The organism is Streptomyces sp. SD31, from assembly GCF_052068475.1.
GTDB lineage: Bacteria > Actinomycetota > Actinomycetes > Streptomycetales > Streptomycetaceae > Streptomyces.
Genome location: NZ_JBQHCX010000001.1, coordinates 286,070 through 343,740, shown reverse-complemented (window position 1 = coordinate 343,740; position 57,671 = coordinate 286,070). Strand labels below are relative to the sequence as shown.

Below are 57,671 nucleotides of genomic sequence, written 5' to 3'. Positions count from 1 at the left end.
TTCGCGGTCGTCATCCCGGTGTTCGCCTACGCCAACGTGGGGTTGGCGATCGACGACCAGGTGCCGGCCGGGCTGCTCAGCTACGGCGTGGGGCTCGGCCTGCTGGCCGGCGTGGGCCATCTCGCCGTACGGAAGTTCGCGCCCTACGCGGACCCGCTGCTGCTGCCGCTGGCGACGCTGCTGAACGGACTGGGGCTGGTGGCCATCTGGCGACTGGACCAGTCGAAGCTGCTGCAACAGATCGGGCAGGCCGGCGGCAAGGCCACCAACCAGCTGATCTACACGGCGATGGGGATCGCCCTGTTCATCGTGGTGCTGCTCTTCCTCAAGGACCACCGCACCCTGCAGCGCTACACCTACATCTCCATGGCCGGCGCACTCTTCTTGCTGCTGCTGCCACTGGTGCCGGGCCTCGGCGCCGACATCACCTACGGCGCCAAGATCTGGATCCAGGTCGGCAGCTTCACCATCCAGCCCGGTGAGTTCGCCAAGATCGTGCTGGCGGTCTTCTTCGCCGGCTACCTCATGGTGAAGCGCGACGCCCTCGCCCTCGCCAGCCGCCGCTTCATGGGCCTGTACCTGCCGCGCGGCCGCGACCTCGGCCCGATCATCGTCGTCTGGATGATCTCGATCCTCATCCTGGTCTTCGAAACCGACCTCGGTACGTCGCTGCTGTTCTTCGGAATGTTCGTCATCATGCTGTACGTCGCCACCGAGCGGACCAGCTGGATCGTCTTCGGTCTGCTGATGTCCGCGGTCGGCGCCGTTGGCGTGGCCAGCTTCGAACCGCACGTCAAGACGCGTGTCCAGGCCTGGCTCGACCCGATGCGCGAGTACACGCTCAGCCAGGAGGGGGTCAGGGACGGCGTCGTCCACTCCGAGCAGGCCATGCAGGCCCTGTGGGCCTTCGGCTCCGGCGGCACCCTCGGCACCGGCTGGGGCCAGGGCCACTCCGAGCTCATCCGGTTCGCCGCCAACTCCGACTTCATCCTCGCCACCTTCGGCGAGGAGCTGGGCCTCGCCGGCGTCATGGCGATCCTGCTGATCTACGGCCTGATCGTGGAGCGCGGCGTGCGCACCGCCCTCGCCGCCCGCGACCCCTTCGGCAAGCTGCTCGCCATCGGCCTCTCCGGCGCCTTCGCGCTCCAGGTCTTCGTCGTGGCCGGCGGTGTGATGGGCCTGATCCCGCTGACCGGTATGACGATGCCGTTCCTGGCGTACGGCGGCTCCTCCGTCATCGCCAACTGGGCACTCATCGGCGTGCTCATCCGCATCAGCGACACCGCGCGCCGCCCCGCGCCCGCCCCTGCCCCCAACCCCGACGCCGAGATGACCCAGGTGGTCCGCCCGTCATGAACAAGCCCCTGCGCCGGATCGCGATCTTCTGTGGCCTCCTCATCCTCGCCCTGCTCATCCGGGACAACTGGCTCCAGTACGTCAAGGCCGACAGCCTGAAGGACGACCCCAAGAACCGCCGGGTCGCCATCGAGCGCTATGCCACGCCGCGCGGCAACATCATCGTCGGCGGAAACCCGATCACCGGGTACGCGGAGACGACGACGGGCGACTTCAAGTACAAGCGCACGTACAAGAACGGCGCGATGTGGGCGCCCGTCACCGGCTTCGTCTCGCAGGCCTACGGCGCCAACCAGCTCGAGTCCATCGAGGACGGCATCCTCAGCGGCACCGACGACCGCCTCTTCTTCCGCAACACCCTCGACATGATCACGGGCAAGGAGAGGGAAGGCGGCAACGTCGTCACCACCCTCAACGCCGCCGCGCAGAAGGCCGCGTACAACGGCCTGAAGGCGCAGGGCGGCAAGGGCGCCGTGGCCGCCATCGAGCCGTCCACCGGCAAGATCCTGGCGCTGGCCTCCTACCCGTCGTACGACCCCGGCACGATCGCCGGCGGCAGCACCTCCGACGAAGAGGCCTGGAAGAAGCTCCAGAAGAAGAACAACCCCGACGACCCGATGCTCAACCGGGCGCTGCGCGAGGTCTACCCGCCCGGCTCGACCTTCAAGGTCGTCACCGCGGCCGCGGCACTGGAGAACGGCCTCTACACGGACGCGGACCAGAACACCAAGACGCCGCTGCCGTGGACCATGCCGGGCACCACGACCGTGCTGAAGAACGAGGGCAACATCCCCTGCAAGAACGCCAAGCTGCGGGTCGCGCTGCAGTGGTCCTGCAACACCGTCTTCGGCAAGATCGGCTCCGACCTCGGCAACGACAAGATGCTGGAGGAAGCCAAGAAGTTCGGCTTCACCGAGGAGCAGTTCACGCCGGTCCGCACCAGCGCGTCGGTCTTCTCCGACGACATGAACCCCTCGCAGACCGCGCTGTCCTCCATCGGCCAGTTCAACACCGCCGCCACGCCCCTGCAGATGGCCATGGTCGCCTCGGCCGTCGCCAACGACGGCACGCTGATGAAGCCGTACATGGTCGACGAGGTCCAGACGCACAACCTCGACCCCCTCGAGAAGACCACCCCCGAGGAGATGAGCAAGCCGCTGTCGGCGGAGAACGCGGAGATCCTGCAGTCGATGATGGAGACGGTCGTCGAGGAGGGCACGGGTAAGAACGCCCGGATCGACGGCGTCAAGGTGGGCGGCAAGACCGGCACCGCCCAGCACGGCGTGGACAACAGCGAGAACCCCTACGCGTGGTTCATCTCCTACGCCAAGCTCAGCGACAACAGCTCACCCGTCGCCGTGGCCGTGGTGGTCGAGGACGAGAACGCGGTCCGCGACGACATCTCCGGCGGCGGCCTCGCGGCCCCCATCGCGAAGAAGGTCATGGAGGCGGTCATCGGCAACAGGAAGTGACCCCGCTCACGTCCCCTTCACATCGGTGCACGTTGCGATACCGGTCCTGTATCGGGTTACGGGCTTGGCCAGGTCACACAAGATGAGCCGGGTACGGTATGCCCGGACGGACCACCGCCACACCCACAAGGGTGAGGGCGGGACCGACGGAGAGGGCTGGTAGGTAGCTATGGAAGAGCCGCGTCGCCTCGGCGGCCGGTACGAACTGGGCCAGGTGCTCGGTCGTGGTGGCATGGCGGAGGTCTACCTCGCGCATGACACCCGCCTCGGCCGCACCGTGGCGGTGAAGACGCTGCGAGCGGACCTCGCGCGCGACCCGTCCTTCCAGGCCCGGTTCCGCCGGGAGGCCCAGTCGGCCGCCTCGCTCAACCATCCCGCGATCGTCGCGGTCTACGACACGGGCGAGGACTACATCGACAACGTGTCGATCCCGTACATCGTCATGGAGTACGTGGACGGCTCCACGCTGCGTGAGCTGCTCCACTCCGGCCGCAAGCTGCTGCCGGAGCGCGCCATGGAGATGACCATCGGCATCCTCCAGGGTCTCGAGTACGCCCACCGCAACGGCATCGTCCACCGCGACATCAAGCCCGCGAACGTCATGCTGACGCGCAACGGCCAGGTCAAGGTCATGGACTTCGGCATCGCCCGCGCCATGGGTGACTCCGGCATGACGATGACCCAGACCGCGGCCGTCATCGGCACCGCCCAGTACCTCTCGCCGGAGCAGGCGAAGGGCGAGCAGGTGGATGCTCGCTCGGACCTGTACTCGACCGGCTGTCTGCTCTACGAGCTCCTGACGGTCCGCCCGCCCTTCGTCGGCGACTCCCCGGTCGCGGTGGCCTACCAGCACGTCCGCGAGGAGGCCCAGGCCCCGTCCGTCTTCGACCCCGAGATCACGCCCGAGATGGACGCGATCGTGTTGAAGGCCCTCGTCAAGGACCCCAACTACCGCTACCAGTCGGCCGACGAGATGCGCGCCGACATCGAGGCCTGCCTCGACGGCCAGCCGGTGGCGGCGACCGCGGCCATGGGCTCCGTCGGCTACGGCGGCTACCCCGACGACCAGCCGACCACGGCCCTGCGCGCCACGGACGCCGGCGCCACGTCGATGCTGCCGCCCATGAACCCCGACGACGGCGGCTACGGCTACGACGACCGCGTCGACCGACGCCGCCAGAAGAAGTCCAACACCTCGACGATCCTGCTGGTCGTCGCGGCTGTGCTGGTGCTCGTGGGCGCGGTCCTCATCGGCAAGTGGGTGTTCGACGGGCAGGGCGCGAGCAACGACACCGTGGCCGTCCCGAGCCTCGTCGGCGAGACCCAGAACAGCGCGAAGGAACTACTCGGCAACGTCGACCTCAAGCTGGGGCAGGTCACCAAGAAGGAGTGCGCGGACGAGCCCGCGGGCAACATCTGCGAGCAGGACCCTGCCGCCAAGACCAAGGTCGACAAGGGCTCCACGGTCAACATCGTGGTGTCGACCGGGGCGCCGAAGGTGACGGTGCCGGATGTCACGGGCCTGACCTTCGACAAGGCGAAGGCCCAGCTCGAGGACAAGGGCTTCACCGTCGAGCAGAAGACCGAGGAATCCGACCGGACTCCAGGCGTCGTCATCAGCCAGGACCCCGAGGGTGACACGGAGCAGGAGAAGGGCTCGACGATCACCCTCACCGTCGCCAAGGAGGAAGAGAAGGCCACCGTGCCGGACGTCCTCGGCAAGTCCTGCGACGAGGCGAAGGCCCAGATGACGGCCAACGACCTGGTCGGCAACTGCACCGAGGTGGAGACCCAGGACCCGAACCAGGTCGGCAAGGTCATCGCGACCTCGCCGCAGGCCGGCAGCCCGGCCGACAAGAACTCCTCGGTGAACATCCAGATCGGCAAGGCCGCCGAGCAGCAGCAGGTGACGGTGCCGACCGTGACCCAGCTGTCGCTCAAGGACGCCAAGAAGGCCATCGAGGACGCGGGGCTGACCGTAGGCAGCATCCAGGGTTCCCAGGACGACAACGCCGTCGTCATCACCCAGGACCCGCAGCCGAACACCCAGGTCGCCCAGGGCACCGCGGTCAACCTGATCGCCCTCGACCAGAACGGCAACAACAACGGCGGCGGCGACAATGGCGGCCAGATCTTCGGTGGCGTGACCGGAACGTCCGCCCGCACGGAGGACTGACCCCCCGGCCTACATGGCTGAGCCCCGGCGCCCTGAGCAGGGTGCCGGGGCTCAGCCATGTCCGGCTGCCGTGACCACCGAGCCGTAGGACAGTCGTTCCTCCGTCGATCGTGTCTTCCCATTTCACGACTCGTTGATCAGGTGGGGGTGGGGAGTCAGAGCTCTGCCCCGGCCATACGGCCACACCGCCACAGACGGAGGCGCAGAACGTGATCAACGAATCGGCACTGTCTCACCATCTACTCCCGCCGCGCCGTCCTCACCATCGCCATGCTTCTCCGCGACAGCGACATCGCCCGTCAGGTACGCACGTACCTCCTCGACATGGAGTACCTGGCCCGCACACAGCCTGTGGAAAACCCGGCCCCCGCTGACGTCATCTCCCTCGACGACCGCATCGACCAACGCATCAGCCACGTCCTGGGCAAGACCGTCGTCCCCATGTTCAACGCCCTGATCGAAACGTCAGGCGAGCATCCAGTGCAAGAACCGGGCTAGTCGCTCGTCCGTCCCCAGCGCCGACATGCAGAAGTTCGCCGGCGCCGCCCGAGCCGTCGACCGCGTCCACATCGCCCTGTCCGTCGCCACCGGCAACTTCAGCCTGGAAGCACAGGCGATCGCCGACCTGAGCGGCGTCATCACTGTGAACCGCGACGAGCTGGAGGCATGGAGCGCCGGAGTGCGGCTCAAGGCACTGCGATAGGCACCACGCGCAAAGGCATGCTAGGGGACAGAGGTCCTCGAAGAACCTCTGTCAGCCGCGCAGCTCCTCCGGCAACGTCCGCTCCGCATCCACCTTCTCCACCCGCTCCAACTCCCCCCACACGATGTACCGGTACCGGCTCGTATACACCGGCGTACACGTCGTCAGCGTGATGTAGTGCCCCGCCTTCGTCTTGCCCGACTCCTTCGGGACGGCGGACAGCACCTTGACGTTGTACTTCGACGTCTCGGGAAGGACGGCGTAGACCTTGTAGACGTACCACTTGTCCTTCGTCTCGAAGACGATCGGGTCACCCTTCCCGATCTTGTGGATGTTGTGGAACTCCGCGCCGTGACCGTCGCGGTGGGCGGCGAGGGAGAAGTTGCCCTTCTTGCCCGAGGTCGGCAGGGTCGCCTTGACCGGGTCGGTGTAGTAGCCGGCCACGCCGTCGTTGAGGACCTTCGACGACGTGCCCTTCTCGACCAGGATGTCTTCCCCGCTCATCGTGGGAACGTGCAGAAAGCCGATGCCGTTCTTCGAGTCGAACTCGGCGGGACGGCCGGAGTCCCCGTCGTCCTGGTGGGCCCAGATGTCACGGACCTTGTCGGCCTGTTTGCTCGCCTCACGGTCGGCGACGACGTTCGTCCACCACAAGGAGTAGACGACGAACAGGCCCAGCACCAGGCCCGCCGTGATGAGGAGTTCCCCGAACACGCTGACCGCCATCGCGATCCGGCCCATGCCGCGGCGGCGAGCCGGCCGGTGCGTGGACTCGGTCGCGGCGGCGCGCTCCGCGTGCTCGGTGTCGTCGGTCGTCGCTGCCACGTTCATCTGCCCTTAACTGACGAGCGCATCCGGCTTGCCCTTGCTGCGCGGCCGTTCCTCGACCATCTTGCCCCAGACGATCATCCGGTACTTGCTGGTGAACTCCGGCGTGCACGTGGTGAGCGTGATGTAACGGCCCGCCTTGGTGAAACCCGAGTCCCGCGGAACCGGATCCAGCACGCTCACATTGCTCGGCGACGTCACCGGCAGGATCGACGCCATCTTGTAGACGAAATACTTGTCCTGCGTCTCCACGACGATCTCGTCACCGGGCGTCAGCCGGTTGATGTACCGGAACGGTTCGCCGTGCGTATTACGATGCCCGGCCAGCCCGAAGTTCCCGGTCTTGGCATCCGGCATCGCCGTCTTCAGCTTGCCCTCGCCGTAGTGACCGACCATGCCCCGGTCGAGCACCTTCTTGTTGCTGACGCCCTCCGCGATCGGAACGACGACGTCCAGCTTCGGAATGTGCAGGATGGCGAAACCCTGCCCCGGCTCGAACGTCCCGGGGTTGCGCTTGCCGCTCGCCCAGTCGTCCTGGAGGCTGCTCGCCTCCTTGTCCGCCTGCGCATGCGCCCGGACGTTGGTCCACCACAGCTGGTAGCTCACGAACAGCAGCATCAGCACACCGGTGGTGATGAACACCTCCCCGATCGCCCGGCTCGCAAGGACGGCCGGACTGGGCCTGCGCGCCCGCGCCTGCCTACGGGCCTCCAGACGCGAGAGGGGGGCCTGAGAGGCCGCCGAGCCACTCTCGGCCGCCTCACCGGCCTCGGACTCCTGACGGGAGCCGCCATGACGCCCGTGACGCCGCTTGGCGGCCTTTCTACGGGCCGCACGACCGCCCGTAGGGGTTCCTGTGGCCGAAGGGGCGGAGGAGGCCGGAGAAGCCGATATGGACTCGCCGACGGGCGGATCGGCAATCCGCAACGCCACGGTCTCGTCGTCGGGAGGGGGTATGTACGGCGCCGCGTGCGGTTCCACGCGCGGCTCGGCGTACGGTTCCACATGCGGTTCCGCGTACGGCTCTTGGGACGCGGCAGCCCCCTCGGCGCCGTAACCGCCGGCGCCGTAGCCCTCGCCCCCATAGCCATCGCTGCCGTAACCGTCAGCGCCATACCCCTCGGCGCCCCGCCCCTGAGCGACGTGAGTCTCCCCGCCGTACCACTCCCCGAGCGCACCGGACTCCTCGTACGGCTGTTGCCCGTACGAGGTGCCCTGGCCGCCGGCGCCGCCGTAGGAATCCGTGAAGGACTCCCCGTACGCGGCGCCGGACTCGCGCTCGGGGCGCAGCGCGGTCACGCCGTGGCCCTGCCCACCACCGGGGCGAGCCCCGCCGACCTCGCCACCGCACCCTGGTCGCCGCACTCCACCAGCCAGTTGGCCAGCATCCGGTGCCCGTGCTCGGTCAACACCGACTCGGGGTGGAACTGCACACCCTCGACCGGAAGTTCACGGTGCCGCAGCCCCATGACGATGCCGTCGTGCGTGCGCGCGGTCACCTCCAGCTCGGCCGGCACCGTCTCCGGCTCGGCCGCGAGGGAGTGGTAACGCGTCGCCGTGAACGGCGTCGGCAGGCCCGCGAAGACACCCCTGCCCTCGTGCTCGACCAGCGAGGTCTTGCCGTGCAGCAGCTCCGGCGCACGATCCACCACACCGCCGTACGCCACCTGCATCGACTGCATGCCGAGACAGACACCGAAGACCGGCACCCCGGTCGAGGCACAGTGGCGCACCATCTCGATGCAGACCCCGGCCTCCTCCGGCGTACCCGGCCCCGGCGACAGCAGCACGCCGTCGAAGCCGTCCTGGGCGTGCGCCGTCGACACCTCGTCGTTGCGCACCACCTCGCACTCGGCGCCCAGCTGGTACAGGTACTGGACCAGGTTGAAGACAAAGCTGTCGTAGTTGTCCACGACGAGAATGCGCGCGCTCACTGGTTGTCCACCGTCACATCGTTGAAGGGCAGAAGCGGTTCGGCCCACGGGAAGACGTAGTTGAACAGGACGTAGACCACGGCCACGACCAGAGCGAGGGAGATCAGCGCCCTCACCCACGCATTCCCCGGCAGATGCCGCCAGATCCAGCCGTACATGCCGTCCCTTCCGTCGCACCACGGCACCAGACTCACGCCGTACAGCCAACAGACTAACGGCGCAACGCCTCCGGTTTCCCGGCCTCCACAGGCTGAACGGCGTCCAGATGCGCCCACACGATCAGCCGGTGACTGTGCCCCCACTCCGGATCACACGTGGTCAGGGTCAGATACCGGCCCTCACGCGTATACCCCGACTTACGAGGCACAGGGTCGATCACCTCAATGTCCGTGGGCAGTGTTTTGTAAGGGCCTTTGTCGATCCGATACGTGAACCAGGACGCCCCGTCCGTCAGCACCACCGCGTCACCGGGACGCAGTCTGGGGAAGTCCTTGAACGGATCGCCGTACGTGCGGCGGTGACCGGCGACCGAGAAGTTGCCCTTCTGGCCGAGCTGGGCGGTGTTCGCGTAGTGGCCCAGCCCCTTCTTGAGGGTCTTGGTGGCGGTGCCTTCGAGCACCGGCTTGTTCCACGTGAAACCAAGACGCGGGATGTACATGATCGCGAAAGGCTCGTCCGCGGTGTACGGCGCGGGCTTCGGCGGACTCGACTGCGGGTTCTTGCCCGGACTCGCGGCGCCACCGGATGTCGCATCCGTCGGCCGCACCGCGCCCTGCGCCCACCGCTGCTGTAACCGATCGATCTGATCGTCCATGACGTGGTCGGCCTTCACGCCGGTCCAGAACAGCACATGGACGACAAAAAGAACGATCACCGTGCCGACGGTGATACACAGCTCGCTGACGGTCCTGACGACAACACGCACCGGCAGCTCCAGAGAAGGCTCACTCCACGGGCTTGGCGTACTGCAGATCCACTGTGCCCGAGTAGCCCGGCAGAGTCACCGTCCCGTCCTCGGTGACTTTCCAGCCGAGGCCGTAGACATTGACGTACACCATGTAGTTCTGAATCGCCGGCGAAGCCGCGAGCGCCTTCTGCATCTTCTCCGGATCACCGACCGCCGTGATCTTGTACGGCGGTGAGTAGACCCGCCCCTGGAGAATCAGGGTGTTGCCCACGCAGCGCACCGCGCTGGTGGAGATCAGCCGCTGGTCCATGACCTTGATGCCCTTGGCGCCGCTCTGCCACAACGCGTTGACCACGGCCTGGAGATCCTGCTGGTGAATCACCAGATAGTCCGGCTGCGGCTCGGGATAACCGGGGAGCTTGGCCGTGGCGTCCGGCGGGGCGTCGTTCAACGTGACCGTGATCGCCTCGCCCGTCAGCCTCTGCGTCCCCGCCCGCTGCTCCAGCGCCGCCAGTTTGTCGTCCTCGGCCTTGGTGCTGCCGTCGTCGCGCTCGGCCAGCGCCTCCACGTCGTCACGCAGGGCCGCGTTGGACTCGTTGAGCTCACCGTTCTCGTGGCTGCGCTCCTGAATCAGGTCCGAAAGCTTCAGGAGCGAGGCGTCCGTGCGGATGTTGGTGCCCTTGGCCGTATTGAAGCTCGTGAAGAATATGAGCCCCGCGAGAGCGAAGACAGCCGCGGTCAGCACCCGCACCGGCCGGAAACGGCTGCGGACAGGACTGGATCCTGACCCGGGGGAGTCGGCAGAATTGCTCAACGTACCCTTATCTCCTTCGGCGCCACGGAAGCACTACGCTAACGGACGCCCGGGGGAGCAATCAGAGTCCCCTTGTACGCTGCCCCGAGCCAGCCACAGTTCCCTGCGCGGCCACGCAGCGCATCGACAGGAGAGACCCTCGTGCCGAAGTCACGTATCCGCAAGAAGGCCGACTACACGCCGCCGCCGTCGAAGCAGGCGACCGCCATCAAGCTGCACAGCCGCGCGTGGGTCGCACCCGTGATGCTGGCCATGTTCCTCATCGGCCTCGCCTGGATCGTCGTCTTCTACGTGACCGACGGTTCGCTGCCCATCGACGCGCTGGGCAACTGGAACATCGTGGTGGGCTTCGGCTTCATCGCCGCCGGATTCGGTGTCTCCACGCAGTGGAAGTAGCGGGGAAGCAGCGGTGAACGCAGCTCTGCCCAGGGCTATCCGGTGAGTTATCCACAGCCGTTTTCCACATGTTGAAAAGAAAGACGATCTGTGGATAACCCATCGGCAGTTGACGCCGGTGTGACGGAACTACCGGTCAACCACGACTTGCCGAAAACCTGTTCGCCCCTTGTCTGACCTGCGGAAACGTTGGCTCCAGACAGGGGGCACAGTCGTTCCCGCACAGCATGCACAAGATCCGGCACAGGCTGTGGACAAAAAGACGCGTCAGGTGAGCTGCGCGGTCCTGAGCAGGGTCAGGAGCACCACGACAGCCAGTACGAGAGCGGAAGCCCCGTACTGTACGAGAGCGCGGTGTTCGCGCGGGGCGTGGACCATCGCATAGCCCGTGATGACACCGGCGACGAGGCCACCGATGTGGGCCTGCCAGGAGATGTTGAAGCCTGGGCTGAAGGTGAAGATCAGGTTGATCACCAGCAGGGCGATGATCGGCCGCATGTCGTAGTTGAGCCGCCGCATCAGGACGGCGGTGGCACCGAACAGGCCGAAGATGGCACCGGAGGCGCCGAGCGTGGCCGTGGTCGGAGAGGTCAGCAGATAGGCGAGGGCGCTGCCCGCCAGGCCCGAGACGAAGTAGACGGTGAGGTAGCGGGCCCGGCCGAGGGCGGCTTCCAGGGGGCCGCCGAGAAACCACAGGCTGAGCATGTTGAAGCCGATGTGCCATGGCTCCTCGTGGGTGAACATCGAGGTGACCAGGCGGTACCACTCGCCTCCGGCGACGCCCTCGGTGGGCGTGAAGGGGGCCGGCGGCCACGCGCCGAGGAGGACCAGGTCAGTGAGCAGTGACGACCACACGTGCACGGCGATGAAGACCGCGACGTTGATCCCGATGAGGATCTTGGTGAACAGCCGGGGGTCGGCCGTGATGGTGCCGCCGGCCAGAGTGCGGGGCTGGGAGGCGGTGGGGGCGTGCCCCGTGCCGGAGCCGCTACGGACGCAATGGGGGCACTGGAAGCCGACGGAAGCGCTGACCATGCAGTCCGGGCAGATGGGGCGCTCGCAGCGGGTGCAGCGGACGCCGGTCTCGCGGTCCGGGTGGCGGTAGCAGACGGGCAGGCTCTGCGCGTCCTGCGGGCTGCCTGCCGACTGGTCCATGAGGTCCCCTAGGTCGTCTTACGCGGTGCACGTCCTCAATACACCGCCCCGCTCATCCTTACGGACGAGCGGGGCGTTTGGTTCCCAGGGGGAGGTGCCGGACTCAGTCGCGTCCCGGACTCAGCCTTCGCGGGTCTCGACAACGACCGACTCGATGACGACGTCGTTCAGCGGTCGGTCGGTGCGCGGGTTGGTCTGGACGGTCGCGATGGCGTCGACGACCTTCTGGCTGGCGGGGTCGGTGACCTCGCCGAAGATGGTGTGCTTGCGGTTCAGCCAGGCCGTCGGGGAGACGGTGATGAAGAACTGGGAGCCGTTGGTGCCCGGGCCCGCGTTGGCCATGGCGAGCAGGTAGGGCTTGTCGAAGCGGAGGTCCGGGTGGAACTCGTCCTGGAACTGGTAGCCAGGGCCGCCGGTGCCGTTGCCGAGCGGGTCGCCGCCCTGGATCATGAAGCCGCTGATGACGCGGTGGAAGACCGTGCCGTCGTAGAGCTTGGCAGGGGCCTTCTCACCGGTGGTGGGGTTCGTCCACTCACGCTCGCCCTTGGCTAGCTCGACGAAGTTCTTGACCGTGATCGGCGCGTGGTTCGGGAGGAGCCGGACCTGGATGTCGCCGTGGTTGGTCTTCAGGGTGGCGTAGAGCTGCTCGGCCACGATCTGCCTTCCGTTGTCTTTCTGTGACTCCCCGATCCTCGCACGGACGGCGTCTGACGTCGCCCGTCGCTCGTTCATGGGCACGCAACCTGGGCGATCCCTTGCAGAAAACTGCGCGAGTACTCCCGGGATAGGGCGCGCGGAGCGGGTATCCGTGGCATTGTCGACGACAAGCTCCCCTTGCCCCTTATTGATCCGCTATTGCACTCGATCATCTCCATCCGCACCCATATGCCTGCCTTCGCATGCTGCGGAGCGGTCGGGGAGGCATGATCCGTAAAAGGGTGGAGAGTCGAAATACCGTACGCCACCGAGGAGGAGGATCCCGTGACCCGCATCGACAGCGTGCGCGCCGCGACCGGCTCGGCGAAGGACAGCGTGCTGCACGCCGCGGAAGTGGTGGCGCCCTACGCCGACACCGCCAAGGACAGGGCCGCGCACTACGCACACGAGGCACGCGTACGGCTCGCGCCGAAGGTGACCCAGGCCACCGAGCAGGCCCGCGTGCAAGCCCTGCTGCAGTACGGGGCGCATGTGGCGCCGCGTCTGGAGCAGGCCCGTTCACATGTGCCGCTGAAGGTCGACCTGGCCGCTCATGAGGCGGCTGCCCGTACGCGCAAGGCGGCCCGGCAGGCCGCCGACTATTCCCGGCCGAGGATCGAGCAGGCGGTGGCCGCGGCCGGGCCCGTCAGGGGCGAGGCCGCTGCGCGTGGTGCCGCCGCACTGGCTGCGCTGCGCGGTCAGATCTCGCCGAAGGAGATCGAGAAACTGGTACGCAAGCACCAGCGGCGTGCCAAGGCCGGCCGGGCCGCGAGGATGCTGGCGGTGGTCGGTGTTCTCGCGGGTGGTGCCTTCGCCGCCTGGAAGTGGTGGGACAAGCAGGCCAACCCGGACTGGCTGGTCGAGCCCCCTGCCGCGACCGAGGTGCCGGAGTCGAGCCGTCTTTCTTCGGTGGACGGCAGCGGCCAGTCCGCTCTCGACCCTGAGGTCCAGGCGAAGGAGGCCGAGGAGGAGGCTGCCCGGCGCGACGAGGGCCGGTGATGTGAGGGCAGCTGATGTGTGAGGGCCGATGACGGCCTGCACACCGAACTGCACTGTGGGGCGGAGGACTTGGGAGTCCTCCGCCCCACAGCGACGTTTCACGTGGAACATCGCCGGCGCTGTGGCCGGAGCCGAAGTACAGGAAGGTGACGTCCGTCTGACGCGGTGACAGTTGACCCCGATCTCCGCGTAGAGGTTGAGGCTTTCCTCAAGGTGCCCGAGGGGCCCGGCGAGGCCTGCCGGCGCTCCCGGCGACCTCGGGACGGGGCGTGTTTACGCACTCCCTCCACGATGACGTTTGCAACGGGCCGCGCGTGAAAGTACCGCACAGATGTTCTTAACGGAGCGCATCTTTATGGTTACCCGCTCGCGTTCACACCAGCTCACGCCAGGCATAGGCACCGGAGCGCGCAACCTGGCGTCACGCAGGCGGCCCGTCCGTCCATTCCGCGCGCTGCATTCACTGCTCCCGTTTGCGCAAATATCCGCAACGGCGCCATCACGGGCCACGTGACACACGTCACCCAGTAAGGGTTCCCGGAGCCCTCGGAATGAAAAACCGGCCAGAGGCCGCGAGGGCGTCTGACCGGTCCGAGGTGTGGAGCCTAGGGGAGTCGAACCCCTGACATCTGCCATGCAAAGACAGCGCTCTACCAACTGAGCTAAGGCCCCGGAAGGGGAGCATCCCACCGGAAGAACCACGTACCGGCAGGTGCCGCAGACCAGAGTACCGGGTCGCCCCCCGTATCTCGCAAAAAGATTGGGGGTCCCGATGAACGACCACTCTCCGTAAGATGCTCGGCGTGGTTCGCTACAGCGAACCACGGTTTTTGGGGAAGCGATGGGGAGACGCAATGGACGCCGCACAGCAGGAAGCGACCGCAAGAGCGCGGGAACTGCAGCGGAACTGGTACGGGGAGCCGCTGGGGGCGCTCTTCCGTAAGCTCATCGACGATCTTGGTCTCAACCAGGCTCGTCTCGCGGGGGTACTGGGACTGTCCGCACCGATGCTGTCGCAGCTGATGAGCGGCCAGCGGGCGAAGATCGGCAATCCCGCCGTGGTCCAGCGGGTGCAGCTGCTGCAGGACCTGGCGGGGCAGGTCGCGGACGGCAGCGTGAGCGCGGCCGAGGCCACCGACCGCATGGAGGAGATCAAGAAGTCACAGGGGGGCTCGGTGCTCAGCAACACCACGCAGACGACAAGCAGTTCGGGGGCGCCGACGGTCAAGCGGGTGGTCCGTGAGATCCAGTCGCTGCTGCGCTCGGTAGCCGCTGCGGGGGACATCATCGAGGCCGCCGACACCCTCGCCCCCACCCACCCGGAACTGGCAGAGTTCCTTCGGGTGTACGGCGCCGGCCGCACCTCCGACGCGGTCACGCACTACCAGTCCCACCAGAACTGACCCCGAGGCCCGGTCGCCGAAGGGGGTTCGGCAGCCGGGCCGTCGGCCCAGGTTCTGGGCGGTCATGAGCAGGCCGTGCTGACCAGGCCGTGCGGTTCACCAGCGCGGCCACACGGGGGATCTGGGCGTTCACGGTGGGATCACGGCGGGGGCGTGTCTCTCACCGGGAAGGACGCGGGGGGGCAGGCGGCAATGGGGGAGCCCGCGAAAGGGTTCACGAAGGGCCGACGGGGGAGTCCGCAAAGAGAGGGGACAGCGAGGGGAGTCGTATCGCTCGTCGAGGGGGAAGCAAGGGGGGTAACCGAAGGGGGAGGAGCGACGCACAGCCATGGGTGAGGTCTTCGCCGGCCGGTACGAACTGGTCGACCCGATCGGACGCGGAGGCGTCGGCGCCGTCTGGCGCGCCTGGGATCACCGCCGCCGCCGGTATGTGGCCGCCAAGGTCCTGCAGCAGAGCGACGCGCACTCCCTGCTGCGGTTCGTCCGCGAACAGGCCCTCCGGATCGATCACCCCCATGTGCTCGCGCCCGCCAGCTGGGCTGCCGACGACGACAAAGTCCTGTTCACCATGGACCTGGTGGCCGGCGGTTCGCTGGTCCATCTCGTCGGGGACTACGGCCCCTTGCCGCCTTCCTTCGTCTGCACGCTTCTCGACCAGCTCCTCGCTGGTCTGGCCGCCGTGCACGCGGAGGGCGTCGTCCACCGCGACATCAAGCCCGCCAACCTGCTCCTCGAGGCCACCGGCACAGCTCGCCCGCGGCTGCGCCTGTCCGACTTCGGCATCGCCATGCGGCTGGGCGAACCCCGCCTGACCGAGACCAACCTCGTAGTGGGGACACCCGGTTATCTCGCCCCCGAGCAACTCATGGGTGCGGAACCGGACTTCCCCGCCGACCTGTTCGCCGTAGGACTGGTCGCGCTGTACCTGCTGGAGGGTGCCAAGCCGGACACCAAGGCGCTCGTCCAGTACTTCGCCGCGCACGGAACACCCGGTGCGCCCAAGGGAATTCCCGAACCGCTGTGGCAGGTCGTGGCCTCGCTGCTGCAGCCCGATCCGCAGGCGCGGTTCCGCACGGCCACCGGGGCCCGCAAGGCTCTCGCCTCGGCCGCCGAGCTCCTGCCGGAACCGGGCCCCGACGACGAGCTGATCGAGATCTTCGACCAACTCGGGCCGCTGCCACCGGGGTTCGAAGCAGGCGGGCCACTTAAACCGGCGCCAGGAGTCGACAGAGGCAGGGGTGGTGGCTCCCAGCAGTTCGGCACGGGCACCGCGGGTGTTGGTGTCACCGGGTCGGTGGGGCCGAGGGGTACCGGCGCCGTACGGTCCGGCACAGGATCCGTACCGACAGACTCCGGCTCCATGGCGACCGGCGCCGGCTCCACACCGCAGGGCTCTGGGGCCGGGAGGTCCGACGGACCCGGAGCCAGTCCCGGCCCCGGACCCGGCTCCGTATCGAGCGATCCACGGCACAGCGTGGCAGGGCCGATCCCGGCCTCGGAGTTCTCGGCCGCCCCCTCCACGCCCACCCCGCCCACACCCCGACCCGGTGCCCAGCCACCCCCCGCTGGGGAGCCTTCCCTCCCTTCGCAGCCCAGCGACCGGGACGCTCCTCTCACCATGTCGGACACCGGCAGCTTCCACCTGCCCCCGCCTGAGGCCACAGGCTCCTCCCCCAGGACTCAAACACCCCCACCACAGCCACATGCGGCACAGGCACCAGCCCATATGCAGGCACAGGCGCAGGCACAGGGTCGGAGACAGGCGGGGCAATCGCACCAAGGCGCGCAGCATCACTCCGCTCACATCTCCCCCTACGACAACACGCATGTCCTGTCCTCCCCTCACCCGCGAGCACCTCAGTACCCGGCTCAGCCCCCGACGCCGACGCAGCACCAGCACGTCGATGCCTCTACTGCTTCGTACACCGCTCAGAGCCCGCAGGTTCCACCTTCGGAGCCCTCAATTCGGCAGCCTCGCCGCCGCGGCGGCCACCGCGCCACCCGTCGCACCCCTCACGGCCTCGCACGACGGCCCGGCCCGCCCGCCAAGGTGACGGTCCCGCTCCTGCTGCTGGCGCTGGCCTGCTACGCCGTGGGTTTCTGGGCACTGACCCGCATCTGAGCCCGCTGCCGACGGCCAAGGCCCCGAGCGCAGCCCGAGTGGCCCAGTCAGCGCCCCGAGTCCTCGCGCCCCCGGACCCCGAATCGGCCATCCCGCCCCCGAGCCCGCCCCCAGCACCCTCCCGGCCAGGACTTCGCCCTACCAGGCCCCAACCCTCCGCCGAGCCACCACAGCCCACACCGCCAGCACCACCAGCACCAAAGTCCCCGTACCGATCCCGCTCACCGCGAGCACGGTCATCGCAGCGTCACCGCCATCCCCGGCCGCCCCTCCTCCCGCAGCCACCCACCGATCGCCTTCCGTGACCTGAAAGACATCCCCAGGCTCCGACTCCCCCGCATAGCCGGGCCCGGCCTCGGCCGCACCCTCCACCCGCACGCGCAACGTCAGCTGGAGCGGCCCGTCGCCGTACATCTCGGCCACATCGGCCGCTAGGTGCACGGCGAGGTAGTAGGAACCGGAGAACCGCATGCCTTTGAACCGTTTGGGAACGGCGTACCGGTTCTCGTACGCGACCGGCGGCAGTGGATCGAGTTCGACGCTCTCCTGGCTGCCGTTGTAGCTGGTGCTCGCATCGTCGACGAGGCCGCGCACGGGGTTGTAGAGCGCGAGGTTCAGCGCACCAGGCACATAGCCCTCGCGGCCATTCGAACCGCCCAGTTCGGCGATGACGGACAGCTGCCGGCCCCAGTCGAGCGGCACCTCGTAGAACAGCGTCCGGCCGGGCTCGATGCCGGAGTTCCAGACGCCCTGCCCTACGGGGGCCGCCGAGGCGAATCCGGAGCCGCCGGCGCGGCGCACGCCCTCGCCGGTGACGGGCTCCGGTGAGGTGGAGTCCCAGGCCTCGGGGGTGTTCGTAGCGCCGGCCTGCTTCAGGGGCGGTTCGGATGCGGCGAAGAGCTCCAGGTCCCAGGTGTCCGGCGCGGAATCCGCCGTACCGTCGCGCTCGACGGTCACGTAATAGGTGCCCGCGCCCTCGCAGCGAGGCCGCTTGGAGGAGACCTCGCGTGCGGCCCACGCCGTGATCGGGCGTGGGGTGTGGACGATGCCGAAGGTCTCGGTGCCGGAGGAGCAGGTACTGCCGTCGGCGTCCAGTACGAAGACCTTGATGCCGTCGCCCGCGGAGACGGAGGTGCCGGGGGCGGGGATGGCCGTCGCGGAGACGTACGCGTCGGAGGTGGCGTCGAGGTCGAGGCGGTAGTAGCTCTTCACGCCGCTCGGCAGGGAGCTCTTGTACGTCGTGCCGGGCACGAGGGGTGCGGCGTCGGCGGCGTCCGTCGCGCCGGCGACTGGCCGGGCGTCCGGAGCGATGGCGTAAGGGCTCGGCGTTCCGGCCGCGAGGGCGGGCCGGCCCGGCAGGGCGGCCGTCGTACACAGCAGCAGTGCGGCTACGACGGCCGTACGCGCGCGTGCCGAGCGATGTCCGCGCCTCATCCCCGCGCGACGCCACCGCGCCGTACGCCGCCGCCCCATTACGCGCCGCCCCTCGTCGTCACCTGACCATCGACCGTCGCCCATCCTGCCCAGCCCGGTCGCTCGTCACCCGCGCAATCCGTACGACCGTCCGAAACGCCCGGCTCTAGGACGTCCGCGCCGCTCCCGCAACTCGAAGGCTCGGTACTCCGTGAGAGGACTAGGGACGGCGAGAACGCGACGAGCACACAAAACCCCGACCGCGAGGGCGGCCGGGGTCTGTTCAGATTCCGCTGTGGTGACTCACGAACCCGTGGGCACGGAGTCAGTCGCCTCCGTCCACAGATCCTGCTCGGCGCGATCCGCCTGGATCTGGCGGTACACGAGGAGCCCGCCGATGGCGGCCAGTGCGACCAGGAGAAGCTTCTTCACCGCGCGACCTCGTCTTTCCTTGACGTAGGGGACCTCTGGCGCCCGACTATACACACCGACCGATATCGATCGGTGACCTGCGCCGGGGCTCAACTGCCGTCCGGTGGACCCCAGTAGAAGCGGGCGACGGCGCTGCGATCGGAGAGTGATGACACCTCGACAGATGGTGACTTTGCTCCGCTTCCTTCACTTCCAGCACTTTTCAGACCCGATGCGCCCATTCGAGTGGTGTTCATCTGAAGATCGGCGCTTCACGGGCGTCGGTCCATGACTTCTCGGCCCCCATACACATCATGAGGAAAGTACGCAAATCGCCCAACCCGAAAGTGAGGGGCCATGGCCCGGAACAAGGTCATGAACCTGTGGACCACCATCGTCACCGCCTTCCTCGCGCTGTGCACGGCGCTCGGATTCGTCACGACGACCGCCGCCGCGGCCGCACCGCACAAGGAGGCGGCGCGCAAGAGCGACAGCGAGCGTGACACCAGCACCCAGCTGACAGTGCCGGCGATGCCCCAGTGGGCTTGGTCCTACGCCAGAGCACTGCCCCCCACGATGAAGCAGCGCATCCGCGCCGAGGCGCACGGCAAGACCCCCAGCTGCCGCCACCGTCCGCTCACGGACACCGAAGCGGCCCCGTCCACCTCGGCCGTCGGCGCCTGCGACTCCGCCGCGCCCCCGGCGCAGCCCCTGGTCCCGCACCAGCGCTGAACCCACGGCTCGCTCCGAGCCGAAACCGCGTAACCCCGTTGTCCAGACCGCACCGCCACAACGAGCTTGCGTACACAGCACCGCTCAGAGTCAGTACCGCTCAAGCACAGCACCGCTCATACACAGCACCGCTCAGGACGCCGACCCCTATGACGTACCTCATCCCCCTTCGACGATGTGCCGGAGATAGGCCCAAGGGTCGTTGAGGTAACGCCGCCAGTGGTCGACGAGTTCCAGTCCCCGCCAGGTGGCGGGACGCATTCCGTGGTCGCCCACCTCGATGATCTCGGCGCCGGGCAGCGCCGTCAGCACGGGTGAGTGCGTGGCGCAGATGATCTGCGCGCCGGAACGCCCCAGTTCATGCAGCAGCCCGACGAGTTGAAGACAAGAAGCGAAGGACAGCGCGGCCTCGGGCTCGTCCAGGACGTACAGCCCCGGCTCCTGGAACCGCTCTCGGAAGGCCATCAGAAAGCCTTCGCCGTGGCTCATCTCGTCCGCGGCCCCGGACAGCCGCCCCGTCTCCTGCTCCCGGCCCAGCGCTTCGAGCGCGGTCTCGGCCCGCAGGAAGAAGCCTCTACGGCGTGTGCGCGGCCCGCGCAGCATGCGGCGGCCGGCCGCCGTCGCCTCGAACCGTATCCGCCCGCCCAACGCCGACGGCTCACGCCCACTGGCGTACCGGTAGCCCGCGGATCCGCCCCAGGAGTCCAGGCCGAACCCCTCCGCCAGCGCCTCGACGAGCGTCGACTTGCCCGAGCCGTTCTCCCCCACCAGGAACGTGACCGGCGCGGTGAACTTCAGGCCGTCGTCCAGCAGCTGCCGCACGCACGGCACCGACCACGGCCACTGGCTCTCCTCACCCAGCTCGCCCTCGGCAACATGCGCGTATGCCCGTTCGACGATCATGCCGCCAGGCTCTCATCCGGCACTGACAATCGTGCATGCGAAAGACCTCCGGTCCGTGTGAACTGGCGGTCCTTTCACTGGTGGGGCCCTTTCACTGGTGGGGCCAACGACAGTCAGCCACGTCGACGGGTTCGTCGGCCGGTCATAAGTGGTCTGAAGAACCTGCAACTGGCGGGCACGGGGCTCAACTTGGTGCGGAAGACGCTGGCAGCTCTACACTCACAGCGTCACAGCTGAATAATCGTCAAAGAAAGCAACTACCTTGCGCAAAGCACGAATAGCCACTGTCCTCGGTGGTATGGCCGCCGCGACCTTGCTCACGATCGGCAACGCCTCGGCCGTCCACTTCGAGATCGACGAGGCCGACGCCACGCCGTTTGACGGGAGTGTTCCGTCCGCCATGGCGTGCGCCCACAACTCCGTGGGGAGTGGCTGCTTCCGCGAGGTCGGGGACTGGTTCGAGGTCGTCGACGAGAAGAAGGACGGTCACGCGACCCTCGTTGCCTGGCGCAGCGTCTACCCCCAGAGCCAGGCGACCATTCGGCAAGGAACCATCTGGAACACCGCCGGCTTCCAGACGTATCGGTGGCAGAACAAGGATCTCCCCGAGGGATACATCCTCGAGATCCGGGTCTGCGCCGGCGAGTGGCACAACAAGCATGTCATCGACAGCACCTGCAGCGCATGGAAGACAACCAAATCCTGAATCCACCCACGGCAAGCCATCAGCCGGGAACGGCGCCTCCCTCGGCCCCGGTGTCGGCCGATCCCCCGCCGGAGGCATCGAGGCATCGTTCTGACGTCGCCGCTCCGGTGCGGTGCTCGCCTCGTGCCCCTCGACCCCCGGCCCTCGACCCGACCATATGCGGCGGCACGTACGCCGACCGGGCTGGAACGGGGCGGAGACAGACGCGTAGCCCCGGCCGGGGGGGCGGTCGGGGCCTCCGCGGGGAGCGGAGCAAAACGCCTTGCAGAGCGACGGGAGCCGCAGGAACTAGAGAGGAAGATCATCGGTGGGCTTCTCTCGCACCTTCGACAGCCTCCTGAAGCGAGCCGGCGCCCGCCGCATCACGGTCCCGCTCGCCCCGCCACACCTGCGGCACCCTCCTGGCCTTCCTGAAGGCCCACCCAATGACCGGAGCTTGGCATCCAGCTCGGCGCTCGGACACTGGCCGAGATCGGGGACGACCGGGGCCGCTTCGCCGCCGCCCGCAGGCGCAAGGCCTACGCAGGCTCCCCACCCGTCACCAGTGCGTCTGGCAATGGCGAGACGAGCATCACCCACCAGCGCGTCAAGAACGACCGTCTCAACCACGCCGGATACCTACGGGCACTCTCCACACGGCGGGCATGTGTTGCGGCCAATGCCTTCGCGAGCACGAGCTGTTCGACGAGGACATGGATGGCCCGCTGATCGGCCGACCGCAGCCGTTCACCGCCGTTGGCGTCAGGTGGTGTCAACCGGTGATGTCAAAAGGCCCCCGGACCGATGGTCCGGGGGCCTTTTCGCTGGTGGGGCTAACAGGATTTGAACCTGTGGCCTCATCCTTATCAGGGATGCGCTCTAACCAACTGAGCTATAGCCCCGCCGCGCTCTGCGGTGTGTGTCCCGCGCGCTGACTCTTGAAGATTAGCGCACGACATGGGCAGTCCCAAAATCGGTTGTCGGGGGACCGTCAGGAGAGGTTTGAAACCGTCTCCGACGGCAACCGTCATCCGGCCTCGGTCACCCTCACTCGTCCTCCGCCAGCGTCAGCTCGACGCCGCCCACGAAGCCTGCGGAGAGGTTGTAGATGAACGCGCCGAGCGTCGCCAGCGCCGTCGCGAGGACGACGTCGATGACCGCGATGATCGACGTGAACATCAGCACGTGCGGCAGCGACAGGAAGGACTGCAGGTCGAAGCCGTTCGACTCGTTCGAGCCGGTCGCCTCGGAGATCGTGCCGCCCACCGTCGAGAAGACGCCCATCGCGTCCATGACCATCCAGAGCACCGCGGACGCGACGATGGTGCAGATGCCCAGCGCGATGGAGAGCAGGAAGCTGACCTTCATGACCGACCACGGGTCGGCCTTGGCCACGCGCAGGCGCGCCTTGCGGGTGCGGGGCGTCGTACTCGCTCCCGTGCGCGGCCGGCGTGCGGTGCTCGCCGGAGCGGGCGTCTGGTAGGCCTGCGGCGGGTGGTAGGGCCCGGCTGGCTGCTGCTCCTGCCGTTCCCCGGGCAGCGGTGACGCCGACGGTGCGGAGGCCGCCTGCGGCGCCCCTGTGGGCGCCGGCTGGGGCTGCGGCTGGGCGCCCGGACCGGCCGAGCCCGCGCCGGCCGCGTACTGCTGGGGCTGCGAGCCTCGGGTGTCCGTCACGGGTCCCCCCTGGGATCCAGGCGCGCCTGACGAGGGCGAGTCCTTCGCGGGCGACTTGATCGCCTTCAGCTGGGTGGTGTGCGTGTCCGCCGCACGCGCGGCGGAGCCACGGCCGCCGCCGTCCGTGTCCTTGCCGGCCGTAGAACCGGTCGAGGTACCGGACGATCCGGCGCCCGTGGCTCCGCTCACGATGACTCTCTCCTCGTGCTACTCGGCCGAGGGTGCCTCACCCTCGTCCGTGCCGGTGGTCGCGGCACCCTCGGCGGTCTCGTCGACGGCCACATCGCCGTCGACCTCCTCCGCCTCGCGTCCCGCCTCGGCGTTACGAGCGATACCGACCACGGCATCGCGCTTGCCCAGGTTGATCAGTTGGACGCCCATGGTGTCACGGCCCGTCTCCCTGACCTCGTTGACTCGCGTACGAATCACACCGCCGCCCAGCGTGATGGCGAGGATCTCATCGGTCTCCTCGACCACCAGCGCCCCGACGAGCGAACCGCGGTCCTCCACGATCTTGGCGGCCTTGATACCGAGGCCGCCGCGTCCCTGGACGCGGTACTCGTCGACAGGGGTCCGCTTCGCGTACCCACCGTCGGTGGCAGTGAACACGAACGTACCGGTTCGAACAACATTCATCGAGAGCAGCTCGTCTCCCTCGCGGAAGCTCATGCCCTTGACACCGGAGGTGGCACGGCCCATGGGGCGCAGCGACTCGTCCGTGGCCGTGAACCTGATCGACTGTGCCTTTTTGCTGATCAGAAGCAGATCGTCGTCGGGCGAGACGAGCTCGGCGCCGATCAGTTCGTCGTCTGAACCGTCCTCGCGCTCACGCAAGTTGATCGCGATCACGCCGCCGGAGCGGGGCGAATCGTAATCCTTCAGCGGCGTCTTCTTCACAAGTCCGGCCTTCGTGGCGAGCACCAGGTAGGGCGCCGCCTCGTAGTCGCGGATCGCGAGGATCTCGGCGATCGCCTCGTCCGGCTGGAAGGCCAGCAGGTTGGCGACGTGCTGGCCGCGCGCCTCACGTCCGGCGTCCGGCAGCTCGTACGCCTTCGCCCGGTAGACGCGGCCCTTGTTGGTGAAGAACAGCAGCCAGTGGTGCGTGGTCGAGACGAAGAAGTGGTCGACGATGTCGTCTTCCTTCAGCTTCGTGCCGCGTACGCCCTTGCCGCCGCGCTTCTGCGCGCGGTAGTCGACGGTCTTGGTCCGCTTGACGTAACCGCCGCGCGAGACCGTGACGACGATGTCCTCCTCGGCGATCAGGTCCTCGATGGACATGTCGCCGTCGTAGGGCACCAGCATGGTCTTGCGGTCGTCGCCGTACTTCTCGACGATCGCGGCGAGTTCCGCGCTGACGATGCCGCGCTGGCGGACCGGCGAGGCCAGGATCTCGTTGTACTCGGTGATCTTCGCCTGGAGTTCGTCGTGCTCCTGGACGATCTTCTGGCGCTCCAGGGCGGCCAGTCGGCGCAGCTGCATCTCGAGGATGGCGTTGGCCTGGATCTCGTCGATCTCCAGGAGGTCCATCAGGCCCGTGCGCGCGATGTCGACGGTGTCGCTGCGCCGGATCAGCGCGATGACCTCGTCGATGGCGTCCAGGGCCTTCAGCAGGCCGCGCAGGATGTGCGCCCGCTCCTCGGCCTTGCGCAGACGGAAGCGCGTACGGCGGACGATGACCTCGATCTGGTGCGTCACCCAGTGGCGGATGAACGCGTCCAGGGAGAGGGTGCGCGGGACGCCGTCGACGAGCGCCAGCATGTTGGCGCCGAAGTTCGTCTGCAGGTCCGTGTGCTTGTAGAGGTTGTTCAGGACGACCTTGGCGACCCCGTCGCGCTTCAGCACGATGACCAGGCGCTGGCCGGTGCGGGACGACGTCTCGTCACGAACGTCCGCGATGCCGCCGATCTTGCCGTCCTTCACCAGGTCGGCGATCTTCTGCGCGAGGTTGTCGGGGTTGACCTGGTACGGCAGCTCCGTGACCACCAGGCACTGGCGGTTCTGGATCTCCTCGACCTCGACGACCGCGCGCATGGTGATCGAACCGCGGCCGGTCCGGTACGCCTCTTCGATGCCCTTGCGGCCCACCACCAGAGCGCCGGTCGGGAAGTCGGGGCCCTTGATGCGCTCCATGAGCGCGTCCAGGAGCTCCTCGTGCGAGACCTCGGGGTTCTCCAGGTACCACTGGGCACCGGCCGCGACCTCGCGCAGATTGTGCGGCGGGATGTTGGTCGCCATACCGACCGCGATACCGGCAGAGCCGTTGATCAGCAGGTTCGGGAAGCGGGCCGGCAGGACGGTCGGCTCCTGGGAGCGGCCGTCGTAGTTGTCCGTGAAGTCGACGGTCTCCTCGTCGATGTCACGGACCATCTCCATCGACAGCGGCGCCATCTTGCACTCGGTGTAGCGCATCGCCGCCGCCGGGTCGTTGCCCGGGGAGCCGAAGTTGCCGTTGGAGTCCACCAGCGGCATCCGCATCGACCACGGCTGGGCGAGGCGAACCAGCGCGTCGTAGATAGAACTGTCGCCGTGGGGGTGGTAGTTACCCATGACGTCGCCGACCACGCGCGCGCACTTGTAGAAGCCGCGCTCGGGGCGGTAGCCGCCGTCGTACATCGCGTACAGCACGCGGCGGTGGACGGGCTTGAGGCCGTCGCGGACGTCCGGCAGCGCACGCGAGACGATGACGGACATCGCGTAGTCGAGGTACGAGCGCTGCATCTCCGTCTCGAGCCCGACGGGCTCGACACGCAGGGTCTGTCCCTCGTCAGGAGTGACGGGAGTGTTCTCGTCGGTCATTGCTGGTGAAGGTCCTTCCTGGTGCGGTCAGCTGAGACCGACTCAGATGTCGAGGAAGCGGACGTCCTTGGCGTTGCGCTGGATGAACTGGCGGCGGGCCTCGACGTCCTCGCCCATCAGGACCGAGAACAGGTCGTCGGCCTGGGCGGCGTCGTCGAGGGTGACCTGGCCGAGGACGCGGTGCTCCTGGTCCATCGTGGTCACGCGCAGCTCCTCGGCGTTCATCTCGCCGAGACCCTTGAAGCGCTGGATGGAGTCCTCGCGGACGCGCTTGCCGCGCTGACGGCCCATCTCGATCAGCGCGTCACGCTCACGGTCCGAGTACGCGTACTCGACGTCGTCCCGGCCCCACTTGATCTTGTACAGCGGGGGACGGGAGAGGTACACGTGCCCGGCCTCGACCAGCGGCCGCATGAAACGGAACAGGAAGGTCAGCAGCAGCGTGCTGATGTGCTGGCCGTCGACGTCGGCGTCCGCCATCAGGATGATCTTGTGATAGCGGAGCTTCTCGATGTCGAAGTCCTCGTGCACGCCCGTGCCGAAGGCGGAGATCAGCGCCTGGATCTCCTGGTTCTGCAGGATCTTGTCGATCCGCGCCTTCTCGACGTTGAGGATCTTGCCTCGGATCGGGAGGATCGCCTGGTACTCGGGGTTGCGGCCGGACTTGGCCGAGCCGCCGGCGGAGTCACCCTCGACGATGAAGATCTCGCACTTGGTGGGGTCGTTCGACTGGCAGTCGGAGAGCTTGCCCGGCAGGGACGCCGTCTCCAGCAGGCCCTTACGACGCGTCAGGTCACGGGCCTTGCGCGCCGCCACGCGCGCGGTGGCCGCCTGGATGCCCTTGCGGACGATGTCCGCCGCCTCGTTCGGGTTGCGGTCCAGCCAGTCGTTGAGGTGCTCGTAGACCGCCTTCTGCACGAAGGTCTTCGCCTCCGTGTTGCCCAGCTTGGTCTTCGTCTGCCCCTCGAACTGCGGCTCGCTCAGCTTCACCGAGATGATCGCGGTCAGACCCTCGCGGATGTCGTCACCCGTGAGGTTGTCGTCCTTCTCGCGCAGCAGCTTCTTGTCGCGCGCGTACTTGTTGATCAGCGAGGTCAGCGCGGCGCGGAAGCCCTCTTCGTGCGTACCGCCCTCGTGGGTGTGGATGATGTTCGCGAAGGAGTACACACCCTCGCTGTAGCCGCTGTTCCACTGCATCGCGACCTCGAGGGACAGGCTCTTGTCCTTGTCCTCGGCCTCCAGGTCGATGACGGTGGGGTGCACCACGTCTCCCTTGCGGGAGTTGAGGTACTTCACGAAGTCGACGATGCCGCCCTCGTAGTGGTACGTGACGGTCTTGACCTCGGCCTTCTCGTCGGCACCCGCCTCGTCCGCCCCTGAGGTGGCCTTCGCCGACTCGCGCTCGTCAGTGAGTTTGATCGTCAAACCCTTGTTGAGGAACGCCATCTCCTGGAAGCGCCGCGAGAGCGTCTCGAAGGAGTACTCGGTGGTCTCGAAGATGTCGCCGTCGGCCCAGAAGGTGACCGACGTGCCGGTCTCCTCGGTGGCCTCGTGCTGGGCCAGCGGCGCCGTGGGGACGCCCATCTTGTAGTCCTGCGTCCAGCGGTGGCCGTCGGTCCTGACCTCGACGGCGACCTTCGAGGACAGCGCGTTCACGACGGATACACCCACGCCGTGCAGACCACCGGAGACCGCATAGCCGCCGCCGCCGAACTTGCCGCCCGCGTGCAGCACGGTCAGCACGACCTCGAGGGCCGGCTTGCCCTCGGAGGGCACGATGCCGACCGGGATGCCACGGCCGTTGTCGACGACGCGCACGCCGCCGTCGGCGAGGATCGTGACCTCGATGGTGTCCGCGTGGCCGGCCAGCGCCTCGTCGACGGAGTTGTCGACCACCTCGTACACGAGGTGGTGCAGCCCTCGCTCACCGGTCGAGCCGATGTACATGCCGGGTCGCTTGCGGACCGCGTCCAGACCCTCGAGGACGGTGATGGCGCTGGCGTCGTACGAGGCGGTGACCTCGCCGTTCGACGGGGTCACCGCGCCGTTGGCGCCGGCGTCGGTGGACGGGATGTTCTCGTTGGGGTTGCCGGAATCGGCCACGAAGCGCCCTTTCTGGCACAGCACGAGCCAGGCTCGTCGGCGGGTTGCCGGAGCGGCTGCGGCATGTTGCGTTGGTAAGCCTTGATCAGCGTTGCTCAGCTTTTCCCGGACGGTCCCCACGATTGGGGCGGGATTGGCCTCCAGTCTACCGGTTGCGCCGACAGTGATGGGGGTTTGCCGGTACCTGAGTCCGCATGTGGCGCCCTGAACCCGGCTCGGCCGACTCCCGATATACGGATGGGGGCTCCAAGAGGCTCAGGGAGGCACTCAGCGCTTCCGGCCGTCAACCCTTGGCTACTTCGGAGTCAGGTCGCGATTCGCAACCGCGTGCGGTTGTACGACAAGGGGGTCGCCGACCGTACGCCGGGACCGTCGGCGACCACTGATGTGATGTCCATCACCTGTGGAAAACGGGGCTTCCGGGACTGCTGTGACGGCGGCTCCGCAGCCCCGGATCACGGCGACTCGGACGCCGCCGCTCGCCCCTCGCACCGACGCCGGACACGCGCGTGCCGGCCCCTCCGGTCAGCCGTAGGTGTCGCCGGGACCGGTGCTGCCGGGCGCGCGCAAGGGGCCGTAACGGCGGGCAGGACCGCCGGGGCCGTTCACCTTGATCTGCCGCACCGCGCCATGGCCGAGGTCCTCATTGAGGCGGGCGACCAGCGTCGGGGCGAGCAACCGCAGGTTCGTCGCCCACGCCGTCGAGTCGCAGCGCACGACCAGGACCCGCTCGTCCTCGTCGTACTTCTCCGGCACACAGTGCTTGGCGACGTCCTCGCCGACGATCTGCGGCCAACGGCCCATCACACCGCCCACCGCCGCCGGAGTCTCCCAACCGCGCTCGGTGATCAAGCGGTTAATGGCAGCGCCGAGCGCCAAGGGGTCGCGGCCGTCCGCCCGCGCGCCGGAGCGCAGGCCTCCGCGCCGCGCCTGCTTCTTCTGCCGCGCCGCGTCCCCACGCGCGCGTGCCTGCTCCTTCGCCGCCCGCAGCGCCACGCGCGCGAGGTCGACGCCGGAGGGTTCGGCCGCCTTCTTGAGGGCGTCCTCGGACGGGTTCTTCGACGGGTTCTCGCTCATACACGCTCCACCGTCCCCTCGGCCACGGCGTACCGCGCCCCCGCCAGCACATGCGGTACGTCGTCGTCGACCGCGGCGGTCACCAGGACCTGCTCACCGGGCGCCACCAACTCGGCCAGTCGCTCACGGCGCCGGCTGTCCAACTCGGCGAAGACATCGTCCAGGACCAGCACCGGTTCGTTTCCTTCGGCCCTGAGCAGGTCGTACGAGGCCAGGCGAAGCGCCAGCGCGTAGGACCAGGACTCCCCGTGCGAGGCGTACCCCTTGGCGGGCAGCTGACCGAGTTTGAGAAGCAAATCGTCCCGATGAGGGCCTACGAGGGTGACACCGCGCTCGATCTCCTGCTTGCGGACGTCGGCGAGCGCCGCCATCAGCTGCTCGAAGAGGTCATCCCGCGTGTGCGCCTCGCCGGGAGCCGACGGCTTGTACTCCAGGGCGACAGGGCCGCCGCCGGGGGCCAGTTGCTCGTACGCCTTGTCGGCCAGCGGCTGGATCGTCGCGATCAGGTCCAGGCGCTGGGCGAGCAACTCGGCGCCCGCGCGCGCGAGGTGCTGGTCCCAGACGTCGAGGGTGGACAGGTCCATCGTGCGGCCGCCGTGCCGACGGGCCAGCGCGGCCGTCTTGAGGAGGGTGTTGCGCTGCTTGAGGACCCGCTCGTAGTCGGAGCGGACGCCCGCCATGCGCGGAGAACGGGCGGTGATCAGCTCGTCGAGGAAGCGGCGCCGCTCGCCGGGGTCGCCCTTGATCAGGGCGAGGTCCTCCGGGGCGAACAGGACGGTCCGCACGATGCCGAGCACGTCACGGGGCCTGACCTGCGAGGACCTGTTGATGCGCGCCCGGTTGGCCTTGCCCGGGTTCAGCTCCAGCTCGATCAGCTGCTGCCGCTCGCCCTGTCTGATCTGGGCCCGGATGATCGCGCGGTCGGCGCCCATGCGGACGAGGGGAGCGTCGGAGGCGACGCGATGGCTGCCGAGGGTGGCGAGATAGCCGACGGCCTCGACGAGGTTCGTCTTGCCCTGGCCGTTGGGCCCGACGAAAGCGGTGACGCCCGGGTCGAGCGGGACTTCGACCCGGGCGTACGAGCGGAAGTCGGCCAGCGACAGATGCGTGACGTGCATGGTCGTTCGCCGACCTCCCCCAACGTGTGCTTCAACTTCCCCAGTTGTGGACAACCGGGCTCCTGAGGGTGCCAGGGTGCCATCCCCAGGGTGTGGATTACTTCTTCTCGTTACCGGCAGCCGTTTCCGACAGGTTCCCGACGGCCGTTTCCAGCGGTCGTGCTCGCCGGCTACTTCGTCTCGACCGCGTGGCCGCCGAACTGGTTCCGCAACGCCGCGATCATCTTCATCTGCGGGGAGTCGTCCTGGCGGGACGCGAACCGCGCGAACAGCGACGCGGTGATCGCCGGCAGCGGCACCGCGTGGTCGATGGCGGCTTCCACAGTCCAGCGTCCCTCACCGGAGTCCTGCGCATAACCCCTGAGCTTGTCCAGGTGCTCGTCCTCGTCGAGGGCGTTCACCGCAAGGTCCAGCAGCCAGGAACGGATGACCGTGCCCTCCTGCCAGGACCGGAAGACCTCCCGGACGTCGGTCACGGAGTCGACCTTCTCCAGCAGCTCCCAGCCCTCGGCGTAGGCCTGCATCATCGCGTACTCGATGCCGTTGTGGACCATCTTCGCGAAGTGCCCCGCGCCCACCTTGCCGGCGTGCACCGAGCCGAAGTCACCCTCGGGCTTGAGGGCGTCGAAGATCGGCTGCACCTTGGCGACGTTCTCCGCGTCGCCGCCGTACATCAGCGCATAGCCGTTCTCCAGGCCCCAGACGCCGCCGGAGACGCCGCAGTCGACGAAGCCGATGCCCTTGGCCGCCAGCTCCTCGGCGTGCCGCTCGTCGTCCGTCCAGCGGGAGTTCCCGCCGTCCACCACGACGTCACCGGGCTCCAGCAGCTCGGCGAGCTCGTCGATGGTCGACTGGGTCGGGGCACCGGCCGGGACCATCACCCAGACCACCCGCGGGCCCGAGAGCTTGCCCACAAGCTCTTCCAGGCTGTGGACATCCGCGAGGTCCGCGTTGCGGTCGTATCCGACGACGGTGTGGCCGGCGCGGCGGATCCGCTCGCGCATGTTGCCGCCCATCTTGCCGAGGCCGACGAGACCGAGCTCCATCAGTTGTGTTCCTTAGGTCGCTGTGTGGCGTGCAGGGCGCCCTCGCACCCCTGGGGCACCTTCGTACCCCTGTCCGAGCCTAAACCCGGACGTCCGCGCACAGCTGTGGGCATACGCGCTCATACGTACACCCTCGCCTGCGGTTTCCCCACAGGCCGGGGATACTTCTCCACCGGCCTGTGGACAACTCACGGCGACCGGGACGCTCAGCCGCTCAGGCGCACCGGCATGATCAGGTACTTGTAGGCCTCGTCCGCCTCCGCGTCCACCGCCGGCTTGCCGCTCAGCAGCGCGGGCTTCGTGGACGTCGTGAAGGACAGCTGGGCGACCGGGGAGTCGATGGCGCTCAGGCCGTCAAGCAGGAACGTCGGGTTGAAGGCGATCGAGATGTCGTCGCCCTCCAGCTGGGCGTCGACCCTTTCCACAGCCTGTGCGTCGTCGCTGGAACCGGCCTCCAGGATGAGCACACCCTGCTCGAAGCTCAGCCGCACCGGGGTGTTGCGCTCGGCGACCAGGGCCACGCGCTTGACGGCCTCCACGAAGGGGGCGGTCTCGATCACGGCGACGCTGTTGAACTCCGTCGGGAAGAGCGTGCGGTACTTCGGGAGGTCGCCCTCCAGGAGGCGGGTCGTCGTACGACGCCCGGCGCCCTCGAAACCGATCAGGCCCTCGCCCGCACCCGAGCCGGACAGCGCCAGGGTGACGCTGTCACCGCTGGTGAGCGCCTTGGCGGTGTCCAGGAGCGTCTTGGCCGGCACCAGGGCGACCGCCGAGGCCTCCGGGTTCTCCGGCTTCCACAGGAACTCGCGGACCGCGAAGCGGTAGCGGTCGGTGGACGCCAGCGTCACCGTGTCGCCCTCGATCTCGATCCGCACACCGGTGAGGACGGGCAGCGTGTCGTCACGGCCGGCCGCGATGGCGACCTGGGCGGCCGCGGACGCGAAGACCTCGCCGGGGACGGTGCCTGTGGCGTTGGGCATCTGCGGCAGTGCCGGGTACTCCTCCACAGGCAGGGTGTGGAGTGTGAACCGCGAGGAGCCGCAGACCACGGTCGCCCGTACACCGTCTGTGGAAATCTCCACCGGCCGGTTGGGGAGAGCGCGGCAGATGTCGGCGAGCAGGCGGCCGGAGACCAGGACCGTGCCCTCCTCCTCGACCTCGGTCTCCACCGACACGCGCGCGGAGACCTCGTAGTCGAAGCTGGACAGGCTCAGCTGGCCGTCCTCGGCCTTGAGCAGGAGGCCGGCGAGGACAGGCGCCGGCGGACGGGCCGGGAGGCTGCGCGCCGCCCAGGCCACGGCCTCCGCGAGTACGTCGCGTTCCACCCGGATCTTCACTGTTGCCGCCTCCTGCTGTTGCCGGCGCTTCTCGGCCTGCCTGGCTTCGTCGTCTGTCTCGGTGTCGTCGGCCCAGTGAGGGGAAGGACACCGGGACCAGTCTGACGCACCCCACTGACAGTAGGTGCCTCTCGGGGTCAAGTCGTGACGAGGGGCAGCCGGGAGCCGGACAGCGAGTTGTGCACAGGGCCCACTTCGAAACGGATTCCCAGCTCTCTCTAGTTGGGAGTAGTAGTAGGGCCTGTGGAAACCGTGGATAACCCTGTTTTCGCAGGTCAGGCCGGGAATTTTGTCCACGGGCCCTGTGGGCGGAGCCGGTGGACAACTGGGCGTCTCTGTGGAGAACGGAAAGTTCTGCACACGCCGTGCACAGGCTCGGGCGACTTCTCCCCAGTGCCGTCCCCAGCTTTACCCACCTTTCCCACAGCCCAACCAGGCAACTTCATGTGACGCCTTTCACTCGGCACGGTGAGGAGGCGCGTCGCGTTGCCGAACAGTGGACAGCGATGTGGAGAAGCTGGGGATCACTGGGGACAACCGTCCTCAGCCTGTGGGTTGTCGGTGGACAACTTCATGCACAGCTTGTGGATCACCGCGCTGTCCACAGCCTGTGGAGATCCTTCGTCCACCAATCCACAGGCGACTGACCTCGCTGGATGGTCTCTCGGCAGAGGGGGCTGTGGACACACTATGGACAACTTCCCAGTCCCCAGGATGTGGACGGGAAAAAGTCACCGAATCTGTGGAGAGAGGCCGTAACCCGGCAGGTAATCGAACAGCGGGTGTCCGCAGGACGAAGAAGGGCGTCCCCGGGAACTCGTCCCGGGGACGCCCTCGGCGTCGTGGCTCGGTCTCTGTCAGCCGTTCTTGATGCGGTTGGTCAGCTCGGTGACCTGGTTGTAGATGGAGCGTCGCTCGGCCATCAGATTGCGGATCTTGCGGTCGGCGTGCATCACCGTGGTGTGGTCGCGGCCGCCGAACAGTGCGCCGATCTTCGGCAGCGACAGGTCCGTCAGCTCGCGGCACAGGTACATGGCGATCTGGCGGGCCGTGACGAGCTGGCGGCCGCGCGAGCTGCCGCACAGGTCCTCGACCGTGAGGCCGAAGTAGTCGGCGGTCGCGCTCATGATGGCCGTCGAGGTGATCTCCGGCGTCGCGTCGTCGCCGCCGGGGATCAGGTCCTTGAGGACGATCTCGGTCAGGCCGAGGTCCACCGGCTGCCGGTTGAGCGAGGCGAACGCCGTCACCCGGATCAGCGCGCCCTCCAGCTCGCGGATGTTGCGCGAGATACGGGAGGCGATGAACTCCAGAACCTCCGGCGGGGCGTTGAGCTGCTCCTGAACCGCCTTCTTGCGCAGGATCGCGATCCGCGTCTCCAGCTCGGGTGGCTGGACGTCGGTGATCAGGCCCCACTCGAAACGGTTCCGCAGCCGGTCCTCCAGCGTGACCAGCTGTTTCGGCGGCCGGTCGCTGGAGAGGACGATCTGCTTGTTGGCGTTGTGGAGTGTGTTGAAGGTGTGGAAGAACTCCTCCTGCGTCGACTCCTTGTCCGCGAGGAACTGGATGTCGTCGACGAGCAGGATGTCCATTTCGCGGTAGCGCTTGCGGAAGCTGTCGCCCTTGCCGTCGCGGATGGAGTTGATGAACTCGTTGGTGAACTCCTCCGAGCTCACGTACCGCACGCGGGTGCCGGGGTACAGGCTGCGCGCGTAGTGCCCGATCGCGTGCAGCAGGTGCGTCTTGCCCAGGCCCGACTCCCCGTAGATGAAGAGGGGGTTGTAGGCCTTCGCGGGTGCCTCGGCGACGGCGACCGCGGCCGCGTGCGCGAAGCGGTTGGAGGCGCCGATGACGAACGTGTCGAAGAGGTACTTCGGGTTCAGGCGCGCGGTCGGTTCGCCGGGCCCGGACGCCGGCGCGGGCTGTGCGGCCAGCGGGCCGGGGGCGCCGGTGGTGGGAAGGTTCCCGCCGACGGGGCCGCCGCGGTGCACATGGCCGGAGCCGGGGGGCGGCTCGGGCAGGTCGCGGCGGCCGTCGCGCTCGTAGTCGCCGCGCGGCTGGTCGTAGTCGGGCCGCTGCTGATCGTAGTCGGGGCGGTGTCCGTCGTACGACGGCCGCTCCATGCGCTGCGGGCGGTAGTCCTGGGAGGGCGGGCCGTAGGAGTCCTGTGCGTAGGAGTCCTGCGACGGCGATGCGTACGGGTCGCGCTCCGGGAAGCCCAGCCGTTGCTGCTGCCAGCCGTACTCGTCCTGCGTCGGGCGCGGCCAGCTGCCGGGGTTGGGCTCGGGGCGCTGGTACTCGCTCGGGTAGGCCGGGCGGGCGGTGGGCAGGGGGTCGTTGGAGCCGCCGGGCTGGTGGTCGTCGGCGCGGTGGCGGCCGTAGCCGTCGTACGAGGGGAGCTCCGGCTCCTCGTAGCGGGGTTGGGGCGGGGCGGGGGGCGCCGGCGGGGCCGGGGGTTCGCCGGCGGAGTCGTCGACGGTGATCGCGATGCGGATGGGGCGGCCGCATTCGCGGCTCAGGGTCTCGCTGACGATCGGGGCCAGACGGCCCTCCAGTACGCCCTTCGCGAACTCGTTCGGTACGGCGAGCAGGGCGGTGTCGGCGACCAGCGCGAGCGGCTGGCAGCGCCGGATCCAGTGCTCGTCCTTCACCTCGACGCCCTGTCCGCGGCCCTCACCGAGGAGCTGCTCCAGTACTCGTGGCCACACTGCGGCAAGATCGGCAGGTACGTCAGCCACAGGGCACGCTCTCTCACGGGTCCCACGAACGTGTGATTGTGGGACGGGTCGGGATTCAAATGGGTGGAGCCAGATTCAAGGGGACAAGGGAACGAATCGGAGTTCAGCCACGGTAGTCAGGGCGACGGCTGCGGTTCAAGTTGTTGTCCCCAGCCTGTGGATAGTGTCTCCCGGTGACCGCTGGTTTGACCGGATGGCGCAGCCGCGCGTACCGTAACCAGGTCGAGTTGTCGATGGCTGCTGCCGCCTGCCTCCGATGGGCACAGATCGCGTTTCGGTGATCGGGAAGCGGTGCACTCGGGCGTTACTGCGAGCTACTCGTGGGCGCACGGTGACAGCCAGGACGGCACCCCGCAACTACCGATTTATTTCTGGAGCCCCCGAGTGAGCAAGCGCACCTTCCAGCCGAACAACCGTCGTCGCGCGAAGACCCACGGCTTCCGCCTGCGGATGCGCACCCGTGCCGGTCGCGCGATTCTCGCGAACCGTCGTGCCAAGGGTCGCGCCAGCCTGTCCGCCTGATTCCGGTCAGGTCATGACGTCGTGCTGCCCACCGAGAACCGGCTGAGGCGGCGCGAGGACTTCGCGACCGCGGTACGACGAGGACGCAGGGCAGGACGCCAGCACCTCGTCGTCCACTTTCGTAGCGGTGCCACGGACCCGCACGCGCCTGGGGAGAGCGCTCCCCCGGCACGTGCGGGTTTCGTCGTGAGCAAGGCAGTGGGCGGCGCGGTCGTGCGGAACAAGGTGAAGCGCAGGCTTCGTCATCTGATGCGCGACCGAGTCGACCAGTTGCCCCCCGGTAGCCTGGTAGTCGTACGAGCGCTGCCCGGTGCGGGTGACGCCGACCATGCACAGCTGGCCCAAGACCTGGATGCCGCTCTGCAGCGGCTGCTGGGAGGGGGCGCGCGATGAAGTACCCGCTGCTGGCTCTGATCAAGCTGTACCAGTGGACGATCAGTCCACTGCTCGGGCCGGTGTGCAAGTACTACCCGTCGTGCTCCCACTACGGCTATACCGCCATCGACCGGCACGGTGCGATCAAGGGCACGGCACTCACCGCCTGGCGCATCCTGCGGTGCAATCCGTGGTCGCTGGGCGGGGTGGACCATGTCCCGCCGCGCAAGCGTCCTCGGTGGCACGAGATGCTGCGCAACGCTTGGCGCGCACGCAAGGGCGGGCACTCCGCCGCCGAAACGGCCACCGAAGGGAAAGTCCCTCCGAGCCCGGCCGCAGAGACCCCGTCCCATGTCCAAGGAGCATGATTAGTGGACACGATTGCCAGCCTCTTCAGCTTCATCACGACACCCGTTTCCTGGGTCATCGTCCAGTTCCACAAGGTGTACGGCGCTCTCTTCGGCGATGACACCGGGTGGGCCTGGGGCCTGTCCATCGTGTCCCTGGTGATTCTGATCCGTATCTGCCTGATTCCGCTCTTCGTGAAGCAGATCAAGGCGACCCGGGCCATGCAGACGCTCCAGCCGGAGATGAAGAAGATCCAGGAGCGCTACAAGAACGACAAGCAGCGTCAGTCCGAAGAGATGATGAAGCTGTACAAGGAGACGGGCACGAACCCGCTTTCCTCGTGCCTTCCCATCCTGGCGCAGTCGCCGTTCTTCTTCGCCCTGTACCACGTGCTCAACAGCATCGCGAACAACGACACCGTCGGTGTCATCAACGCGAGCCTGCTGGAGAGCGCGCAGAAGGCGCACATCTTCGGGGCTCCGCTGGCCGCGAAGTTCACCGACAGCTCCTCGGACGTCGCGGCGCTCGAAGCCTCGCTGACCACGGTCCGCATCGTCACCGCGGTGATGATCGTCCTGATGTCGGCGTCGCAGTTCTACACGCAGCGCCAGCTGATGACGAAGAACGTCGACACGACGGTGAAGACGCCGTTCATGCAGCAGCAGAAGATGCTGATGTACGTCTTCCCCATCATGTTCGCCGTCTTCGGCATCAACTTCCCCGTCGGTGTTCTCGTCTACTGGCTGACCACCAACGTGTGGACCATGGGCCAGCAGATGTACGTCATCCGCAACAACCCGACCCCGGGTTCCAAGGCCCAGGCCGAGTACCTGGAGCGCCTGACCAAGCACGTCACGCACAGCGGCAAGACCCGCGGACGCGGCCAGCGCGCCATCGTCAAGGCCATCGTGGCCAAGGGCCGTGACCGCAACGAGTACGAGCGCAAGTTCATCAATGGCCTGAGCAAGGCCGGTCTCGCGGCGCAGGCCGACGGCACCGTGGCGAAGAGCGAGGGCGCTGTTGCCACCGTGACCGAGGACGGTACGCCGACCACCGCTGCTGCCCCCAAGCGTCAGCAGCCGAAGCGGCAGAGCAAGTCCCAGCGTCAGGGTGGCGGTCCCAAGCAGGCTGGTGAGCCGATGTCGCTGAAGAAGTCCGACGAGCCCGAGGACGCCAAGCCCGAGGGCGCCAAGAAGGCCGCGCAGAAGCCCGGCGGCGGCACCCGCAGCAAGGCCCAGTCCGGGCAGCGCAAGGGCGGCCCGCAGCGCCCCAAGTCCCCGTCCAAGAAGTAAGAAGGAGCCCATCCCGTGACGGAAGGCACCACCTCCGCCGCTGCCGAGGGTGCAGACACCCTGACCCGCCTGGAGCAGGAGGGTGAGATCGCGGCGGACTACCTCGAGGGTCTGCTCGACATCGCCGATCTCGACGGCGACATCGACATGGACGTCGAGGCCGACCGCGCCGCTGTCTCGATCATCAGCGACGCGGGCGGCCGAGACCTGCAGAAGCTGGTCGGGCGTGACGGCGAGGTGCTGGAGGCACTGCAGGAGCTCACGCGTCTGGCCGTGCACCGGGAGACCGGGGACCGCAGCCGGCTCATGCTGGACATCGCGGGCTACCGGGCCCAGAAGCGTGCCGAGCTGTCCGAGCTCGGTGCCAAGGCCGCCGCCGAGGTCAAGAGCTCCGGTGAGCCCGTGAAGCTGAAGCCGATGACGCCGTTCGAGCGCAAGGTCGTGCACGACGCGGTCAAGGCCGCAGGCCTGCGCAGCGAGTCCGAGGGCGAGGAGCCGCAGCGGTTCGTCGTCGTGCTTCCCGCCTGATCGGCCCGTACGTTCCCCCGGCCCCGTCTGCCCGCAGGCGGGGCCGAACTTTGTCAGCCTGATAGTTCTGGTGGTTCTGGTGGCCGGCGCCCGGGCGTCGGCGGTACGGAAGGACGGTCCCCGTGACGGAGGCAGCGGAGCTTCCCCCTGCTCCTGAGCAGGCGCGTGCGGTGTTCGGCGATCGCTACGCTGATGCGGTCCGCTACGCCGAACTGCTCGCCGAGGCGGGTGTGCAGCGCGGCCTGATCGGCCCGCGTGAGGTGCCCCGCTTGTGGGAGCGGCATCTGCTGAACTGCGCGGTGCTCTCCGAGGTCGTTCCCGAGGGCGTGACGGTGTGCGATGTCGGCTCGGGCGCCGGACTCCCCGGCATTCCCCTGGCGCTTGTCCGGGAGGACCTGAAGATCACACTCCTGGAGCCCCTGCTACGCCGTACGAACTTCCTGACGGAGGTCGTGGAGCTGCTGGGGCTGGACCATGTGACGGTCGTCCGCGGTCGTGCCGAGGAGGTCATGGGGAAGCTGACGCCGGTGCATGTCGTCACCGCGCGTGCGGTGGCGCCGCTGGACCGGCTGGCCACCTGGGGCATCCCGCTGTTGCGTCCCTACGGAGAGATGCTCGCCCTCAAGGGCGACACGGCAGAAGAGGAGCTGAAGAGCGCGGCGACGGCTCTGAGCAAGCTGGGCGCGGTCGAGACGTCCATCCTCCATGTCGGGGAGGGCGTGGTGGACCCGATGTCCACGGTCGTGCGCGTCGAGGTCGGGGAGAGCCCGGGGGGTGTGCGCTTCGCTGCGAAGAGGGCGAAGGCGGCCAGGACGGGTCGCGCTCGTCGGCGACGCTGATCCGTCCTGACGACGAGACGTACTCCACACAAGCTGGCAAACCTACGCACGCCGGAGTGTCGCGACAGTTCGGCCACGGCTGCTGTGCATCGTGTTTCACGTGAAACGTCGCTCACTGCTGCACGGCATCATCAGTCGCGGCCGCGCTGCGGCCGAACCCCGCGACCGAAAGCCCCTCGGATCCCTGAGAGAAGGTGCCTCCGATCACGCTCCGTCCCCCTTGAGGGGCACGGAGTTGTCCACAGAGGTGGATTTCTCCACAGAACAACAGGCCTCACTGGTTCACGACCCCGAAGACATGGGAGGCTCTGTTCATTGCGAGCCTGAAGTCGAGGAGAGTGAATCCTTGCGGTCCGACGCCAACATCGCGGGACCGATGACCGATCCGGTCCCCGGTCCCCGTACCGAGTCGATGGGGGAGGATGTTTCACGTGAAACACCGCCCCCGATGGACGACACTCCCATCGGTCGTGCTGCCCAACTGGCGGTGGAAGCTCTAGGCCGCGCCGGCGAGGGCCTGCCACGGCCCGAGCAGACCCGCGTGATGGTGGTCGCCAACCAGAAGGGGGGCGTGGGCAAGACGACAACGACCGTCAACCTTGCCGCGTCACTGGCCCTGCATGGCAGCCGCGTGCTGGTCATCGACCTTGACCCGCAGGGCAACGCGTCCACGGCCCTGGGGATCGACCATCACGCCGAAGTGCCTTCCATCTACGACGTGTTGGTCGAGAGCAAGCCGCTCGCGGAAGTCGTCCAGCCGGTCCCCGACGTCGAGGGACTCTTCTGTGCCCCCGCCACGATCGATCTCGCCGGTGCGGAGATCGAGCTGGTGTCCCTGGTGGCGCGTGAGAGCCGACTGCAGCGGGCCATCCAGGCCTACGAGCAGCCGCTGGACTACATCCTCATCGACTGCCCGCCCTCGCTCGGCCTGCTGACGGTCAACGCCCTGGTGGCCGGGCAGGAAGTCCTTATCCCGATCCAGTGCGAGTACTACGCGCTGGAGGGCCTCGGTCAGCTGCTGCGCAACGTCGACCTGGTGCGGGGGCACCTCAATCCCACCCTGCACGTCTCGACGATCCTGCTGACCATGTACGACGGCCGGACCCGGCTCGCGTCGCAGGTCGCGGACGAGGTGCGCAACCACTTCGGCGAGGAGGTGCTGCGGACGAGCATTCCCCGCTCGGTCCGTATCTCCGAGGCGCCGAGCTATGGACAGACGGTGCTGACCTACGATCCAGGATCGAGCGGTGCCCTGTCTTATCTTGAGGCGGCACGAGAAATCGCGCTGAGGGGTGTCGGCGTCAGTTACGACCCGACGCACGCCCACATCGGCGCCCAGAGCAACCCGAGCATGGTGGAGGGGATCCAGTGAGCGAGCGACGGAGGGGTTTGGGTCGTGGTCTCGGCGCACTGATCCCTGCTGCACCGACAGAGAAGACGGTGGCTCCGGCTGCGGTGGGGGGCGCTGCCTCCCCATCACCGGCCGCTGTCCCGGTGCTGACCGACCGCGGGGTGGCCGCGGCGAAGGTGGCCACACTGCCGCCTGTTTCACATGAAACCGAGGAGCCGTCGCCGAACGGCACCGTGGAGACGCCCGCACCTCCCATGGGCGCCCACTTCGCGGAGATCTCCCTCGATGCGATCAAGCCGAACCCGCGGCAGCCGCGTGAGGTCTTCGACGATGACGCACTGCAGGAACTCGTCACCTCCATCCAGGAGGTCGGTCTCCTCCAGCCGATCGTCGTGCGGCAGATCGGCCCCGCACAGTACGAGCTCATCATGGGCGAGCGGCGCTGGCGGGCCTGCCGTGAGGCCGGCCTCGACGCGATCCCTGCGATCGTGCGAGCCACGGACGACGAGAAGCTCCTCCTGGATGCGCTCCTGGAGAACCTGCACCGTGCTCAGCTGAATCCGATCGAAGAGGCGGCCGCCTACGATCAGCTGCTGAAGGACTTCAACTGCACGCATGACCAGCTGGCGGACCGCATCGGTCGTTCCCGTCCGCAGGTCTCCAACACCCTGCGCCTGCTGAAGCTCTCGCCCAAGGTGCAGAACCGGGTCGCCGCCGGGGTGCTCTCCGCCGGGCATGCGAGGGCGCTCCTCTCCGTCGAGGATCCGGAGGAGCAGGAGCGGCTGGCGTACCGGGTGGTGGCCGAGGGGCTTTCGGTCCGGTCCGTCGAGGAGATCGTGACCCTGATGGGCTCACGCCCGCAGAAGACCCAGCGTTCGAGGGGGCCGCGGGCCGGCTCGGTTCCCTCCCCGGCGCTGTCCGATCTCGCGACCCGGCTCTCGGATCGCTTCGAGACCCGGGTGAAGGTCGAACTGGGCCAGAAGAAGGGCAAGATCACCGTCGAGTTCGCCTCGCCGGAGGACCTGGAGAGGATCCTCAGCACGCTCGCTCCGGGCGAGAGGCTGGCTCTGCAGAAGAGTCTCCTGGACGATGACGCGGAGGAGACCGAAGCCTGAGGTCGGCAAGCCGGCTTTGCTTCCCGGCCTACCCACGCGGGCCGTGTCCGGTGTGTACCGGAACACGGCCCGCTCTTTGCTTTCTGACGGTATCGATGGAATCGCATCATGGATACGATGCGTTCGGGTATGGCGCATCCACCTGGCAGACCTCTTAGGGGAGGCGGGGGCCATGCGAACGGTGAGCCGCACCGGACTGGTGAGCGCGGGCCTTGGGCTGGGCGTAGTCGGCGGGTTCGTCGGCAGCCTGCTCAGGGAACGGAGCGCCCTGACAGCCGCTCGCGACGCCGCGGGCGAAGGAAGCGAGGAACAGCCTTCATGGGGCGTCGGCTCGTACCGCTCACGCTGGACAACCTTCAGGACCTTCCCAAGCGCTGCCGGGCGTGTGTCTTCTGGGAGTTGGACCCGGTCAGCGGTGAAGCCGCGGTAAAAGCCGGCACTGCAGCCCTGGAGAAGGAAGCCTGGATCTCCGCCGTCCTGCTGGACTGGGGCTCCTGCGGTCGGGTCGTCTACGTCGACGACGTACCGGTCGGCTTTGTGCTGTACGCCCCACCTGCTTACGTCCCCCGCTCGACAGCCTTCCCCACGAGCCCTGTCTCACCGGACGCGGTGCAACTGATGACCGCGTTCATCATGCCGGGCTACCAGGGCCAGGGGCTGGGGAGGGTGATGGTGCAGACGGTCGCCAAGGATCTGCTGCGGCGGGGCTTCAAGGCGATCGAGGCCTTCGGAGACGCGCGCTGGAAAGAGCCTGCGTGTGTTCTTCCTGCGGACCATCTGCTGGCCGTGGGCTTCAAGACGGTTCGCCCTCACCCGACCTCTCCGCGCTTGCGGTTGGAGCTGCGGACGACGCTGTCCTGGAAGGAAGACGTGGAGATGGCGATCGACCGGCTTCTGGGAGCAGTGCAGAAGGAACCGGCGCTGAGGCCGCTGTAGAGCGAGCTGCCTCGTTAAAGCGAATGGGCCAACCCTTCGGGCTGGCCCATTCGTGTTTCACGTGAAACGTCACTCGGCGATGAAGTCCTCGAGGTCGCGGACGATCGCGGCCTTCGGCTTGGCGCCGACGATGGTCTTGGCGACCTCGCCGTTGTGGTAGACGTTCAGCGTCGGGATGGACATGACGCCGTACTTGGCGGCCGTACCCGGGTTCTCGTCGATGTTCAGCTTGACGATCTCGATCTTGTCCCCGTACTCGGCAGCGATCGCCTCAAGGGACGGCGCGATCTGGCGGCACGGCCCGCACCAGGCGGCCCAGAAGTCCACCAGGACGGGCTTGTCGCTCTTGAGGACGTCCTGCTCGAAGGAGTCGTCGGTCACGTTCTTCAGGGTGCCGGCCACGGCGGGCTCCTTAACTTTGGTGCGTGGTGGGGTGGGTGGGGGTCAGACAGAGGTCTTCTCGGGCTCGGCCTTCTCCTCGTCCGCGAGGGCGGCGAGGAAACGCTCGGCGTCGAGGGCGGCGGAGCAGCCGGTGCCGGCTGCGGTGATGGCCTGGCGGTAGGTGTGGTCCACCACGTCGCCGGCGCCGAAGACACCGGACAGGTTGGTGCGCGTGGAGGGTGCGTCGACCTTGAGGTAGCCCTCGTCGTCCAGCTCCAGCTGGCCCTTGAACAGCTCGGTTCGCGGGTCGTGGCCGATCGCGATGAACAGGCCGGTGACCGCCAGGTCCGAGAGCTCGCCGGTCTTGACGTTGCGCAGCTTCAGGCCGGAGAGCTTCTGCTCACCCTGGACTTCGGCCACCTCGCTGTCCCAGACAAACTTGATCTTCGGGTCGGCGAAGGCGCGGTCCTGCATCGCCTTGGAGGCACGCAGGGTGTCACGGCGGTGGACGATGGTCACGGACTTGGCGAAGCGGGAGAGGAAGGTGGCCTCCTCCATCGCGGTGTCGCCGCCGCCGATCACGGCGATGTCCTGGTCCTTGAAGAAGAAGCCGTCACAGGTGGCACACCAGGAGACACCGCGGCCGGAGAGCGCGTCCTCGTTCGGCAGGCCGAGCTTGCGGTGCTGCGAGCCGGTGGCGACGATGATGGCCTTCGCTCGGTGGACCGTGCCCGCAGTGTCGGTGACAGTCTTGATCTCACCGCTCAGGTCGACGTTGACGATGTCGTCCGGGACGAGCTCGGCTCCGAAGCGCTCGGCCTGGGCGCGCATGTTGTCCATGAGCTCGGGGCCCATGATGCCGTCCTGGAAGCCCGGGAAGTTCTCCACCTCGGTCGTGTTCATGAGCGCACCGCCGGCGGTGACGGCCCCCTCGAACACGAGCGGCTTCAGCGACGCGCGCGCCGTGTAGAGCGCCGCCGTGTAGCCGGCGGGCCCGGAGCCGATGATGATCACGTTACGGACGTCGCTCACGGCTTGATTCCTCGTCTCTGGACTGCGTCGTCGGACCGGGGGGAGCCCCTTTCAGAACTCTCACCCCACCCAACGGATCCTAAGGGGCGCGCATTCCCACTGTGTCCGGGCACACGGTGTCGCCACACTGTAGGAGTTGTCGCGCCTGAGGGAGACGAAGCGCCGGGTTCTCAGGAGCGCGTGTAGGAGTCCTTCAGGAGAACCTTGGCCGTGGTCGACGACGGCTGCTTCACACACGTCGCGTCCATGACGTAGGCGGTGACCCGGGTCATGTCAGCGGCATCGCGCAGCACGACGAGCAGAGCGTCCTTCCCCTCGTAGACACCCTCCTCAGCGGCGAGCGCCTTGTCATCGCGGCCGATGCCTTTCCTGACGCACTCAGGCACCGTGATCTCGCGCAGGATCTGGGGGCTCTTGGTGTCTGACCCGCCTTCCACGCCCAGGCTCCGCTCCGGGCCGCGGGAGCTACCTGGGGAGCTCCCGCTCTTGGCCAGGAGATCTGCGACCTGCTTCTCCAGTTTCGCTGCGGAGAAGGTGTCGGCAGTCTGCCCGTCGCCAGCCGATGGACCGGCTCCTCCGCCCCCCATCAGTGAGGTCAGCAGCACAGAGCCGAGACCCAGGGCGGCGGCTGTGAATGCGGCGCTGAGGACGGCGACCTTGCGTCGGCCGACCTTCTTGCGGTCCTTGCGGCCGGGGCCGGTGGTCGAGGAGCGGGCGTGGCCTGCCGGACGGTCTGTCGTTGCCGATGTTTCACGTGAAACATGCGCGCTGTCGTCCGCTCCGGAAACCGAGCGGGTGGCGCCGGCGAGCTTTGGCTGGTCGATGTCATCGGGCGCCGTGGCGTTGAGTAGCGCCTCTGCGGCGAGGGCGGCGTCGATCCGTCCCGCGACATCGGCGGGCATGCGCGCCGGCCCGGGCAGCGTGCCGAGCAGCCCTCGGATCTCCTCAAGTGATGCGTGGACGTCCGCGCACAGGTCGCACTCGTCCAGATGCCGCCGTACGTCAGCGGTCCTGGACGGGGGAAGGAGGCCCTCTGTGAGGTCGGAGATCTCGGCGACGTCCGGGTGCCCGGCCGTGTCTGTCGTGGAAGTCACGCTCGCCCACCTCCGCCCTTCACTGCAGCTGAATCACTCGGCCCGGTATCGCGCGGATCCGTGGATTGCCCCGTGGTCTGTGGACCCGCTGCCGGTGGGACGGATGTCCCCTGCGTCCGGTTCCGCCTGTCGCCACGATCCTTGCCGTCACTGCCGCTTTCCGGGCGCAGGTGCTTGAGGAGAGGCAGGAGTCTGGCTCTGCCGCGCGCACATCGGCTCTTGACCGTGCCGGTCGGCACATCGAGGACGCGTGCGGCCTCCGCGACGGGATATCCCTGCATGTCCACCAGGACGAGGGCGGCACGCTGGTCCGGTGGCAGTGTGCCGAGGGCCTCCAGCAGCTGGCGGTGCAGATCGTTGCGCTCTGCCGGAGCGGAGGCCTCCTCGTGGGGCTCCAGCAACTGCTCCAGTCGCTCGGTGTCATCGACGGGGGAGGTCTTCCGGGAGGCGGCCTTGCGGGCGCGGTCCAGGCAGGCGTTCACGGTGATCCGGTGCAGCCAGGTCGTGACGGCCGACTGGCCCCTGAACGTGTGCGCGGCCCGGTAGGCGGAGACAAGGGCGTCCTGCACGGCGTCAGCGGCCTCCTCACGGTCGCCGAGCGTCCGCAGCGCCACCGCCCAGAGCCGGTCACGGTGGCGCCGCACGAGCTCACCGAAGGCGTCGGGGTCGCCCTCTACATGCCTGGCGAGAAGGTCCTGATCGTTTGTGTCACCGAATGCGTTGCCATCTGCCATCGGACCCCCTCCCCCTCACTCTCAGCTGCTCACCTTGACGTCCATCACTCTGCCCCGGAATTGGCCGTCGTCGGCCTGTCGCGGCAGATCGGTCAGCCAGACCAGAAGATAGCGGGCCTTGAGGGACTTGCCGGGCTTGAGCGTCACGCTCGCTCCGGAGCCCTCGGCCACCTTGGCGTAGTTTTCGAGGGACGTCGGTTCGCTACCGGTGTCACTCGAAGCGGCGCGGAGTTCGACGGAGGTGTCGCCGACGAAGGTGATGGTCACCTTTCCGACCTGCTGGATCTTGCCGAGATCGAGGATGACTCCGACGCCCGACTTCAGCCGTCCGAAGTCGGAGCTGGTGTAGAAGCTTGTCTGCCAGTACGTGTTCGGAGCGGTGTCGTAGATCTTGTCTATGTCCCTCGGGTTCTCGGAGCCGTCCGAGCCGAGCGGGTCGAAGTCGCTGACGCCTTCGATGGCGATCGGCTTGCTGACGGGCTTCGTCTGGCCCTTGTCGTTGTCTTCCGTCGTCTGCGTCTGGTTGCTGTCCTCGGACTTGCCACCCTGGTCCATGAGCGCATCCGCCAGCTGCCAGCTGCCAAGGCCGAGGGCGGCGATCAGAAGGGCCGAGACGGCCCACTTCAGGGCCTTGCCGGTGCGGCTCTGCAGCGGGGGCGGCGGGGCCGGTACCGGCTGGGTGGCGCCAGGATGCTGGGCTTGGCGGCCGTACGTGCCCTGCTGGTACGTCGTGCGCTGATAGTCCGGCGGGGCCGTGAACGCGGGCTCCGGCGGGCGGATGCGGGGCATCTCGCCGATCGCCTTCACCAGCTCCTCCGGCGTCGTGCACGCCGACTCGTGCCGGGACGCGGTCGCCCCGTCGTTGACCAGGGCGCGCATGGCGAGTTCGGAAAGGCCACGGTGGACGCCGGCACGCACCTGGTCGGGGGCGATCAGGCCGACGTCCTTGGGCAGCCCGGACAGGCCATAGGCGTCGCTTTCGTACGGCCACCGCTGGGTGAGCGCGGCGTACAGCAGCGCGCCGATGGCTTCCGTGTCGGTGCGCTGTGGGGTGTCGGAGCTGATGCCGCGCAGTGCGGCGTTCACCGCGAGGCCGCGGATGCGCCACTGGCCGGAGGAGGTGCGCAGTACGGCGTTCGGGTTGAGGCGGAGGTGGGCAAGGCCCTCGCGGTGGGCGGCGGCCATGGCGGCGGACACCTGGGTGACCATCTGGTAGGTCTCGTACGCCTCCAGCGGACCGGGGGCGAGCAGCGTCGTCAGTTCGGTCGCGTCGGGGAGCCACTCGTGGACGACGTAGACCAAGTCGTTCTCCTCGACGGCGTCGAGGACCTGGACGAAGCGGGGGTCACCGAGCAGCGCGGAGGAGCGGGCCGCGGCCAGCACGGAACGGGCCCGCGCATGGTCCGCAGGCAGGATGTGGACGCCGACGGCGCGACGGAGTTTCTCGTCGACCGCACGCCAACTGCTGAAACCGTCCAGACGGGTGACGCACTCCTCGAGGCGATAGCGTCTGGCGAGCTTGTGGCCGCTGTGCAGCTCGGGTGGTGAGGCCTTTCCGGGACCTTCGGTCCCGCCACTCCCCTGTGCCTCGTCGGTGTCCGTGTCCCGCTCCCGATTCTTGGCCACCCCGTCGGCCGTGGACTGGTCCGCCTGTGCGGTCAGCGGCTCGTCGCCGCTGTTGTCTGCCACGTCGACGGCAGCCGTGCTCCGTTCCGCCACCGTCGTTCCTGCCTCCCCATCTATTGCGCGCCGTACGTGCGCGCCGTCCGACGCCGAACCAATTGTGCCCACAGTCCGCCGCTATGCACGACACACGGTGGCGGACGATGGTTGTGCGCATACCCCAGCTTCAGCGACCCAGCCGCCCGCGGACCATGCCGACCAGTGAGTTCAGCTCTTCGATGCGCATCCGACGGGCGGCGACGAAGAAGATGCCGAGCAGCACGGCTCCGCCGGCCAGCAGGGCGGCGGAGGAGCCGAGGACACCCTGACCGAGGGTCCGGGCGATCCCGTAGCAGGCCGCACCGCTCAGCAGCGCCGCGGGCACCGAGGCGATGCAGAGCCTCGCGTACGTCCGCATCACTCGGGCGCCGTCCAGGTCGCCGCCCAGCTTCTTGCGCAGCCGGTTCCAGGCGACGCCGACGCCGATCGCGTAGGCCACGCCGTACGAGGCGGCCATGCCGACCACGGCCCAGCGGGGCGGAAGGACGAAGTAGCAGATGGCAGAAGCGACAGCGTTGCCCGCCGCCACGATGACCGTGTTGTAGAAGGGCGTGCGGGTGTCCTCGTAGGCGTAGAAGGCACGCAGGACGACGTACTGCACGGAGTACGGGATCAGGCCGAGGCCGAAGGCCATCAGCATGAAGCCCATGTTCGTGGCCTCGCTCGTGCCCGAGGAGCCGAACATCAGCGTGCACATCGGGACGCCGAGTGAGACGAATCCGAAGGCGAGCGGCACGATCGCGACCGCTGTGGTGCGCAGGCCCTGGGAGATGTCGTCGCGCACCGCGCCGGCGTCGTCCTCGGCGGCCGAGCGGGAGATACGGGGTAGCAGGGCGGCCATCAGAGAGACGGTGATGATGGCCTGCGGGAGGCCCCAGATGAGCTGGGCGTTGGCGTAGGCGGCGTAGCCGGTGCCGTCGACGTGGGAGTCGATGCCGGCCGACGTGGACAACTGGGTGACCACGAGCGCACCCGCCTGGTTGGCCAGGACGAACAGGATCGTCCACTTGGCCAGCATGGCGGCTTTGCCGAGGCCGTGGCCCTTCCAGTCGAAGCGCAGCCGCAGCCGGAACCCGGTCTCGCGCAGGTACGGGATCATGGCGAGAGCCTGGACGACCAGGCCGAGCAGAACACCGGCGCCGAGAAGCCTCTGCCCCTCCGGCGGGATGGTCGAGACCTTCATACCGGAGTGCTCCGCGGTGCCGTACACCCAGAGGAACATGCCGAGCGTCACGATGATGACGATGTTGTTCAGGACCGGTGTCCACATCATCGCGCCGAACCTGCCGCGGGCGTTGAGGATCTGGCCCATCACCACGTGGACGCCCATGAAGAAGATCGAGGGCAGGAAGAAGCGGGTGAAGGTGATGGCGACCTCGTTGGCCGCGGTGTCGTTGGCCACGGGGTTGGACAGTGCGCGGACCAGGAGCGGCGCGGCGAACCACGCCAGAGCGGTGAGCGCGGCCAGAGCCACCATCACCAGTGTCAGCAGACGGTTCGCGTACGCCTCGCCGCCGTCCTCGTCGTCCTTCATCGCGCGGACCAACTGCGGCACGAAGACGGAGTTGAGGCCGCCGCCGACAGTCAGGATGTAGATCATCGTCGGCAGCGTGTAGGCGACCTGGAAGGAGTCACCGAGCAGACCGAGGCCCAAGGCCGAGACGATCATCATGGAGCGGACGAACCCGGTGAGCCGGGAGACCATCGTCCCCGCCGCCATCACAGCGCTCGACTTCAGCAGCCCACCGGCTCGCCCGCCCTTCTTCGCGGCAGGCGCCGGGGCAGGAGCGGGCGGTGCCGCGGTCGCCTCGGCTGCGGCAGGTGGCGTAGGTGCCTCGTAGGGGCCCGCAGCCGGACCTGCGGTCGGTGCCGGGGAAGGTCCCGGAACCGTCGGTGGCTGGTACTGCGGATGCCCGCCCTGCTGCTGGTCGCGGAAGAGGTGCGCGAAGGCGTCGTGCTCGGGGCGCTCCTCGGTGGAGTGCGTGACGAGGTCGTCGACGCCCACGTACTGGGTCGTGCGGGGGTCGTCGCCGTACGGCATGTACTGGTTCGGGCTGTCCGGCTCGGGCGCCGGGGTCTGGGCCCACACGTGCGGGTCGGGGGCGTACGGCGACTGGGGCGGCTGGCCGTACAGCGGCTGCTGCGGCTGGTACGTGCCCGGCGGGGGTGGCGGGTGTGCGGCACGGTCGTACAGGGCCTCGGCGACCGGATCCTGGGCGGTGAGGTCCTGGGCCCGGTAGGGATCCTGGTCGTAGGCGTCCTGGAGGTACATGTCCGCGGGGTGCTGCGGTGGCACCTGGCCGTGCTCGGGCGGCGGGCCCTCGGGGTGCCCCGAGCTGCCCGCGGCCTGGCCGCGGTCACCGTCGTACGGCGCGTTCATGGTTACCCCACCTCATCGTCCCGGGCCCACCGGCCACGACATCGCTCAACGGTCCACTCTCTCACCCGTGCCGGACGGGTCGGCGCTTTCCGTTGCGGTGTCCGGTGTCAGGTCACTCGGCTGCTCGGGGGCGTCTGCCCGGGTACCGGTGCCTGATTCCTCCTCAGGGGAGTCCTCGGGCGTGAGACGGTCCTTGGGGCCTTCCTGGTTCTCCGTGCCGTCGTCGGTCTCGCTCGTCTCCGTGGCGCCGTTCTCCTCTGCCGCACGCGCGGCCGCGCGCTTGCGCTGCGTGTACATCCGGAATCCGGCAAGGACGAGCAGGAGGAAGCCGCCGCCGATGACCAGCATCACGGTGGCCGTGAACTCGGTGACCTTCACGTCGAAGGTGACGGGTGCGCCGTACGGCTGGCCGTCCTCCGTGAACAGTTGGGCGACCACCGTCGCCTGACCGTTGGCCTGAGCCGACGTGGGGAACTTCACCGTCTGGCTGTGCCCGCCGGACACCGCGACGTGCTGTTCGGAGAAGCGATCGCCGTCGATCTCGAGGCGCCTCGGGCTCTTCGAGGTGAGCCGGAGCACCAGGTGCTCGATGCCCTGCACCAGGTTGTTCTGCACCGTCACGGGGATCGTGGCGCTGCGGCCGGAGAGCTTGGTCTCGGACTTGTCGATCAGCGTGACCTGGCCGGCCAGGGAGTCGATGTACGCCTCCACGGCATTGCGATAGTCCGCCCCCTCTCCGGAGCGGCCGCGCCACGACGTGGACATCTCGCGGTTCATGGCCCGCCCGAAGGGCGTCACCACGCGGGCCTCCTTGCTGAGGATGACCTTGAACTTGTCGAGCTTGTCCTGCGTGGTCGCGATCTGCTCGTAGGCCGATCGCGGCAGCTCCTGCTTGCGCAGCGAGGAGGGGTACTTGGAGGCCGCCGGCACCTTCGTGGTGGCGCCGGAGTCGGGCTTGGCCGTGGCCGCGGCCGTGAGCTCCTGGGGCTGGGACCACGTGCCGTCCTGGAGTGCCGTCACCGCCTCGGCCATCGCCTGGGCCTGGCTCGCCGTCGGCATCCGCTGCGGGGCGACGACGATGCTGCGCTGCTTGTCCGACTGGAGGTTGAGGGCCAGGCTCTGGGCCAGGAACCTCTGCACGGCGAGTGTCGAGCTCGACGCCCTCGTCAGGTTCCCCTGGAACAACGTGGACATCCTGGCGTCCGCGACGACCGCTGTCGTACCGCCGCCGATGGGGCGGGCCGCGGAGGGCGTGTAGGGCAGGCCGCCCGTCTCCACCAGGCTGTCGCTGCGGGTGATCACCTTGTCCGCGCCGGCGGAGGTGGCGACCTTGACGATGGACGGGTCGACGGCGCCGTTCACGGGCCAGGCGAAGTCGGTGGTTGGTTCCACGTGAAGGATGGAGTCGACCGTGTCGGCGGCGACGTCGGCGGCCTCTTTGAGGTGGTTCAGCGAGCCGGTGACGTTCGTGCCGTTGTGCGCCAGGGAGGCCAGGTCAGGGTCGGCGAAGGGCAGGGCGACGACCTCCTTGTCCTGCACCGCCTCCTGCAACTCGGCCAGCCACTGGTTGGCGACCGCTTGATGGGTGCCCGCCGTGGTCGTGTCACCCTCGCCCTGCACGCGGTAGTTGTCCGTCATCGCGTCGACGGAGGCCAGCAGGTCGGGGTCGATCACCCAGGTGACGTCGAGTTCCCTGCCCAGCGACACGAGCTGCTGGAGGCGGCCGCCGGGGGAGATCTCCTTGGCGAGGTCGTCGTCCTGGAAGACCGGCGTCTGCGACTCGTTCGACCCCGTCTGCGCCGTCATGTGCGCGGTGGAGATGAGCGGCCACAGCACCGTCGTCCGGGTCTTCGTGTCGGCCCCGTCGGGCTGCCACGGCAGGAAGGTCCGCTGGATGCCGAGCACCTGATTCCAGGGCTGCGCGGACGTCTCGCCGGACAGGGAGACTGCGAGCGGGTAGACCCCGTCTCCCCCGAGGTCCAGATCGTTGACCGGTACGGAGATGCTGAAGCGCTGGGAGACCCCTGGGGTGAGCTTGGAGAACTCCTTGACGTACTTCCCGCCCACCGGTGCCCCGTCGAGGCCGTCCTGGTAGCCGGTGCGCCCGGCGACCGTGTCGATGTCCGAGCGCGTGTTCAGCGCGGACCCCAGACGCAGGTCCACCCGCGCGTCGGTGACTGCCTGCTTGCCCTTGTTGGTCACCGTGCCGGACACGGTCAGGGTGTCGCCGTCAGCGGGGACAGAGGGGGTGAGCGAATCCACAGCGACGGCTACCGCGCCCGAGCCGGAGGCGGCCTTCAGGGAGTCCTGCCCGGCGGCGTGCGAGGGCGTGGCCGCGGGCAGCTGGAGCAGGCCGGCCAGCAGCGGCGCCCCGGCGAACAGTGCTCCGGTGCGCCGCAGCCACCGGCGGGCAGGTGAGGGACTCATCCCCTGGAAGTCTGCCGCCTCGGCCACGCGCTCGCCCGTCCCTCGTCGTCGTCAGTGGTCGTCGGAATGTGCGTCCACGCATGGTAACGATGCGCGCTGAGGGGAAGTGCCGCGGTCTGCTCCACAAGATCGGTTCCGACCGTCGGCCTGTCCTGTATGTGCCTCTATAAAGGGGAGCGTTTTCGTACGTCGCAAGGGCAGGCCTTGTGCGCGTATTGACGGAGCTGTCTGTGCCCTCGGATGTGCACGTTTAATGGAGGCGATCCTGGTCGCCCGGGCCACGTACCCTCTTCTGTTGTGCCGAACGCCTACGAAGACAAGCCCAGCGCCCTGAGCCAGGCGCAGCACCGCGCGGTGAGTGAACTGCTGCGGGTTGCCCCGGTCGCCGACGATCTCGCCCGCCGTTTCCAGGAGGCCGGGTTCTCACTCGCCCTGGTCGGCGGGTCGGTCCGGGACGCGCTGCTCGGCAGGCTCGGCAACGACCTGGACTTCACGACCGACGCCCGTCCCGAGGACGTGTTGAAGATCGTGCGCCCGTGGGCGGACGCCGTGTGGGAGGTCGGGATCGCCTTCGGGACGGTCGGAGCACAGAAGGACGGCTACCAAATCGAGGTGACCACCTACCGATCCGAGGCGTACGACCGAACCTCCCGCAAGCCGGAGGTGTCGTACGGCGACTCGATCGAGGAGGACCTCGTCCGGCGTGACTTCACCGTGAACGCGATGGCCGTCGCCCTTCCGGAGAAGGAGTTCGTCGACCCGCACGGCGGTCTGGAGGACTTGGCGGAGCGTGTGCTGCGTACGCCGGGCACTCCGGAGGAGTCCTTCTCGGACGACCCGCTGCGCATGATGAGGGCGGCGCGCTTCGCGGCGCAGCTCGACTTCGAGGTGGCTCCCGAGGTGGTGACGGCCATGAAGGAGATGGCCGGGCGCATCGAGATCGTCTCGGCGGAGCGGGTGCGGGACGAGCTGAACAAGCTGATCCTGTCCGCGAACCCCCGCAAGGGGCTGACCTTGCTGGTCGACACCGGGATCGCGGATCATGTGCTGCCCGAGCTGCCGGCGCTGCGCCTGGAGAGCGACGAGCACCATCGGCACAAGGACGTCTACGAGCACACGCTGATCGTCCTGGAGCAGGCGATGGCGCTGGAGGAGGACGGTGCCGACCTGACCCTCCGGCTGGCGGCCCTGCTGCACGACATCGGCAAGCCGCGCACGCGCCGCTTCGAGAAGGACGGCCGGGTCTCGTTCCACCACCATGAGGTGGTCGGCGCGAAGATGACGAAGAAGCGCATGACGGCGCTCAAGTACTCCAACGAGTTGGTGAAGGACGTCTCACGTCTGGTCGAACTCCATCTGCGCTTCCACGGATACGGCACCGGAGAGTGGACGGACTCGGCAGTTCGCCGCTATGTCCGTGATGGTGGTCCGCTCCTGGACCGCCTCCACAAACTGACCCGCTCGGACTGCACCACGCGCAACAAGCGCAAGGCGGCCGCGCTGTCCCGCGCCTATGACGGTCTGGAGGAGCGGATCTCTCAGCTCCAGGAGCAGGAGGAACTGGACGCCATCCGCCCCGACCTCGACGGCAACCAGATCATGGAGATCCTCGGCGTCGGGCCGGGGCCAGCCGTTGGCCGCGCGTACAAGCACATGCTGGAGCTGCGGCTGGAGAACGGGCCCATGGCGCACGACGAGGCGGTAGCGGCGCTCAAGGAGTGGTGGGCCGAGCAAGGCTGAGGCTGTGAAACGGGCGCATGTTTCACGTGAAACATGCGCCCAGGATGTGCTGAGGGGCGGTGTTTCACGTGAAACACCGCCCCTCAGCACATGGAGTGATCAGATCAGAGGTCCTTGAGGCACAGCAGGAACTCGTCGTCGCTGGTGCCTGTCTTCATCGTCTCGGTGTAGAGGCTGGTGGACCCTTCGACCTTGCTGCACTCTGTCTGGGCGGTGAGCGACGTGTAGTGCCCCTTGATCTTCTTGAGTACCTTCACCTCGGCCTCGGAGGAGGAGCAGTCCACAACCTCCAGGGTGTCATCCGAGACCGACGATGACGGGGCCTTCAGGCAGTCGCCCTCCGCGGCGTTCTTTGCGTCGTCCTGGCTCATTATGTAGCCGACGATGATCATGATGCTGACGGCCGCGACGGCAAGGATGTTCTTGATCGTCTTGAAGCTGAACCTGCGGCCCGGCTGCTGCGGCGGAACCGGCGCGTACGGCGCCGCCCCCTGCTGGGGGAACCCGGGCTGGCCAGGCTGCTGCGGGTAGCCGCCCTGGGGCGGGTACGGGGCCTGCCCCTGGGGCTGGCCGTAGGGCTGCTGAGCCTGGGCGTACGGGTTCTGGCCCTGGGCGTACGGGTTGCCCTGGGGCGGCGGAGTTGTCACTTTGGGGTCCCCCTGGAACTTGGGTGCGTGGCGCGAACTAAGCGCGGAAATAAGACGCACGTAAGTTATCGGTCCCCTCTGACGCCCGAGCGGCCGGGAGTGGCTCTGTGTCATTGATGTGACACGGAGCGGCGTTCAAAGCGGCCCATAGCCCCAGCAACTGCCGCGTAGATAACGGCGACTGCGACAACGAGCGGTGTCGAGCGGCCGTCCGGCGGCAGTATCAGGGCGGCGACGCCGGCGGCACCGACGAAGGCGACGTTGAACAGCACGTCGTAGACGGAGAAGATCCGGCCGCGGAAGCCGTCCTCGACCGAGGCCTGCACGATCGTGTCCGTCGCGATCTTCGCCCCCTGCGTCGTCAGGCCAAGGACGAATGCCGCGGCCAGCATGGGAGTTATGGCGAACGGCAGGCCGAGTGCGGGCACCAGGACTGCGGCGGCCCCCGCGCACACGGCGATCCAGCGACCGGAGCCCAGCCGTGCCGCCGCCCAGGGGGTCGCCACGGCCGCCGCGAAGAAACCGGCGGCGGAGATCCCCAACGCCAGCCCCAGCAGGGCGAGTCCGTCATCGGCGTTCGAAGAGAAGGCGTACCGGCAGAGCATCAGCAGCGTGACGAGCAGGGCGCCGTAGCAGAAGCGCATCAGGGTCATCGTGAGCAGCGCCCAGACGGCCTCCCTCCGCGGCGGCGTGGCGAGGTGGCGTACCCCTGCCGCCAAGTCGCGCGCGGTGCCGGAGATCGCCGCCGCGAGGCGCGGCTGCACCAACTCTCGGTCAGGACCCAGCAGTTCTCGTGACATACGCAGTGCCGCCAGCCCCGCGCACAGATACAGGGCGGCTCCCATGAGGACCACGGCGGCATCGGAGTCCCAGGCCACCAGCCGTACGAGGAAGGCCAGACCGGCGCCCATGCTCGCGGCGAGCGTTCCGGCGGTCGGGGAAAGGGAGTTGGCGATCACCAGACGCTCGTCGTCGACCACGCGTGGCAGTGCGGCGGACAGGCCGGACAGGACGAAGCGGTTGACGGCGGTGACGCACAGGGCGGAGACGTAGAAGAGCCAGTCCGGAACCTCGGTGATGATCAGGACGGCTGTCACCGAGGCCAGTACCGTGCGCAGCAGGCTGCCGTACAGAAGGACCTGGCGGCGGCGCCAGCGGTCCAGCAGGACGCCGGAGAAAGGGCCCACCAGGGAGTACGGCAGGAGCAGTACCGCCATCGCGGAGGCGATCGCGGCGGCCGAGGTCTGTTTCTCCGGGGAGAAGACGACGTACGTGGCGAGCGCCGTCTGGTAGACGCCGTCGGCGCCCTGTGAGAGCAGGCGTACGACGAGCAGGCGCCGGAAGTTCCCAAAGCGCAGCAGGACCCGCAGGTCGCGTACGACGGACATGGGGCACAGCCTCACATATGGGGAGGGTCCCCGGGCGGTGCAACCCGGGGACCCTCGGCAGCTCTGGCAGGAGCGTTTTTAGTGCGGCGCCGTCTGCTTAGCGCTCGACCTCACCCTTGATGAACTTCTCGACGTTCTCGCGGGCCTCGTCGTCGAAGTACTGGACCGGCGGGGACTTCATGAAGTACGACGACGCCGACAGGATCGGGCCGCCGATGCCGCGGTCCTTGGCGATCTTTGCGGCGCGCAGGGCGTCGATGATGACGCCGGCGGAGTTCGGGGAGTCCCAGACCTCGAGCTTGTACTCCAGGTTCAGCGGGACGTCACCGAAGGCGCGGCCCTCAAGGCGGACGTAGGCCCACTTGCGGTCGTCGAGCCAGGCGACGTAGTCGGACGGGCCGATGTGGACGTTCTTCTCGCCGAGGTCCCGGTCGGGGATCTGGGAGGTGACGGCCTGCGTCTTGGAGATCTTCTTCGACTCGAGGCGGTCGCGCTCGAGCATGTTCTTGAAGTCCATGTTGCCGCCGACGTTCAGCTGCATCGTGCGGTCCAGGACGACGCCGCGGTCCTCGAACAGCTTCGCCATGACGCGGTGCGTGATGGTGGCGCCGACCTGGGACTTAATGTCGTCGCCGACGATCGGGACGCCCGCCTCGGTGAACTTGTCCGCCCACTCCTTCGTACCGGCGATGAAGACCGGCAGGGCGTTGACGAAGGCGACCTTGGCGTCGATGGCGCACTGGGCGTAGAACTTCGCCGCGTCCTCGGAGCCCACGGGCAGGTAGCAGACGAGGACGTCGACCTGCTTGTCCTTGAGGACCTGGACCACGTCGACCGGGGCCTCGGCGGACTCCTCGATGGTCTCCCGGTAGTACTTGCCGAGCCCGTCGAGGGTGTGGCCGCGCTGCACGGTCACGCCGGTGTTCGGCACGTCGCAGATCTTGATGGTGTTGTTCTCGCTGGCACCGATGGCGTCCGCGAGGTCGAGGCCGACCTTCTTCGCGTCGACATCGAAGGCGGCGACGAACTCGACGTCACGGACGTGGTAGTCGCCGAACTGCACGTGCATCAGGCCGGGGACCTTGGACGCCGGGTCGGCGTCCTTGTAGTACTCGACTCCCTGAACCAGCGACGCGGCGCAGTTGCCCACGCCGACGACGGCTACGCGAACCGAACCCATTCCGGTTGCTCCCTGTGTGTACGAGTGAGGCCCTGACTGGGCTCTCACGTGGCGGTGTCGCCGGGCGAATCCGTCCCGGGGGTGCCCCCGGGACGGGGCAGATCGCCCGGCTCTCCAGATGTGGTGTCCTGCTGAGCGGACCCCCCGGAAGCGGAACCCTTCAGGTCCCGCCCGGCCCGCTCGCTCTCGATGAGCTCGTTCAGCCAGCGCACTTCGCGCTCCACGGACTCCATCCCGTGGCGCTGGAGCTCAAGCGTGTAGTCGTCGAGGCGCTCCCGGGTGCGTGCCAGTGAGGCGCGCATCTTCTCCAGGCGCTCCTCCAGCCGGCTGCGGCGGCCCTCCAGTACGCGCATGCGTACGTCCTGCGGCGTGCGTCCGAAGAAGGCAAATCGGGCAGCGAAGTGCTCGTCCTCGTACGCGTCGGGGCCGGTCTGTGAGAGCAGTTCCTCGAAGTGCTCCTTACCTTCCGCCGTCAACCGGTAGACGATCTTGGCGCGACGCCCCGTGAGTGGTGCGGCGAGGGCGTCCTCGACGATGTTCCCCGGTTCCTCGATCAACCAGCCGTTGGCGACCAGCGTCTTGAGGCAGGGATAGAGCGTGCCGTAGCTGAACGCACGGAACACACCCAGTGACGTATTGAGTCGTTTGC

General features: G+C 68.0%; 52 protein-coding genes and 2 tRNA genes (2 of these 54 running past the window's edge). 22 read left to right on the top strand and 32 right to left on the bottom strand.

Features of this window, described 5'->3' with window-relative positions:
- From ACTMVF_RS01540 to ACTMVF_RS01520, 5 genes are all read left to right on the top strand, one after another.
- On the top strand, positions 1–1,356 hold the 3' portion of the coding sequence (locus tag ACTMVF_RS01540; RefSeq protein ID WP_441269107.1) for an FtsW/RodA/SpoVE family cell cycle protein. 102 nt of this gene lie to the left of the window's left edge; only the last 1,356 of its 1,458 coding nucleotides appear in the window; its start codon lies off the left edge, out of view; its stop codon occupies positions 1,354–1,356.
- Positions 1,353–2,828 carry a peptidoglycan D,D-transpeptidase FtsI family protein gene (locus ACTMVF_RS01535; protein ID WP_441269106.1) on the top strand — a complete coding sequence of 492 codons (1,476 nt, stop codon included), beginning with the start codon at positions 1,353–1,355 and terminating at the stop codon, positions 2,826–2,828. The genes ACTMVF_RS01540 and ACTMVF_RS01535 overlap by 4 nt, the downstream gene beginning before the upstream one ends.
- Positions 2,829–2,997: 169 nt before the next feature.
- The gene (gene pknB, locus ACTMVF_RS01530; protein ID WP_441269105.1) at positions 2,998–5,004 is read left to right on the top strand and encodes a Stk1 family PASTA domain-containing Ser/Thr kinase; all 2,007 of its coding nucleotides are present in this window, start codon (positions 2,998–3,000) and stop codon (positions 5,002–5,004) included.
- 270 nt (positions 5,005–5,274) lie between these two features.
- Complete coding sequence (locus ACTMVF_RS01525; protein ID WP_441269104.1) at positions 5,275–5,502, top strand: hypothetical protein; 228 nt, start codon at positions 5,275–5,277, stop codon at positions 5,500–5,502.
- A 25-nt stretch (positions 5,503–5,527) separates the two neighbouring features.
- Positions 5,528–5,707 (top strand): hypothetical protein, encoded by a 180-nt coding sequence (locus ACTMVF_RS01520; protein WP_441269103.1) that lies wholly within the window; start codon positions 5,528–5,530, stop codon positions 5,705–5,707.
- Between the two features lie 51 nt (positions 5,708–5,758).
- Here the strand turns inward: ACTMVF_RS01520 and ACTMVF_RS01515 are convergent, their stop codons facing one another.
- Genes ACTMVF_RS01515 through ACTMVF_RS01490 form a run of 6 tightly spaced genes read right to left on the bottom strand, consistent with a single transcriptional unit; the run spans position 5,759 to position 10,190 of the window.
- The gene (locus ACTMVF_RS01515; protein ID WP_441269102.1) at positions 5,759–6,538 is read right to left on the bottom strand and encodes a class E sortase; all 780 of its coding nucleotides are present in this window, start codon (positions 6,536–6,538) and stop codon (positions 5,759–5,761) included.
- Between the two features lie 6 nt (positions 6,539–6,544).
- Positions 6,545–7,834: a class E sortase gene (locus ACTMVF_RS01510; protein WP_441269101.1), complete on the bottom strand. Its 1,290-nt coding sequence runs from the start codon at positions 7,832–7,834 to the stop codon at positions 6,545–6,547.
- A complete protein-coding gene (locus ACTMVF_RS01505) occupies positions 7,831–8,469 on the bottom strand; it encodes an aminodeoxychorismate/anthranilate synthase component II (RefSeq protein WP_441269100.1) in 639 nt (212 codons plus the stop codon). Before ACTMVF_RS01505 ends, ACTMVF_RS01510 begins: the two co-directional genes overlap by 4 nt.
- Positions 8,466–8,663 carry a hypothetical protein gene (locus tag ACTMVF_RS01500; RefSeq protein ID WP_199830144.1) on the bottom strand — a complete coding sequence of 66 codons (198 nt, stop codon included), beginning with the start codon at positions 8,661–8,663 and terminating at the stop codon, positions 8,466–8,468. Before ACTMVF_RS01500 ends, ACTMVF_RS01505 begins: the two co-directional genes overlap by 4 nt.
- A 17-nt stretch (positions 8,664–8,680) precedes the next feature.
- On the bottom strand, positions 8,681–9,394 hold the full coding sequence (locus tag ACTMVF_RS01495; RefSeq protein WP_441269099.1) for a class E sortase: 714 nt from the start codon (positions 9,392–9,394) through the stop codon (positions 8,681–8,683).
- Positions 9,395–9,413: 19 nt separating this feature from the next.
- Entirely contained in the window at positions 9,414–10,190 is a 777-nt protein-coding gene (locus ACTMVF_RS01490; RefSeq protein ID WP_441269098.1) for a DUF881 domain-containing protein, read from the bottom strand.
- A 141-nt stretch (positions 10,191–10,331) separates the two neighbouring features.
- On the opposite strand from ACTMVF_RS01490, the gene crgA reads away from it, so the two are divergent.
- Complete coding sequence (gene crgA, locus ACTMVF_RS01485; RefSeq protein WP_441269097.1) at positions 10,332–10,586, top strand: cell division protein CrgA; 255 nt, start codon at positions 10,332–10,334, stop codon at positions 10,584–10,586.
- A 267-nt stretch (positions 10,587–10,853) separates the two neighbouring features.
- Here the strand turns inward: crgA and ACTMVF_RS01480 are convergent, their stop codons facing one another.
- Both ACTMVF_RS01480 and ACTMVF_RS01475 read right to left on the bottom strand, forming a co-directional pair.
- Positions 10,854–11,741, bottom strand: a complete 888-nt coding sequence (locus ACTMVF_RS01480) for a rhomboid family intramembrane serine protease (protein WP_441269096.1) — start codon at positions 11,739–11,741, stop codon at positions 10,854–10,856.
- Positions 11,742–11,861: 120 nt separating this feature from the next.
- Entirely contained in the window at positions 11,862–12,395 is a 534-nt protein-coding gene (locus tag ACTMVF_RS01475; protein ID WP_441269095.1) for a peptidylprolyl isomerase, read from the bottom strand.
- 327 nt (positions 12,396–12,722) lie between these two features.
- On the opposite strand from ACTMVF_RS01475, the gene ACTMVF_RS01470 reads away from it, so the two are divergent.
- Positions 12,723–13,436 carry a DUF5324 family protein gene (locus ACTMVF_RS01470; RefSeq protein ID WP_441269094.1) on the top strand — a complete coding sequence of 238 codons (714 nt, stop codon included), beginning with the start codon at positions 12,723–12,725 and terminating at the stop codon, positions 13,434–13,436.
- A gap of 599 nt (positions 13,437–14,035) precedes the next feature.
- On the opposite strand, the gene ACTMVF_RS01465 is transcribed toward ACTMVF_RS01470, so the two are convergent.
- Positions 14,036–14,108: transfer RNA gene (locus ACTMVF_RS01465), tRNA-Ala, on the bottom strand.
- A 182-nt stretch (positions 14,109–14,290) separates the two neighbouring features.
- On the opposite strand from ACTMVF_RS01465, the gene ACTMVF_RS01460 reads away from it, so the two are divergent.
- Together ACTMVF_RS01460 and ACTMVF_RS01455 are read left to right on the top strand one after the other, a co-directional pair.
- Complete coding sequence (locus ACTMVF_RS01460) at positions 14,291–14,839, top strand: helix-turn-helix domain-containing protein (protein ID WP_062707807.1); 549 nt, start codon at positions 14,291–14,293, stop codon at positions 14,837–14,839.
- A gap of 328 nt (positions 14,840–15,167) precedes the next feature.
- A complete protein-coding gene (locus ACTMVF_RS01455; RefSeq protein ID WP_441269093.1) occupies positions 15,168–16,961 on the top strand; it encodes a protein kinase domain-containing protein in 1,794 nt (597 codons plus the stop codon).
- A gap of 138 nt (positions 16,962–17,099) precedes the next feature.
- Here the strand turns inward: ACTMVF_RS01455 and ACTMVF_RS01450 are convergent, their stop codons facing one another.
- Positions 17,100–18,395 (bottom strand): hypothetical protein, encoded by a 1,296-nt coding sequence (locus ACTMVF_RS01450; protein ID WP_441269092.1) that lies wholly within the window; start codon positions 18,393–18,395, stop codon positions 17,100–17,102.
- Positions 18,396–18,677: 282 nt separating this feature from the next.
- Positions 18,678–18,806, bottom strand: a complete 129-nt coding sequence (locus ACTMVF_RS01445; protein ID WP_003999697.1) for a DLW-39 family protein — start codon at positions 18,804–18,806, stop codon at positions 18,678–18,680.
- A gap of 336 nt (positions 18,807–19,142) precedes the next feature.
- On the opposite strand from ACTMVF_RS01445, the gene ACTMVF_RS01440 reads away from it, so the two are divergent.
- Entirely contained in the window at positions 19,143–19,517 is a 375-nt protein-coding gene (locus tag ACTMVF_RS01440) for a DUF6344 domain-containing protein (RefSeq protein WP_441269091.1), read from the top strand.
- 159 nt (positions 19,518–19,676) lie between these two features.
- Here ACTMVF_RS01440 and ACTMVF_RS01435 read toward each other — a convergent pair whose 3' ends face one another.
- Positions 19,677–20,420 (bottom strand): AAA family ATPase, encoded by a 744-nt coding sequence (locus ACTMVF_RS01435; protein ID WP_441269090.1) that lies wholly within the window; start codon positions 20,418–20,420, stop codon positions 19,677–19,679.
- A 298-nt stretch (positions 20,421–20,718) separates the two neighbouring features.
- Here ACTMVF_RS01435 and ACTMVF_RS01430 point away from each other — a divergent pair, with 298 nt between their 5' ends.
- Both ACTMVF_RS01430 and ACTMVF_RS01425 read left to right on the top strand, forming a co-directional pair.
- Complete coding sequence (locus tag ACTMVF_RS01430) at positions 20,719–21,126, top strand: hypothetical protein (protein ID WP_441269089.1); 408 nt, start codon at positions 20,719–20,721, stop codon at positions 21,124–21,126.
- A gap of 441 nt (positions 21,127–21,567) precedes the next feature.
- Positions 21,568–21,834 (top strand): transposase, encoded by a 267-nt coding sequence (locus ACTMVF_RS01425; RefSeq protein ID WP_441269522.1) that lies wholly within the window; start codon positions 21,568–21,570, stop codon positions 21,832–21,834.
- A 96-nt stretch (positions 21,835–21,930) separates the two neighbouring features.
- On the opposite strand, the gene ACTMVF_RS01420 is transcribed toward ACTMVF_RS01425, so the two are convergent.
- The 9 genes from ACTMVF_RS01420 to dnaA form a co-directional block, all read right to left on the bottom strand.
- A tRNA-Ile gene (locus ACTMVF_RS01420) sits at positions 21,931–22,007 on the bottom strand.
- A 145-nt stretch (positions 22,008–22,152) separates the two neighbouring features.
- On the bottom strand, positions 22,153–22,968 hold the full coding sequence (locus tag ACTMVF_RS01415) for a DUF3566 domain-containing protein (protein WP_441269088.1): 816 nt from the start codon (positions 22,966–22,968) through the stop codon (positions 22,153–22,155).
- A gap of 18 nt (positions 22,969–22,986) precedes the next feature.
- Positions 22,987–25,575: a DNA gyrase subunit A gene (gene gyrA, locus ACTMVF_RS01410; protein ID WP_441269087.1), complete on the bottom strand. Its 2,589-nt coding sequence runs from the start codon at positions 25,573–25,575 to the stop codon at positions 22,987–22,989.
- 42 nt (positions 25,576–25,617) lie between these two features.
- Entirely contained in the window at positions 25,618–27,678 is a 2,061-nt protein-coding gene (gyrB, locus tag ACTMVF_RS01405) for a DNA topoisomerase (ATP-hydrolyzing) subunit B (protein ID WP_441269086.1), read from the bottom strand.
- 525 nt (positions 27,679–28,203) lie between these two features.
- The gene (locus ACTMVF_RS01400) at positions 28,204–28,755 is read right to left on the bottom strand and encodes a DUF721 domain-containing protein (protein WP_441269085.1); all 552 of its coding nucleotides are present in this window, start codon (positions 28,753–28,755) and stop codon (positions 28,204–28,206) included.
- A complete protein-coding gene (gene recF, locus ACTMVF_RS01395) occupies positions 28,752–29,873 on the bottom strand; it encodes a DNA replication/repair protein RecF (RefSeq protein ID WP_441269084.1) in 1,122 nt (373 codons plus the stop codon). Before recF ends, ACTMVF_RS01400 begins: the two co-directional genes overlap by 4 nt.
- A 170-nt stretch (positions 29,874–30,043) precedes the next feature.
- A complete protein-coding gene (gene gnd / locus ACTMVF_RS01390) occupies positions 30,044–30,919 on the bottom strand; it encodes a phosphogluconate dehydrogenase (NAD(+)-dependent, decarboxylating) (RefSeq protein ID WP_403336873.1) in 876 nt (291 codons plus the stop codon).
- 206 nt (positions 30,920–31,125) lie between these two features.
- Positions 31,126–32,256 (bottom strand): DNA polymerase III subunit beta, encoded by a 1,131-nt coding sequence (dnaN, locus tag ACTMVF_RS01385; RefSeq protein ID WP_302003680.1) that lies wholly within the window; start codon positions 32,254–32,256, stop codon positions 31,126–31,128.
- A gap of 857 nt (positions 32,257–33,113) precedes the next feature.
- Complete coding sequence (gene dnaA / locus ACTMVF_RS01380) at positions 33,114–34,991, bottom strand: chromosomal replication initiator protein DnaA (protein ID WP_441269083.1); 1,878 nt, start codon at positions 34,989–34,991, stop codon at positions 33,114–33,116.
- A 384-nt stretch (positions 34,992–35,375) separates the two neighbouring features.
- Here dnaA and rpmH point away from each other — a divergent pair, with 384 nt between their 5' ends.
- The 9 genes from rpmH to ACTMVF_RS01335 all read left to right on the top strand — a co-directional run bounded on the left by rpmH (position 35,376) and on the right by ACTMVF_RS01335 (position 42,297).
- Complete coding sequence (gene rpmH, locus ACTMVF_RS01375; protein ID WP_015659252.1) at positions 35,376–35,513, top strand: 50S ribosomal protein L34; 138 nt, start codon at positions 35,376–35,378, stop codon at positions 35,511–35,513.
- Between the two features lie 21 nt (positions 35,514–35,534).
- The gene (gene rnpA / locus ACTMVF_RS01370; protein ID WP_128435548.1) at positions 35,535–35,906 is read left to right on the top strand and encodes a ribonuclease P protein component; all 372 of its coding nucleotides are present in this window, start codon (positions 35,535–35,537) and stop codon (positions 35,904–35,906) included.
- On the top strand, positions 35,903–36,256 hold the full coding sequence (yidD, locus tag ACTMVF_RS01365; protein WP_128435547.1) for a membrane protein insertion efficiency factor YidD: 354 nt from the start codon (positions 35,903–35,905) through the stop codon (positions 36,254–36,256). Before rnpA ends, yidD begins: the two co-directional genes overlap by 4 nt.
- Positions 36,257–36,259: 3 nt before the next feature.
- Complete coding sequence (yidC, locus tag ACTMVF_RS01360; RefSeq protein ID WP_441269082.1) at positions 36,260–37,528, top strand: membrane protein insertase YidC; 1,269 nt, start codon at positions 36,260–36,262, stop codon at positions 37,526–37,528.
- Between the two features lie 15 nt (positions 37,529–37,543).
- Positions 37,544–38,056 carry a Jag family protein gene (locus tag ACTMVF_RS01355; protein WP_441269081.1) on the top strand — a complete coding sequence of 171 codons (513 nt, stop codon included), beginning with the start codon at positions 37,544–37,546 and terminating at the stop codon, positions 38,054–38,056.
- 122 nt (positions 38,057–38,178) lie between these two features.
- Positions 38,179–38,895 (top strand): 16S rRNA (guanine(527)-N(7))-methyltransferase RsmG, encoded by a 717-nt coding sequence (gene rsmG, locus ACTMVF_RS01350; protein WP_301999133.1) that lies wholly within the window; start codon positions 38,179–38,181, stop codon positions 38,893–38,895.
- A 298-nt stretch (positions 38,896–39,193) separates the two neighbouring features.
- Positions 39,194–40,267 carry a ParA family protein gene (locus ACTMVF_RS01345; protein ID WP_441269521.1) on the top strand — a complete coding sequence of 358 codons (1,074 nt, stop codon included), beginning with the start codon at positions 39,194–39,196 and terminating at the stop codon, positions 40,265–40,267.
- Entirely contained in the window at positions 40,264–41,361 is a 1,098-nt protein-coding gene (locus ACTMVF_RS01340; RefSeq protein ID WP_441269080.1) for a ParB/RepB/Spo0J family partition protein, read from the top strand. Before ACTMVF_RS01345 ends, ACTMVF_RS01340 begins: the two co-directional genes overlap by 4 nt.
- Positions 41,362–41,679: 318 nt before the next feature.
- Positions 41,680–42,297, top strand: a complete 618-nt coding sequence (locus ACTMVF_RS01335; RefSeq protein ID WP_062145546.1) for a GNAT family N-acetyltransferase — start codon at positions 41,680–41,682, stop codon at positions 42,295–42,297.
- Between the two features lie 69 nt (positions 42,298–42,366).
- Here ACTMVF_RS01335 and trxA read toward each other — a convergent pair whose 3' ends face one another.
- From trxA to ACTMVF_RS01300, 7 genes are all read right to left on the bottom strand, one after another.
- Positions 42,367–42,699, bottom strand: a complete 333-nt coding sequence (trxA, locus tag ACTMVF_RS01330) for a thioredoxin (protein ID WP_062707865.1) — start codon at positions 42,697–42,699, stop codon at positions 42,367–42,369.
- A gap of 42 nt (positions 42,700–42,741) precedes the next feature.
- Positions 42,742–43,710 carry a thioredoxin-disulfide reductase gene (gene trxB / locus ACTMVF_RS01325; protein ID WP_441269079.1) on the bottom strand — a complete coding sequence of 323 codons (969 nt, stop codon included), beginning with the start codon at positions 43,708–43,710 and terminating at the stop codon, positions 42,742–42,744.
- A 170-nt stretch (positions 43,711–43,880) separates the two neighbouring features.
- Positions 43,881–44,804 carry a hypothetical protein gene (locus ACTMVF_RS01320; protein ID WP_441269078.1) on the bottom strand — a complete coding sequence of 308 codons (924 nt, stop codon included), beginning with the start codon at positions 44,802–44,804 and terminating at the stop codon, positions 43,881–43,883.
- Positions 44,801–45,538: an RNA polymerase sigma factor SigM gene (gene sigM, locus ACTMVF_RS01315; RefSeq protein ID WP_441269077.1), complete on the bottom strand. Its 738-nt coding sequence runs from the start codon at positions 45,536–45,538 to the stop codon at positions 44,801–44,803. Before sigM ends, ACTMVF_RS01320 begins: the two co-directional genes overlap by 4 nt.
- A 21-nt stretch (positions 45,539–45,559) precedes the next feature.
- Positions 45,560–47,257, bottom strand: a complete 1,698-nt coding sequence (locus ACTMVF_RS01310; RefSeq protein ID WP_441269076.1) for a protein kinase family protein — start codon at positions 47,255–47,257, stop codon at positions 45,560–45,562.
- A gap of 130 nt (positions 47,258–47,387) precedes the next feature.
- Positions 47,388–49,640: a murein biosynthesis integral membrane protein MurJ gene (gene murJ, locus ACTMVF_RS01305; RefSeq protein ID WP_441269075.1), complete on the bottom strand. Its 2,253-nt coding sequence runs from the start codon at positions 49,638–49,640 to the stop codon at positions 47,388–47,390.
- A gap of 45 nt (positions 49,641–49,685) precedes the next feature.
- Complete coding sequence (locus ACTMVF_RS01300) at positions 49,686–52,094, bottom strand: DUF6049 family protein (protein WP_441269074.1); 2,409 nt, start codon at positions 52,092–52,094, stop codon at positions 49,686–49,688.
- Positions 52,095–52,364: 270 nt separating this feature from the next.
- Between ACTMVF_RS01300 and ACTMVF_RS01295 the strand changes: the two genes are divergently transcribed.
- Positions 52,365–53,807: a CCA tRNA nucleotidyltransferase gene (locus tag ACTMVF_RS01295; protein ID WP_441269073.1), complete on the top strand. Its 1,443-nt coding sequence runs from the start codon at positions 52,365–52,367 to the stop codon at positions 53,805–53,807.
- A gap of 104 nt (positions 53,808–53,911) precedes the next feature.
- Here the strand turns inward: ACTMVF_RS01295 and ACTMVF_RS01290 are convergent, their stop codons facing one another.
- The 4 genes from ACTMVF_RS01290 to ACTMVF_RS01275 form a co-directional block, all read right to left on the bottom strand.
- Positions 53,912–54,454 carry an LppU/SCO3897 family protein gene (locus ACTMVF_RS01290; protein ID WP_441269072.1) on the bottom strand — a complete coding sequence of 181 codons (543 nt, stop codon included), beginning with the start codon at positions 54,452–54,454 and terminating at the stop codon, positions 53,912–53,914.
- Between the two features lie 110 nt (positions 54,455–54,564).
- Positions 54,565–55,842 carry an MFS transporter gene (locus ACTMVF_RS01285; protein WP_441269071.1) on the bottom strand — a complete coding sequence of 426 codons (1,278 nt, stop codon included), beginning with the start codon at positions 55,840–55,842 and terminating at the stop codon, positions 54,565–54,567.
- Between the two features lie 97 nt (positions 55,843–55,939).
- A complete protein-coding gene (locus tag ACTMVF_RS01280; protein WP_123761884.1) occupies positions 55,940–57,022 on the bottom strand; it encodes an inositol-3-phosphate synthase in 1,083 nt (360 codons plus the stop codon).
- A gap of 44 nt (positions 57,023–57,066) precedes the next feature.
- A protein-coding gene (locus ACTMVF_RS01275) for a helix-turn-helix transcriptional regulator (protein WP_441269070.1) crosses the window boundary here: on the bottom strand, positions 57,067–57,671 show its 3' portion. Its footprint extends 79 nt past the window's final position; only the last 605 of its 684 coding nucleotides appear in the window; its start codon lies beyond the right edge, outside the window — the gene reads right to left on this strand; the stop codon is at positions 57,067–57,069.

What these genes read in the sequence shown, in the direction of transcription:
- ACTMVF_RS01535 (WP_441269106.1), top strand. Translation starts at nt 1,353, where the DNA reads ATGAACAAGCCCCTGCGCCGGATCGCGATCTTCTGTGGCCTCCTCATC.
- pknB (WP_441269105.1), top strand. Translation starts at nt 2,998, where the DNA reads ATGGAAGAGCCGCGTCGCCTCGGCGGCCGGTACGAACTGGGCCAGGTG.
- ACTMVF_RS01525 (WP_441269104.1), top strand. Translation starts at nt 5,275, where the DNA reads ATGCTTCTCCGCGACAGCGACATCGCCCGTCAGGTACGCACGTACCTC.
- ACTMVF_RS01520 (WP_441269103.1), top strand. Translation starts at nt 5,528, where the DNA reads ATGCAGAAGTTCGCCGGCGCCGCCCGAGCCGTCGACCGCGTCCACATC.
- ACTMVF_RS01515 (WP_441269102.1), bottom strand. Translation starts at nt 6,538, where the DNA reads ATGAACGTGGCAGCGACGACCGACGACACCGAGCACGCGGAGCGCGCC.
- ACTMVF_RS01480 (WP_441269096.1), bottom strand. Translation starts at nt 11,741, where the DNA reads ATGGACCAGTCGGCAGGCAGCCCGCAGGACGCGCAGAGCCTGCCCGTC.
- ACTMVF_RS01460 (WP_062707807.1), top strand. Translation starts at nt 14,291, where the DNA reads ATGGACGCCGCACAGCAGGAAGCGACCGCAAGAGCGCGGGAACTGCAG.
- ACTMVF_RS01455 (WP_441269093.1), top strand. Translation starts at nt 15,168, where the DNA reads ATGGGTGAGGTCTTCGCCGGCCGGTACGAACTGGTCGACCCGATCGGA.
- ACTMVF_RS01450 (WP_441269092.1), bottom strand. Translation starts at nt 18,395, where the DNA reads ATGAGGCGCGGACATCGCTCGGCACGCGCGCGTACGGCCGTCGTAGCC.
- ACTMVF_RS01440 (WP_441269091.1), top strand. Translation starts at nt 19,143, where the DNA reads ATGGCCCGGAACAAGGTCATGAACCTGTGGACCACCATCGTCACCGCC.
- ACTMVF_RS01435 (WP_441269090.1), bottom strand. Translation starts at nt 20,420, where the DNA reads ATGATCGTCGAACGGGCATACGCGCATGTTGCCGAGGGCGAGCTGGGT.
- ACTMVF_RS01430 (WP_441269089.1), top strand. Translation starts at nt 20,719, where the DNA reads ATGGCCGCCGCGACCTTGCTCACGATCGGCAACGCCTCGGCCGTCCAC.
- gyrA (WP_441269087.1), bottom strand. Translation starts at nt 25,575, where the DNA reads ATGACCGACGAGAACACTCCCGTCACTCCTGACGAGGGACAGACCCTG.
- ACTMVF_RS01400 (WP_441269085.1), bottom strand. Translation starts at nt 28,755, where the DNA reads ATGAGCGAGAACCCGTCGAAGAACCCGTCCGAGGACGCCCTCAAGAAG.
- recF (WP_441269084.1), bottom strand. Translation starts at nt 29,873, where the DNA reads ATGCACGTCACGCATCTGTCGCTGGCCGACTTCCGCTCGTACGCCCGG.
- gnd (WP_403336873.1), bottom strand. Translation starts at nt 30,919, where the DNA reads ATGGAGCTCGGTCTCGTCGGCCTCGGCAAGATGGGCGGCAACATGCGC.
- yidD (WP_128435547.1), top strand. Translation starts at nt 35,903, where the DNA reads ATGAAGTACCCGCTGCTGGCTCTGATCAAGCTGTACCAGTGGACGATC.
- ACTMVF_RS01345 (WP_441269521.1), top strand. Translation starts at nt 39,194, where the DNA reads ATGGGAGGCTCTGTTCATTGCGAGCCTGAAGTCGAGGAGAGTGAATCC.
- ACTMVF_RS01335 (WP_062145546.1), top strand. Translation starts at nt 41,680, where the DNA reads ATGGGGCGTCGGCTCGTACCGCTCACGCTGGACAACCTTCAGGACCTT.
- sigM (WP_441269077.1), bottom strand. Translation starts at nt 45,538, where the DNA reads ATGGCAGATGGCAACGCATTCGGTGACACAAACGATCAGGACCTTCTC.
- murJ (WP_441269075.1), bottom strand. Translation starts at nt 49,640, where the DNA reads ATGAACGCGCCGTACGACGGTGACCGCGGCCAGGCCGCGGGCAGCTCG.
- ACTMVF_RS01285 (WP_441269071.1), bottom strand. Translation starts at nt 55,842, where the DNA reads ATGTCCGTCGTACGCGACCTGCGGGTCCTGCTGCGCTTTGGGAACTTC.
- ACTMVF_RS01280 (WP_123761884.1), bottom strand. Translation starts at nt 57,022, where the DNA reads ATGGGTTCGGTTCGCGTAGCCGTCGTCGGCGTGGGCAACTGCGCCGCG.